We start from the raw sequence: 56403 nt of genomic DNA on the forward strand, positions 1-56403 counted from the left end.
GGTGTCGGGCCGGAAGGTCGCGCTCGGAAACGCGGCGATGATGGCGGATCTGGGCGTCGGAACGTCGGCGGCCGGTGCCGAGGCGCTGCAGGCCGACGGCAAGACGGCCATGTTCGTGGCCGTCGACGGCGGCTTCGCCGGCATCGTCGCTGTCGCCGATCCCGTAAAGGCAACGACGGCCGAGGCGATCAGGGCGCTGCATGACACGGGCCTGAAGATCATCATGGCCACCGGCGACAATGAGCGCACGGCAAAAGCCATCGCCGGCAGGCTCGGCATCGACGATATCCGCGCCGGCCTGCTGCCGGACGGCAAGAGCGCTCTGGTGGAAGAGCTGCGCGGCAAAGGCGCTGTCGTCGCCATGGCCGGCGACGGAGTCAACGACGCGCCGGCGCTGGCCGCCGCCGATGTCGGCATCGCCATGGGCACCGGCGCCGACGTCGCCGTCGAAAGCGCCGGCATCACGCTGGTCAAGGGCGATTTGAACGGCATCGTCAGGGCGCGCACGCTTGCTCAGGCGACGATCCGCAACATCCGCCAGAACCTGTTCTTCGCCTTCCTTTACAACGTGCTCGGCGTGCCGGTCGCCGCCGGTGTGCTCTATCCGCTCACCGGCACATTGCTGTCGCCGATGATCGCCGCAGCGGCGATGAGCCTGTCCTCGGTGTCGGTCATCGCCAATGCCTTGCGGCTGAGAACATTGAAACTCTGAGCAAAGCCCCCAGATACGAAATCCAACAAAGGAGACCTTAATGACCCTGGCCAAGAAAATCGTGCTGCTTTTGATGGCGGCGGGAATGCTGCTTGCCGTCTTCCTCGAAAGCGTGCCGGCCTCGTCCGAGGAGATGAAGCACGACATGTCCAAGATGGGGATGGGCGCCCAGAGCCCGGCCACGACGGGGTATGAGGCGGCGATGAAGAAGATGCACAAGGACATGGCGATCAAATACACCGGCAATGCCGATGTCGACTTCGTCCGCGGCATGATCCCGCATCACCAGGGCGCCATCGACATGGCCAAGGTGGTGATCGCCAACGGCAAGGACCCGGAAATCCGCAAGCTCGCCGAAGGCGTGGTCACGGCCCAGGAGGCCGAAATTAAGGAAATGCAGGACTGGCTTGCCAAGCATCCGGCGAAATAGCCACTGCGGGCGGGCAGCCTCAGAAATCCAGGCAGCCACGAGCCTTCGGTCTGGATTTCCGGCCAAGGCTGTGCTGCCATCCGGCATCCTACGGAGAAAGCCATGCCCGCGTCGATCAGAACCCTCAAGCTGCCGTCCGGCGAAGCCGTTCCGGTGCTGGGCCAGGGCACCTGGAAGATGGGCGAGGACCGGCGCCGCCGCGCCGATGAGGTCGCGGCGCTGAAGCTCGGGCTCGATCTCGGCATCACGTTGATCGACACCGCCGAAATGTATGCCAGCGGGGGCGCCGAGGAAGTTGTGGCGGAAGCCATAGCCGGGCGGCGCGACGAGACCTTCCTGGTCTCCAAGGTGCTGCCCTCCAACGCTTCGCGCGCCGGCGTGAAGCGCGCCTGCGAGAGCAGCCTGAAACGGCTCGCCACCGACCGCATCGATCTCTATCTGCTGCATTGGCCGGGCAGCGTGCCACTGTCCGAAACCGTTGAAGCCTTCGAGGCCCTGAAGGCCGAAGGCAAGGTCCGCCACTGGGGCGTCAGCAATTTTGACACGGATGAGATGGAGGATCTCGTCCGTCTGCCGTCCGGCGGCAATGTCCAGACCAATCAGGTGCTCTACAACCTTTCCCGGCGCGGCCCCGAATTCGATCTGGCCCCGTGGTGCGCGGAGCGCGGCATACCGCTGATGGCCTATTCGCCGGTGGAGCAGGGCGCGCTGGCGCGCAACGCCAGGCTCGATGCAATTGCCGCCCGGCACAAGGCGACCGCCGCGCAGATCGCGCTTGCCTGGGTGATGGCGCAGCAAGGCGTCATCGCTATCCCGAAGGCCAGTCGCCAGGAGCATGTGCGCCAAAACGCCGCCGCACTCGACATCAAGCTGACGGCGCAGGATCTCGCCGATCTCGACCGCGCCTTCCCGCCGCCGACGCGCAAGCGCGGGCTGGAGATGATCTAGAGCAATTCCAGGAAAAGTGTGAGCGGTTTTCCGTCCGGAATTGCGTAAAAACAAAGGGATAGGGCGGCTCGCCGTTTCCGTGAAACGGTGAAACGCTCTAGCCGAAAACCTCGATCCGGATTTTGCGACTGAACCGGGAGCAGGCATTGGAACGAATTTCAGCCGGGCCGCATCACACGGCCTATAAGATCGGCGACTTGACCGTCACCTCGCTGCGTGACGGCTATGTCGACATGCCGGTCCGGCGGCTGCGCCAGCCGGGAGACAAGCCCTTCGACGGCGATCTCCCGTCGCAGGTACCGCTCTTCGAAGGCGCGCTCAGATTGTCGGTCAACGCCTTTGCCATCGACGACGGCGAAGACATCACGCTGATCGATACGGGGTCCTCGAACGCCTGGCACCCGACGATGGGCTTTCTGCCGCAGGCACTAAGCGAAGCGCGGATCGTCGTCGATCGGATACGCACGGTCGCCTTCACCCACACCCATCTCGACCATATCCACGGGCTCGTCCTTCCGGATGGCCGCGACGGCTTCCCGCAACTCTCCCGCTTGCTTGTGCCTCGGCCTGAACTCGACATGTTCCGGTCGGTAGCGCGGTTGAGCCGCTTCCATGATCGAGCAGAACCTTCGGACCCCGGGCAGCACCTGAGCGCGAGTATCGAGGCGGTTGCCGCTACCGGCCACGAAATCGGTCACACCGGCTTTCGTGTCACGAGCCGCAGTGAGACATTGCTGGTCTGGGGCGACCTCGTGCATGTGCCATCGCTCCAGTTCGAACGGCCGGAGGTCGCATGGGAATTCGACGCCGACCAGGAGCAGGCGCGGGCAACCCGGCTGCGCATCTTGGGGCTTGCCGCCGACAACGCCTGGTGCGTTGCCGGAGCGCATCTCGATTCGCCGGGCGTCGGCCGGGTTTTCCGAACCGAAGCAGCTTTCCGCTTCCAGCCCCTGTAGCGGCCGGCTCTACGTTTTGGCCAGCAGCCGCATGCGCAGTCGCCGCAATGCCCGTGAAAACACATCAAGGTCGTTGGCGGCGCGGGCAAGCGTGAGCGCGCCCTGGATGGCGGCGACGGCTTCCTCGGCCAGCTCGCTGGCCTCGCCCGGCCGGTGCCCGGATCGGGCAAGCGCATCGGCAAGATGCGTCACCCAGCGGCCGAAATAGTCTCTTATCTGGCCGGCGAAGAGATCGCGCGATTCATCCAGCGCGAAGGCGCCGATCAGGCAAACCCGGCGCCCCGAGCGGAAATAGCTGTCCGTCCCCGCAAGCATCTGTTCGATCCCGGCCAAAGGGTCGGCGCTGTCGCGCAGGGGCGCGAAGACATTTTCCTCGAACCAGCCGTCGATATGGGCAATGACGGCTCCCGCCATCTCCTCCTTGCCGCCGGGAAAGAAGTGGTAGAGGCTTCCCTTGCCAAGCCCCGTCGCCTCGCCGATCAAGGCCAGGCTGGCGCCCTCATAGCCATGCTCGCGGAAGACTTCCGCAATGATCCCCAGCAACTGGTCGCGATCTGGAGCGATTCTGCGCATTCGCGGGTCTTACAGTCCGAGCTCCGAGAGGCCGGGATGGTCATCCGGTCGGCGGCCGAGGGGCCAATGATATTTCCGCTCGCGCTCGGTGATCGGCAGGTCGTTGATGCTTGCCACGCGGCGGCGCATCAGGCCTGCCTCGTCGAACTCCCAGTTCTCGTTGCCGTAGGAACGGAACCAATGCCCGCTGTCATCGCGCCATTCATAGGCGAAGCGCACTGCGATGCGGTTCTCGTTCCAGGTCCAGACCTCCTTGATGAGGCGGTAATCCAACTCGCGCGCCCATTTGCGCTTGAGGAAGCCGACGATCTCGCCGCGGCCTGAGATGAACTCGGCCCGGTTCCGCCAGACGCTGTCCTCGGTATAGGCGAGCGAAACCCGTTCCKGGTCGCGGCTGTTCCAGGCGTCCTCCGCAAGGCGCGCTTTTTGCGCCGCCGTTTCGGCCGTGAAGGGCGGCAATGGCGGACGGCTCATGGAAATCTCCTGTCGGTTCCGATTGTCGATAGCCGACATTGTACCGATCGGTACAATTAGTCAACACAGCTTTTGTTCTTTGCGATGCCTCAGACGACTGGACTTATTGAATCTCGGCTTTCAGTCGTTCAAAGGCGTCCTGGACATATCCTGCCAGCGGATGCCTGGCCTGCTGCTGCTGCCATGTTTCCACGGCTAGGCGCAACGCCACGACCGCCACCAGGGAGACCAGCCGCAGACTGTTGCGTGCCTCGTCCGGCCGCAACTCGGATAAGCCGTCGAAGATGGCTTGCTCGAGCTGCAGGTAGCCCGCATGCGTGCGCGAGCGCAGCGTCTTGCTCTCCCGCATGAGTTTGGCGGTCGCCATCATTTCCGATGCATGGAAACTGCCGGCAAGATTGAGCAATGCGCCGCGGGCGATGTCGATCGCCGATCCGCTCGGCGGCTCGGCAAGGATCATGGCTTTGACCATGCTCGCGTAGTTGCTCAGAGACGCCAGCAGAACCTCGTCCTTGCTCTTGAAATAGTGGAAGAACGTCCGGCGCGAGATGCCGGCGGCTGCGGCGATCTCGTCGAGCGTGGTCGCGTCATAGCCCTTGGCCAGGAAAGCGTTCAGGCCGGCTGCTGCGATGCGGTGGGAGGTTTCTCGCCGCTTCCGCTCGCGCAAGCCTTCTGGTTTTGGCGCATCGTTCATGAGGCGCTCCTGACACGACCTTTCCTCAAATGCGACAAGAAATTTGGCGCACATTCAAGTCCCGTCATCACGCCTCGCCATAATGGCGCCATCAATATTTGCACTGAGTGCAAATATTGATGCTCCCCGACACGACCCACGGGCGCACCCAGACAGAGGCATCCATGGCAGCTTGCTTGCGTTCCCGTCGCGAGGCTCACACCGGTCGTGGTGGCCTGTTCGATCCGAGCGCGTGCCGCGCGGACCACCGCATAGTATGGCCGTTTGTGCTGGTCTTGAGCATGCTTGCGGTCGGCTGCGCGTCCGCRCCGCTTGATCAGGTAGGCTCGCTGCAATCCTATGACGAGTTGAAACCGTCGGACGGTTTGTTGACCCGCTCACTGATGCGGGTGGCCAAGGACGACGTGCTTGCGGCAAAAACCGTCCGGATCATTCCGACGGGCTTTTCGCAACCTGCCGCCGGAACATCGACATTGACACCGGCGCAGCGCGGTCTGATCACGAACGCCGTCGACAGGACCCTTTGCTCCGGCCTGAGCCGGCGCTTTCAAGTGGTCGCCCTGACCGAGCCGGCCGACCTGACCGTCCACGCGATGGTAACACATGTGGCGCCGACGAATGCGCTGGCGGTGGGCGTTTCGAAGGTCGCGTCAACGGCGGTTTCCGTCGCGCTCCCCGAAGTCCGCATTCCGGTCCCGCGCCTGCCGATCGGATTGGGCAGCCTGTCGCTTGAAGCCGAAGCGATTGGTGAAAACGGCAAGCAGGCAGCTGCCATGATCTGGGGACGTGGCGCCAACGCCCTGCTGGATTCCGGCCGGGTAGCCCGGGAGGGCGATGCCTACGACCTTGCGGCGAAATTCGGCCATGATTTCAGCAAGCTCCTTGTCACCGGCACGACGCCTTTCGGCAAGCTGCCGTCGCTTCCGACCAGGGCGGAGCTGCGCGCCATGGCCGGCGGCGGGCCGAAATACCCGGCCTGCAAGGCCTTCGGAAAGTCGCCCGGTCTCGTCGGCTTCGTCGGCGATCGGATTGGCCTGCCGCCGGCCTGGACCGACAAGGGAGCCGCGGTGCGCAACGACTGAGGCGGTGACGCAAATGCAGAAGATGCCGCTCCCCCCGACGGTTTTTCAACAGGGCAGAAGGATGCGCTTCCTTTGGCTGGCTGCGCCCGTCGTCCTGGCGCCGGCCCTGCTTGCGCAGAGTGGGTGGCCGCAAGGCAGCGCCTTTCGAGAAATGCTGGAATTTGCGGGTACCGTGCTGATCCTCATCTGTATCGGCGGCCGCTGCTGGGCGTCGCTCTACGTTGGCGGGCGCAAGAACCGTGAACTCGTCACAACCGGCCCCTACGCCTATACGCGCAACCCGCTCTATTTCTTCTCGGCCCTTGGACTGGCCGGCGTCGGGTTGACATTCGGGTCGCTGATCCTTTCGGCGGCTCTTTTTGTCTTCACCAGCCTGGTCTTTTCCTATGTCGCGATGCGCGAAGCGATGGCGCTGGATGCGATCTTTGGCGAGGCCTATTGGCGCTATCGTCGAAGCGTGCCCGCCTTCTTTCCCCGTCTGCGGCGCGATGATAACGATGTTTCGGGCCCGTCTCCCGTCACGTTCGATTCGACGGCGTTGAGGCGGACCGCCATCGACGGCTCTTACTTCCTTGCAGCGATACTGGCGGTCGAATTGCTCGGCTGGCTTCAGTCGGCAGGGCTGGTGACGCCGATGTTCCGATTGTTCTGATCACCGGCTCGACAGTCCCTTCAGCCGGTAGAGTGCCTCCAGCGCCTCGCGCGGTGTCATCTCGTCGGGATTGATCGCGCCGAGCGCGTCGCCCAGCGCGTCGCTCTTGACCGGCTTCGGCGCTTCGCGTTTCATCGCCACCGAAAACAGCGGCAAATCGTCGACCAGCCGATTGGTCTTGCCCGAAACCTCGCCCTCTTCCAGCTGATGCAGAACCTCCTTGGCGCGGGCGACRACCGCCTCGGGCAGGCCGGCCAGTCGCGCCACCTGCACGCCGTAGGAGCGGTCGGCCGCACCCTTGCCGACCTCGTGCAGGAAGACGACGTCGCCTTCCCATTCCTTGACCCGCATGGTGACGTTGTGAAGCCGCGGCAATTTGCCGGCCAGCGCCGTCATCTCGTGGAAATGCGTGGCGAAGATCGCCCGGCAGCGATTCTTCTCATGCAGATATTCGACGGCCGCCCAGGCGATCGACAGGCCGTCGAAGGTTGCGGTGCCGCGGCCGATCTCGTCGAGGATGACCAGCGCCCGCTCGCCTGCCTGATTAAGGATCGCCGCCGTCTCGACCATCTCGACCATGAAGGTCGAGCGGCCGCGCGCCAGATCATCCGAGGCGCCGACGCGCGAGAACAGCCGGTCGACGACGCCGATATGGGCGCTCTCAGCCGGCACGTAGGAGCCGGTCTGGGCAAGGATCGCGATCAGCGCATTCTGTCTGAGGAACGTCGATTTACCGCCCATATTAGGGCCGGTGAGCAGCCAGATCGCGCCGGCCTTGGTGCCGCCTTCGGGCGACAGGTCGCAATCATTGGCGACGAACGGCCCTTCGCCGGAACGCCTGAGCGCCTGTTCGACCACCGGATGACGCCCGCCGGCAATCTCGAAGGCGAGGCTCGAATCCACCAGCGGCCGGCACCAGCCCTCGCTCTCGGAAAGCAAAGCCAGCGCCGACGAAACATCCAGCGCCGCTAGTGCGTCGGCGCCAGCACGGATCCGTTCGGCCTCGCCCACCACTTCCGCCGTCAGCCGGTCGAAGGCGGCGAGCTCGATGCTCAGCGCCCGGTCGGCGGCGTTGGCGATCTTCGATTCCAGCTCCGCCAGTTCCGTCGTGGTGAAGCGCATGGCGTTGGCCATGGTCTGACGATGGATGAAGCGCGCTTTGGCGGCGTCGCTTCCGGTCATGAGCGAATGGTGGTTGGCGGTAACCTCGATGTAGTAGCCGAGCACATTGTTGTGCCGGATCTTCAGTGAGCGAATGCCGGTTTCCTCGATCAGCGAACGCTCCAGCCCTGCGATCACTTTTCGCGATTCATCGCGCAGCGCCCGCATCTCGTCGAGCTCGGCATTGTAGCCAGACCGCACGAAGCCACCGTCACGCTTGATCAGCGGCAGCTCGTCGTCGAGCGCCTCGCTGAGGTGGCGGGCGAGCGCCTCCGGCAAGGCCTTGATCGCGGCCAGTGCCGCGGCGAGCTCGGCGGGCAGGGCGGCCGCCGCGAACAGTTCGGCGATCGCGCCGGCCGCTTCGAATCCGGCGCGCAGCGCGCCCAGATCGCGCGGACCGCCGCGGTTGAGCGCCAGCCTGGACAGCGCCCGCGGCATGTCGGCGACGCTTTTGAGGCTCGTCCGCAGGCCCTGGCAAAGCCTTGTCTCGGTGCGGAAGAACGACACCGAATCCAGTCGGGCTGCAATCGCCTCTGGATCGGTCAGCGGTGCCATCAGCCGGTCGGCGAGCAAGCGCGCGCCGCCTCCGGTCACGGTGCGGTCGATTGCCTTGAACAGCGAGCCGTCGCGGCTGCCGGACAGCGTGCGCAGCAATTCCAGATTGGCGCGCGTCGCCGGGTCGATGAACAGTGTCGAGCCCTGCTCCTCGCGCTCGGGGCGCGACAGCGGCGGCCGTTCGGCCTTCTGCGTCTTCTCGACATAGGCGATGGCGCCCGAGATCGCCGACAGTTCGGCGCGCGAGAAGGTGCCGAAACTGTCCGGCGTCGCGACCTCGAAGAAGCGCGCGATCCGTCCCGTGGCCGAAGCCGAATCGAACAGCGACGGCGGCTGGGGATTGGCGACCCGGCCGAGAACGTCGAAGACCGGTCGCAAGTCCGGATCGTGGAAAACCGGTTCGGCGACGATCAGCTCGCGCGGATCGACGCGGAAGATGTCGGCAAGCAGCCGCTCGGCGCTCGTCTCGGCAACGCGGAAGGCGCCGGTCGAAATGTCGATCCAGGCCAGCGCAAAGCCGGCCTGGCTGGCCGCGGCGCCGGCCTTGACGCGGCCGAGCGCCATCAGGAAGCTAGATTCCGAGGGCGCAAGCAGCTTGTCCTCGGTGATGGTGCCCGGCGTGACCAGCCGCACCACGTCGCGCCGCACCACCGATTTGGAGCCGCGTTTCTTGGCTTCGGCCGGATCCTCGATCTGCTCGCACACGGCGACGCGAAAGCCTTGCGCTATCAGCTTTTGCAGATAATCGTCCGCGGCATGCACCGGCACGCCGCACATCGGTATGTCGTGACCCTGGTGCTTGCCGCGCTTGGTCAGAACGATGCCCAGCGCCTGGCTTGCCTTCTCCGCATCGTCGAAGAACAGCTCGTAGAAATCGCCCATGCGATAGAACAGCAGCGAATCCGGGTTTGCCGCCTTGATCTCGATGAATTGCTCCATCATCGGCGTGACGCCGCCCGCGGCGGGCGCAGGCGTCGTCGTTTCCTGGATGTCGGTGTCTGTCAGCATGTGCATGTTCATCCCCGGACGCTAGCAGAAGTAGCAGCCCGGTTTAATGCCGGCGGCGCGAAAAGCAGGGGAAGACTGGTGGCGGCCGCCGCGATGGAAACCCGGTTGCGCCGGGCCGGCCGGGCACTCTATGGTTCCCTTGGGGCAAGGCGGCGGGGTCTTTGGTGGATCGCGACAAGCAGGAGACTTTCGACGAAATGGTCGGCCCGGTCGGCTCGACCGCCGAGCGGCTCTGGCTGCTGGCGACGCGGCGCGCCCATCGAACCGCGAACAAACTGAGGGTTTCGGCGCGCAAGCGTTTTCCTTATATCCTGCCGGCGCGCGGCCCTTTGTCGGATCTCGACGGCGGCATCGAGATGTCGGCGCATATATTCAGCCGCGATCCGCTGGTGCTGTATATCCCGGTCGGCGGACCTCGTCCGCTGTATCCATTGGCCGCTATGGGCCGGCGTCTCGGCGCGCGTCGTGTCACCTTCCTGCTGATGCCGATGTGGACGATGGAGAGGCCGGCCGTCGTCGCCCAGATGGGCCGCGACCTTGCCTGGTACGCCAAGCGTTTTCCTCTTCATGAGGTCGTCTTCCTCTGCAACAACGAGGAAGAGCGTCGTCTCATCGCCGCGGTCGGCGGCAATGCCATGTTCTCCAATCACAATCTGATGATATCCGAAGACGTCTTTCGGCCCTTGCCGGACGTGCCGGTCGAGTTCGATGCCGTCTACAACGGCCGCATCTCGCCGATGAAACGCCATTATCTCGCTTTCGAGATCGACCGGCTGGTCCACGTCACCTATTCGATCGGCGAATTGACGCCGCCGGCCGCGCGCGCCTTCATTCGCCGCCTCCAGGCGCAATCGCCACGTCACCGGATCGCCAATCCGCTTGTCGACGGCCTGCCCGGCAGATTGACCTCCGCCGAGGTCAACCATGTCTACAACCAGGCCGCGGTGGGGCTGTGCCTGTCCGCCGTCGAAGGGGCGATGTATTCCAGCATGGAGTATCTGATGGCCGGGCTGCCGATCGTCAGCACGCCCAGCCTCGGCGGGCGCGACGTCTATTTCGATCCAGACTATTGCCTGATCGTCGAGCCTGAGCCTACGGCCATTCGTCGCGCCGTCGAGCGGCTTCGCGATCGCGCCATTCCGCGCGAGGAGATTCGCGGCAGGACGCTGGAAAAGGTTCGCGCGCAGCGCCTGGAACTCACGGCTTTCCTCTCGGCGCTTCTGCGCCGCAAGGGCAGCAGCGCTCCCCCGTTGGAGACATGGCCGTTCTCCGGCACGGAGGGCTTGATGCGCTGGGCCACCGTGCGGGAAATTGCCGCGCTCGTCGGCGAGCCGGACCGGGCTTGATCGCTTGGCCGTTTACAGCGCTGCCGTGTAGCCTTAATCCGAAGACGCATAAACACGCGCCTGCCTCAAGGGTGCGCGAAGGTGAGGAAATCAAAAGCATCATGGCTAGGAAAACCGAAAGCAGCGGCCCCTCCGTCAGCCCCGAGGAGGCGTTGGAGTTCCACGCCATGGGACGGCCCGGCAAGCTGGAGATCGTCGCCACCAAGCCGATGGCGACGCAACGCGATCTGAGCCTCGCCTATTCGCCCGGCGTCGCCGTTCCGGTGCGCGCCATCGCCGAGGATCCGAGCCGCGCCTTCGACTATACGGCGCGCGGCAACATGGTCGCCGTCATCTCCAACGGCACCGCCATCCTCGGCCTCGGCAATCTCGGTGCGCTGGCGTCCAAGCCGGTGATGGAGGGCAAGGCGGTGCTGTTCAAGCGCTTCGCCGATGTCGATTCCATCGACCTCGAAGTGGCGACCGAGGACGCCGACGAGTTCATCAATTGCGTGCGCTTCCTCGGGCCTTCCTTCGGCGGCATCAATCTCGAGGACATCAAGGCGCCGGAATGCTTCATCATCGAGCAGCGGCTGCGCGAGCTGATGGACATTCCCGTCTTCCACGACGATCAGCACGGCACCGCCATCATCTCGGCCGCCGGGCTGATCAACGCGCTGGAGATCACCGGCCGCGACATGAAGACCACGAAGATGGTTTGCAACGGCGCGGGCGCCGCCGGCATCGCTTGCATCGAGTTGATGAAGGCGATGGGCTTTCCGCCCGAAAACGTCATCCTGTGTGACACCAAGGGCGTGGTCTTCCAGGGCCGCACCGAAGGCATGAACCAGTGGAAGTCGGCACATGCGGTCAAGACCGATTTGCRCAGTCTCGCCGAAGCACTGGATGGCGCCGACGTCTTCCTCGGCCTTTCCGCCAAAGGCATGCTCACTCCCGCCATGGTGCAGTCCATGGCGAAGAATCCGATCATCTTCGCTATGGCCAATCCCGACCCGGAGATCACGCCGGAGGAAGTGGCCGAGATCCGCACCGATGCCATCATGGCGACCGGCCGCTCGGACTATCCCAACCAGGTCAACAATGTGCTGGGCTTCCCCTACATCTTCCGCGGCGCGCTGGATGTGCGCGCCACCACCATCAATGACGAGATGAAGATCGCGGCCGCCAGGGCGCTGGCAGAGCTGGCGCGCCAGGACGTGCCGGACGACGTCGCCGCCGCCTACCAGGGCAACCGGCCGAAATTTGGCCCCAACTACATCATCCCGGTGCCGTTCGATCCGCGCCTTATCTCGGCGATTCCGCTGGCGGTGGCGAAGGCGGCGATGGAATCCGGCGTCGCCCGCAAGCCGATCCTCGATCTCGACCGCTACGCGCAGGAACTGTCGGCGCGCCGCGATCCGATCGCCTCGACCCTGCAGCGCATCTACGACCGCGTGCGCCGCCAGCCCAAGCGCATCGTCTTCGCCGAGGGCGAGGAGGAGCAGGTGATGCGCGCCGCCGTCTCCTATGTGAACCAGAAGCTCGGCACCGCGATCCTGCTCGGCCGCGACGATGTCATCAAGGACAATGCCAGGAATGCCGGCATCGACCTGAACAAGCCGGGCCTCGAGATCATCAATGCCAGGCTGTCGCGCCGCAACGGCATCTACACCGACTATCTCTACGAGCGCATGCAGCGGAAGGGCTTCCTGTTCCGCGACTGTCAGCGCCTGATCAACAACGACCGCAACCATTTCGCCGCCTGCATGGTGGCCCTGGGCGACGCCGACGGGATCGTCACTGGCGTCACCCGCAACTATTCCACCGCGCTCGACGATGTGCGCCGTGTCATCGACGCCAAGCCCGGCCACCGCGTCATCGGCGTGTCGATCGTGCTCGCGCGCGGCAGGACGGTGCTGGTCGCCGACACCGCCGTGCACGACATGCCGAATGCGGAACAGATCGCCGACATCGCCGAGGAGGCAGCCGGGTTCGCCCGCCGCATGGGTTATGAGCCGAGGCTCGCCATGCTTGCCTATTCCACCTTCGGCCATCCGCAGGGCGAACGGTCCGAGCGTGTGCAGGAAGCGGTGCGCATCCTCGACAAGCGCCGCGTTGATTTCGAGTATGACGGCGAGATGGCGGCCGACGTGGCGCTGAACCCGCGCGCCATGGCGCAGTACCCGTTCATCCGCCTGACCGGCCCGGCCAATGTGCTGGTGATGCCGGCATTCCACTCAGCCTCGATCTCGACCAAGATGCTGCAGGAACTCGGCGGCTCGACCGTCATCGGCCCGCTGCTGGTCGGCCTCAACAAACCGGTCCAGATCGTGTCCTTGAACGCCAAGGACTCCGACATCGTCAACATGGCGGCGATCGCGGCCTACACGGCGGGGAATTGACGGACAGCAGTTCGACCGTTTCTTTTGCTTGAGCCAAAGAAAAAGGCCCGCGGCAATGCCGCGGGCCTTTCCTTTTGAGATATTTACGCTCGATCAGAAGGTGCGCTGGAAGCGGACGATGCCGCCCCAACTGTTCTTCTTGTCGGCTTTGGTGAAGTTGAAATCGTCGGCCTGGCCGAACTTGCCGTCATGGTAGTAGTCAACTTCGGTCGTGACCGTGAAGCCGGGAACGGGCGTGTAGGCTACGTTTGCCGCGACGGCGAGGTTCTTGGCGTCGTCAGCCGAGACCTGGAGGTTGAAGGCGGTCTTGGGGTCGAATTTGTAGGTGCCGCCGCCCCAGACGGCCCAGTTGCCGCCCCAGGGCTTGTAGAAGCCGCGACCCTTGGCGTGGTCGACGAAGTTGTCGTCGGTGCCGTAGCCGCCCATGATGAACAGCGACAGGTCCTTGGTGACGTTGACGTCCAGGCGGACCTTGCCGGCTACTTCCTCGTAGTTGCTGTCATAGGCCACGACGCCGGTGATAGCGCCCCAGTCGCCCTTGTACTTGAGGCCGCCGACGACATGCGGAACGTAGCTGTCGATCGTGCCGGCGATGAGGACGGCGCCGCTGCTGGTGGTGACGTCGGCACCCTCTTCGAGCGAGACCACGCCCGAGAAGCCGCTGCCGGCGTCGAAATAGTAGCTGACGACGTTGGTGACCTTGATGCCGTACGGGATGATCGTGTCCTGCACGACGTTGCCGGCATAGCCGATGAACTGGTCGTAAGGTGTCTCATCCACACCGACGCGCAGGCCGCCGAGCTGGACCCAGCCGAATTCCAGGTTCACCGCCGACGCGCCATCCTTGAAGTTGAAGCGGGTCTCGGTATAGGTCTTCAACGTGCCGAGCTCGGTCTCCTGGCCGGTCCAGGTCCTCAGTGCGAAACGAGCATTCTTTTTCCAGCTGTTCTGCGGGTCGCCGTCCATGACGTCCTTCGTCTTGCGGCCGTCGAGGGTGCCGGGATCGCCGAAGCCGGCGTCATAGCGGATGTAACCGCCGACGCGCAGGCAGGTCTCGGTGCCGGGGATGTAGAAGTAGCCGGCGCCATAAACGTCGCAGATCTTGACGTATTCGGCCGGTTCCGGCTCGGCGACGGTCACCGCGTCGGCGGCGCGCGCGCCCGAAACTGCGATCAGCGCCGCAGCGGAGCCGAGAAGAAGGCTCTTGATGTTCATTTTCTTGAATCTCCAGTCAAAGGTTCAAGACAGGCCTGACATGCCGTTCGGCTTTTGCCACCCCCGTCCCCATCGTTGAAAAAGTCGCGCACCGGCGCCGCTTCTTCGCCTTGGACATGGCTTAATCGGCCGTCACGTACAACAGAGATTGTGTCTGAAAGGCGGATTTTTGACTCTTAGAAAGGTCTTGTTGCCAAAACATCACGTTATATATTTGTAAAAATGGCACATTTTGCACAATCTATACAATCGAAACACGCGAAAAGGCATCGGAATGTGCAAAATGTGCCAATTATTACAGATTTATGACAATGAGTTTGCCGGCTAAATTTACGATCGGATAACGCGAAAATGCGGCTCCGGCAGAACGGTCAGGACAGGGCGCGTGCGGCGCCGATCACGTCCTCGACCATGTCTTCCCTCAGCATCTCGATGGGGACGCGGCCGTCGAGCTCGGGCGAGGGTCGGCTCAGCCAGAACCAGGCAAGCCTCGGATTGGCGATCGCCGAAAGCACGTCGCCGATCCCCGGAACCGGCCTGCCGTCGATGAACTGGGCCAAGGGGAAGACATGCTTGCGGCCGCCCTTGCGCAGGGCAACGACCTCGCCGCGTCTTTGCCAGCGATGCAGCGTGGAGCGTGGGATGCGCAGCTTCTCTTCCAGATAGGTCGAGCCGGCGACCTCGCCGGCCCAATCCTCGATCAGCATCGATTGAAGCTCCACGGCTCGCTCGGCAATCGGCCGGGCTGCAGGCCTTCCTGTCTCCGATTTTGGCGGTGAGCGCTCGAGGGCGCGGTCGGACATGGCCGAACCGTCGCTTGCGACCTTGTCCGTCATCGCACGAAAGAAGTCGGAGGCAAGGTCGGTCCACTCACCCTTGAAGGAGCTCATGGCAAGGCGCTGTGCTGGCGGCAGGAAGGGGAGGGCGGCAGCCACATGGCCGGCGATCCTGCTTGCTGAAGCCAGCGCCTCGGCGTCCAGCATAACGCCATGCCGCATCAGCGCCTGTTGCACGGCTTCGGCCATAAGGCCTGCCAATGCCTCTTGTGAAATCCCGTCGGACGGGTTCTGGAATCTGCTCATGAATCTGTCTTGCGGCCCGCGCTCCTCCCCAAGCGCCGGCGGTTGCTGAAAATTCTATTGCGAAAAACAGGAAACGCGACGGCATCGGGCCCCACGGCCCGGCAGCTTGCTGGCTTGCATCTTTACACCCCTGGTTTGGCGTGCCGAAATGTCAGTCGCGGAACGCCCCACACTGCCTGTATGAGCGCTCTGTGACAGGCGTGCGACAAGCAAGCTGCGGCGTCGAAGCCGTCGCTACAGCAGCCCGGCCTGCTCGGCCTCGCGGCGCAGGTTCTGGCGTGGGCGCGGGCCGATCTGCTGGATCACCAGCCCGGCGGCCAGCGAGCCGAGGTCGCCGCAATCCTTGAGGCTGCGCCCGGTCGTGTAGCCGTAGAGGAAGCCGGCGGCATAGAGGTCGCCAGCGCCGGTCGTGTCGACCAGTTCCTTGATCTTGGTCGCCTCGATGGTAACGGTTTCGTCGCCGCGCACGATCACCGAGCCTTTTTCGGAACGGGTGACGGCGGCTATCCTGCAATCCTTGCGGATGGCCGCGAGCGCCTCCTCGAAAGAGGCGGTCTGGTAGAGCGACTTGATCTCGTGGCTGTTGGCAAAGACGATGTCGACGGTGCCCGACCGCATCAGCTCGAGGAACTCGTCGCGGTAGCGGTCGACGCAGAAGGAATCCGACAGCGTCATCGACACTTCGCGCCCCGCCGCATGCGCCAGCCTGGCGGTCTGCCGGATCGCTTCCTTGGCGCGCGGCGGATCCCACAGATAGCCCTCGAAATAGGTCACCTTGGCGCCGGCGGCCTTGTCGGCCTCGACGTCTTCCGGGCCAAGCTCGACGCAGGCGCCGAGATAGGTGTTCATCGAGCGCTCGCCGTCGGGCGTGACGAAGATCATCGAGCGCGCGGTCGGCGGTTCGCCCGCGAGCGGCCTGGTGTCGAAGGCAACGCCCTGGGCGTGGATGTCATGGGTGTAGATGCCGCCCAATGCGTCGTTCGACACCTTGCCGAAGAAGGCGGCGCGCCCGCCGAGACTGGCGACCCCGGCCGCCGTGTTGCCGGCGCTGCCGCCGGAAGCCTCGATCGCCGGTCCCATGCGGCTGTAGAGCAATTCGGCGCGCCTGGCGTCGATGAGGTTCATCGCTCCCTTGATGATGCCGTTGGTCTCGAGAAAGGCTTCGTCGCACTGCGCGATGATGTCGACAATGGCATTGCCGATGCAAAGCACGTCATATTCCGGCATCAAAATCTCCGCCAAGGGCCAATCAGGCTTCCGGCCGGCTATCTGGCATGCTGGCCGGGCGCGGGTCTAGCGACTTGGCGCTGCTTTGCCTACCCCGAAAATCGCCATCGTCTTCCGTGACGCCGGCCTCGGCGCCGATTGTTCGCCGGCTGCGGCAGCGTTCGCATCGAACTGGCTCATATCAGCGGCGGCGCTGGCGACTAAGGTTCCGCCGCGATCGAAGCGTCTTTGCGGCGTGGTGAGCTACAAGCGGATCGTTTCCGCAACGGAAGGCAGAAATGTCCGAAAAGACCGAAATGTCCACCGACCTTGCGCTGCTCGGCGTCCTGGCGGTGCTGTGGGGCGCTTCCTACACTTTCATCAAGATCGGCGTCGAGACGATCCCGCCCGTGACCTTCATCGCCGCCCGGACCCTGATCGCCGGGGCCATTCTCCTCACCGTCATCCGCTGGCGCGGCCTTGCCATGCCCGCCGACCCGGCGACGTGGCGCCGGTTCGCCTTCCAGGCCTGCCTCAACAGCGTCGTGCCGTTCACGCTGATCGCCGCCGCCGAGCGCTCGGTCGATGCCGGCCTCGCCACCATCCTCAACTCGACATCGCCGATCTTCACCTTCCTGCTGACGGCATTGATCACGCGCCATGAGCCCGTAACGATGCGCAAGCTGGTCGGCGTCGGCGCCGGCATCGTCGGCATCTGCCTCATCATCGGCACGCAGGCGCTCGGCGGGCTTGGCCATCAATTGTGGGCGCAGCTTGCGATCGTCATCGCGACGGTCTCTTATGCCGGGGCGGCGATCTTCGGCCGCGGCTTCAAGGGCCTCGATCCGATGATACCCGCCGCGGGTTCGATGCTTTGCGGCGCCGTCATCCTTGTTCCGCTGAGCTTGGTCGTGGACCAGCCGTGGACGCTTGCGCCGTCGGCCGCATCGATCCTGGCCCTGCTCGGCCTGTCGGTCTTCTCGACGGCGTTGGCCTTCGTCATCTATTTCCGCCTGATCCACACGCTGGGCTCTGTCGGCACCACTTCGCAGGCCTATCTGCGCGTGCCGATCGGCGTCGGCATCGGCGCCGTCTTCCTCGGCGAAAGCCTCGGGGCCACGGCATGGGTCGGCATGGCCTTCGTCGTCGCCGGCGTCGCGGCCATGACCATTCCGGCACGGCAGGTCAAGCTTGCGCGATAACGCATGTCGCCCAAAAGCGTGACGCGGTTGGGATAACCGACATGCATCGAGACAAAAGCCGAACCGCGTCGACGCGACGCGCTTTGGTTGCCTCCGGGAAGAAGCCCGCCTATCTCGGGGATGACATTTCTCGATAAGGGCCTGGACCTGCCGTGATCCTAGACGCTGCCCGCGCCGCCGCCAGCCGGCTGTTCTCGCCTGAATTCCGCGCCGTCTTCCTGAAGACGCTGGGGCTGACGCTGCTCGCTCTGCTGGCGCTTTGGCTCGGTCTGGAGAGCCTGCTCGAATGGCTGGCCTGGCCATGGCTGCAAACGCTGCTGCCTGGTCTGCCGTCCTGGGCCGGGTGGCTGGGCGGCATCATTGCCGGCATCGTTCTGGCTGTGGGATTGGCCTTGCTCGTCGCGCCGGTGACAGCGATCGTCGCTGGCCTGTTCCTCGACGATATTGCCGAAGTGGTCGAGCGCACCGACTATCCCAACGACCTGCCCGGCCGCGCCATGCCGGCGCTGCAGTCGCTTGTGCTGGCGGTCAAATTCTTCGGCGTGGTGGTCCTCGGCAACATCGTCGCGCTGCTCTTGCTTCTGGTGCCGGGCATCAACATTGCCGCTTTCTTCATCGTCAACGGCTATCTGCTCGGCCGGGAGTTCTTCGAGTTCGCCGCCATGCGCTTCCGGCCCGAGGCCGAGGCCAAGGCGCTGCGCCGCAAACATGCCGGCACGGTGTTCCTGGCCGGACTGGTCATTGCCCTGTTCCTGGCCGTGCCGCTGCTCAACCTTCTGACGCCGCTTTTCGCGGCCGCCATGATGGTGCATCTGCACAAAGCGGTTTCGGCGCGGCTGCCGGTTTAATCGGTGTCGCCGCTGCGGAAGAGCGCCTGCAGCTTGCCGAACGGCATCGCCGCGCGGGTGAAGCCGAAAGTGCCGTCCTGCTGGATTTCGCGCGCTGCCGTCTCCAGCATGCCGTAGGCGAAGTTGGTCAGCCATGGTCCGAGCGAGATGCGCTTGACGCCGGCCATGGCAAGGTCGGCGATGGTGAAACCGGGTCGGGCCATCACATTGACCGGCCGGCTCACCGACGAGCAGATCGTGCGCACCATTTCGACGTCGCCGATGCCCGGCGCATAGAGCACATCCGCGCCGGCCTTCTCGAAGGCCTGCAGCCGCTTGATGGTGTCGTCGAGGTCGGTCTTGCCCCACAGGAAATTCTCGGCCCGCGCGGTGAAGACGAAATCGTGCTTGAGCGCCCGGGCCGCCTCGACCGCGGCCGCGACGCGTTCCACGGCGTGCGAGAAATCGTAGATCGGGTTGGCGGGGTCGCCGGTGTGGTCCTCGATCGAGCAGCCGGCAAGACCGGCGGCTTCGGCCGCGAAGATGGTCTCGGCGGCCTGCTCGGCGCTGTCACCCTTGCCGCGCTCCAGATCGGCCGAAACCGGCAGGTCGGTCGCCGCCGTCACCTCGCGGCAATGATGGATCATGGCCTCGAAGGTCACGGCGCCGTCCGGCAGGCCGCGCGAGAAGGCGAAGCCGGCGCTGGTCGTCGCCAGCGCCTTGAAGCCGAACGAAGCGAGAAGCTTGGTCGTGCCTATGTCCCAGGGGTTGGGCATGACGAAGGTGGAGGCATGCAGATCGCGAAAAATCTTGCCCTTGTCCATGGCGGATCCTCAATCATGATCGGGGTTGTGAGGGAAATCTATCGCGGTCGCTCGAACCGGGCAAACGAATGCGTCTGGCTCAGAAGCGTTTCTCGTTCTCTGCTGACAAACGCTTGAAGGCGTCCGAGCCCGCCACGTAGCGCGACGTTTGTCTGTTCCAACGGTAGGTGACGGATATGTCTTTTGATGACGCCTTGGGTGGCGCGTCGTCGCAGCTTTCCCCGCTCGGCACCGTTGCGTCGGTAACCGTGACCTTGATGGCCGCATGGGGCTGGCCACCCCCAACGACGTGGAATGCGATATCCTGCTTGCGACTATAAGCGCATAGCCTTTCATCGAACGTGTAGATCATGTCGATCAGCTCGAACTTGTCGTTGCGCACCATGATCAGCGGCGTGATCACATAACCCTGGCTCGAATTGAAATGCGTGCTCATGGTGATCAGCACGTCGTCCCCGGGGCCGACGGGCAGTTTGTTCGGTTCGCGGAAATAGGTGCTGCGATCGACGGCGACATTGACGGCATCGAGCAGCGCCGGCTTGCCGGCCAGATCGTAGAGCGCCAGCACAGCATAGCCTTCGGCACTGTCGGGAGAGTCGCCGAGATCGAACAGCACGGCCAGCCGGTCCTTGCCGCCGGCCTTGATGGCGAGCACGGCGGCGTTGGGCAGGCTCGATGTCTCGGGCGGCGAGCCCCCGCTATCCGGACCCGCAATGTGGCGCATCTCGATCGGCAAGGTGCCGTGGTATAAGCCGTCGGCATTCGACGCCAAGTCGGGGATGACCATCCTGGCGAGATCGAGATAGGTGACGTCTTTCTGGCCCGGGATGGCGCTGCCAAGGTCCGGAAAGCTGACCTCCTCCGCGCCCGCCGAGGCCCACGGCCAGGACAGCAGCACAAGAGCAAGGGCGAGGCGAAGCAAAGTGGGTTTCACGCGTGGGCAGCTTCTTGTCCGACGCTGCAGGCTAGCACGGAAGATTTCGCCGTACAGCATTTCGCCGTACAGCCGAGTGTCCGATCAGCGGATCGGTACCAGCCCTGCCAGTTGGCGCATGTCGTCGAACAGGATGYCGCCGGCCGCCGCCAGGCCGTCGCGGTCGGAGAATGGATCGGCGTGATAGGAGAACACCCGCATGCCGGCGGCGATACCGGCCTTGGTCCCCGCGACGCTGTCCTCGATGACGATGCAGTCGGCCGGCGCGAAGCCCTGCGTCCCTGCCGCGTGGAGAAACAGGTCCGGGAACGGCTTGCCTCGGCTGACCATGGTGGACGAGAACATCGCATGCTCGAACAACGGCAGGAGCCCGGTCTGCCCGAGCGTGATGTGCATTTTCGACACCCGCGCCGAGGAGGCGACGCAATAGTCGATACCGGCCGCGCGGACTGCCTCGACGAACTCACGAACATAGGGGATCGCCTCGACGCCGTGCGAAAAAAGATCCGGCAGGCCGGCATTCCAGCGCTCGACGAAATCGGCGCCGAGCCTGGCCTCGGTCGTCTCTTCGATCTCTTTCTGCACCGAGACCATGCTGCGGCCGGAAAAATGCTTGCGGCAATATTCGAATGTGGTCGCAAAGCCGGCATCGGTCAGCCATTCGGCGAGGCGCCGATTGGCAAGGTTCTCGGTGTCGACCAGAACCCCGTCGCAGTCGAAGATGACCAGCTTGGGTATTGCCATTCAAGCGATGCCGGTCGACCCGAACCCACCGGTACCGCGCGTCGTGCCGCCGGCCAGTGCCCGCTCCTCGACCGTGATCTGGGTCACGGCGGCGAAGACGATCTGGGCGATGCGCATGCCGCGCGTCACCGAGAAATCCTCGTCGCCGAGGTTGACGAGCAGGACTTTCACCTCGCCGCGATAGTCGCTGTCGACGGTGCCGGGCGAGTTGAGGACGGTGAGCCCATGCTTGAAGGCAAGGCCCGAGCGCGGCCGCACCTGGCCTTCCACGCCTTCCGGGATTTCCAGGACAAGCCCGGTCGGCACCAGCGCGCGTTTCCCCGGCAGGATGAGCAGCGGCCGGTCTTCCGGAACGGCGGCGCGCAAATCCATACCGGCGGCGCCCGCGCTCTCATAGGCCGGCAGAGGCAGGCCCTCGCCATGCGGAAGCCTGACGAAACCGACGGTGGGGCCGATGACGGAGGAAGGATGGACAGCCGTGCGCATGAGCCCACTCGTATCGTCGCGAATGCCGATTCGGTCAACTCGGGATCAGAGCCTATCAACGCCTTTCTTTCTGGCGTGACTATGGCATCGCCGCCAATTTTGGCGAGAATGCTCATCGCTTCGTCATCCACGGGCGGTGCATGGAGCGAAGCGACGCGCGTAGACCCGACGATCCATTCCGTGACATGCGAGCGCCGCTCACGGTGCCGAATTTTGCTTCGCTGCAACCTTCGATCAAGGTCCCGGCATGGATTCCAGGGTCTCCGCGACGGAGCTTCGCTCCTGCTTCGCCCTGGAATGACGAAGTTCGTCAGCGCAGTTCCACCGGCACCACGGTCGTCTCCTTGATCTCCTCCATGACGAAGGAGGCCGAAACGTCCGACAGCGCCACCTTGGCGATCAGCCGCTGGTAGAGTCGGTCATAGGCTTTCACGTCGGCGACGCGGGCCCTCAGCACGTAATCGAGGTCGCCCGACATGCGGTAGACGCCGGTGATCTCGGTAAAGCCGGTCACCGCCGCGCGGAATTTCTGCAGCCAGTCCGGGTCGTGGTTGGAGGTGCGGACCAGGATGAAGACCGAGAGACCAAGCCCCAGCTTGTCGGCATCGACCAGCGCCACGCGCCCGGTGATGACGCCGTCCTCCTCCAGCCGCTTGACGCGCCGCCAGCAGGCATTGCGCGACAGCGCCACGCGCTCCGACAGCTGGTCGACCGAAAGCGTGCCGTCGCGTTGCAGCTCGGCCAGCAATCTTCGATCGATCTCATCGATTTCCGTCGGCACATTGGGATGAATGTCTCACAAAATAGCAAAAAGCAAGGACGAATTAGGACCGATGCACCCCAGCCGTATGACATGGTATCCATCATCGAGACCTAATCCGGCAGGAGGGACCACCATGACGACACGGTTTACGGCACTGTTCACGGCTCACCCGGAGAAGGTCGGCGAGACCTATTTTGGCCACATGGCCTTTGCCGCCTGGTTCTGCTCGCGCCTGTCGATGGCAGCGGCCGCCGCGCTCGTTCACGCTTTCTTGCCGTTTCTGTTCGAAACTACGGCGAGCCGAATCGTTCGTGAGCTCTATGAGCGCACGCACAACAGAGGTTCAAATGCGGTCAAGGAGCCGGCGGCTCTGATGGATCGCGCCTGATAAAGGTGGAGTGCGATGTGCCGGTGGGCGGCCTATCTGGGTGAAGCGGTCTTCCTCGAAGACATCATCACCGCGCCCTGCCACTCGTTGATCGCCCAAAGCCACTGCGCCCAGGAAGCCAAGTCGCCGACCAATGGCGACGGCTTCGGCCTTGCCTGGTATGGCGACCGGTCCGAGCCTGGGCTCTATCGCGACATCTTGCCGGCATGGTCCGACCCCAATCTGAAAAGCCTGTGCCGGCAGATCAAGTCCGGCCTGTTCCTCGCCCATGTGCGCGCTTCGACCGGCGGCGCCACCAGCCGCATGAACTGCCATCCTTTCGTCTCCGGCCGCTGGTCCTTCATGCATAACGGCCAGATCGGCGGCTTCGAAAAGATCCGCCGCGCGCTGGAAAACTCGCTTTCCGATGAAGTCTTCGATCAGCGCGAGGGCACCACCGATTCCGAGCTCTTTTTTCTCCTGATGATCGACCAGGGGTTGGCCGGCGACCCGTTGGGCGCGGTCTCGAGGGCAACCGGCCGCGTCATCGAAGCCTCGCGCCGCGCCGGCATTGAGCCGGCTTTGAAGCTCACCGCGGCCTTTTCGGATGGGCAGGCGCTTCATGCCGTGCGCTACGCCACCGACGGCCATGCGCCAACGCTCTACACCGGCGCCTTCGCGAGGCGCGCCGGTCGTTGCATCGTCTCCGAGCCCTTCGACCGGGACGGCGGCGACTGGCAGGCGATCCCGCCATCGAGCTTCGTCACCATGACAAAGGCCGGCACCGACATCCGCCCGTTCGCGCCGGCAGCGGGGAAGCTGGCAATGGTCGTCGGCTGATGAAAATTCCCGAGCTGCCGCATTCAGGTAGAGATCAGCGAAACGTAAGCGCTGCGTAAGGACGCCCAATCTCCTTCCTGTCATCTGTGACGCTCGACGGGCCGCGAATTCCTTCGCGCGCTCAAAGACGCATCGACAGAGGATCACAGGACAATGTGCAGGTGGGCAGCCTATCTCGGCGACGCGATCTTTCTGGAGGATGTCATCGCCGCACCCTCCCATTCGCTGATCGTTCAAAGCAGCCAGGCGCGGGAGGCGAAATCGCCGACAAATGCCGACGGCTTCGGCGTGGCCTGGTATGGCGACCGCCCGGAACCCGGGCTTTATCGCGATGTTCTGCCGGCCTGGTCCGACACCAATCTCAGGAGCCTTGGACGCCAGGTGAAATCCGGCCTGTTCCTGGCCCATGTGCGCGCCTCGACAGGCGGCCTCACCAGCCGCGCGAACTGCCATCCCTTCGTCTCGGGTCGCTGGTCGTTCATGCACAACGGCCAGATCGGTGGCTTCGAGAAGATCCGTCGGGTGCTGGAGAATTCGCTCTCCGATACGTTGTTCGAACAGCTCGAAGGTACCACGGATTCCGAACTCTTTTTCCGCGTGATGCTCGGCGAAGGCCTGGCGCAGGATCCGCAAGGCGCCGTGTCGCGCGCCACCGGCCGCGTGCTCGAGGCAGCGCGCCGGGCCGGCATTGAGCCGTTCCTGAAACTGACCGCCGCCTTCAGTGACGGAAGGGCGCTTCACGCGGTTCGCTACGCCACCGACGACCAGGCGCCGACGCTCTACACCGCTGCCTTCGCCCGGGGCGTCGGCCGCTGCATCGTCTCGGAACCGTTCGATCGCGACGGCCGGACTTGGCATGAGATTCCGCAGTCGAGCTTCGTGACGATGACCCGCGACACCACCAGCATCCGGCCCTTCGCGCCGGCGACGTCCCGGTGGGCGCTGGCAAGCTGAGGTCTCGGCACGGCGGCTGCCGCCGTCAGCCGGCTACTAAACGAAGCGCGACAGAGCATAAGGCGCGAGCAACGCATCACGCTCGCCGTCGAGGATTTCGCGGGTGGCGAACAGCCCCACGGCCGGCGCCAGCGTGATGCCGGAATGGGTGACGGCGATGTAGAGGCCGCCGACGCCTTCGGCGCGGCTGACGATCGGGAAACCGTCGGCCGGCGTCGGACGGTAGCCGATGGTGTGGAAGTCGAATTCCAGCCCGGCGGCGTCGCGCAGCATTGCTTTCGTCGCGGCGAACAGTTCGCGCGCGGCGGCTTCCGGATGGTCGCCCGGATCGCCGCCGCCGAAATCGGAGCCGGCGATGATGCGTCCCTCGGCCGTCTGGCGCATGTGCAGTCTGTCGGCCAGCACCAGGCCGTTGAGCAGCTTCCTCGAAGGGCGCGAGTGCACGATCAGGCCCGGCGGGGTCTCGATCGGCAGCTTGATGTCGGCGGTTGCGGCGATCGCCGGCGCCCCGGCGCCAGCAGCGATCACCAYGTCGTCCGCCCCGATGGTTTCGCCCGAAACGACAACGCCCGTGACCTTGCCGTTGACCAGCGCCACCCTGTCGACGGTACCCGTGACGATCCGCGCGCCACGCCGCTCCGCGTCCGCCAGCAGCGCCTTCGTGGTCGCCGCTGGCTCGGCCACGCCTTCCTGGGCAACATAAAGTGCAAAGTCGGGAAGTTCCGCCAGGTTGGGCTCGATACGCGCCGCTTGTTCGCGCCCGACCCGCTCGATGCCGTATCCCCAGGATGAGTGCTCGACCGCGTAGGCCTCGAGCCTGTCCGCGGGCAGGTCCCAGCACAGGCCGCCGCACCAGGCGAGCGGCAGCCCCGGCAGGTCGTTCGCCAGCCGTTTCCATTCGGCCATCGCGCGGATGCGTAGCCGGAAATAGGTTTCCGGATTGCCCCAGCTTGCGTTGATCCAGGCAAAGGAATTCGGCGTTGCGACACCGCCGGCACCGCCTGTCGAGACGACCGTCACGCATGCGCCGGCTTTCGTCAGATGCCAGGCGATCGAGGCGCCGATGATACCGGCTCCGATGACGATGACTTGCTTTGCGCTGCTCATGCCGGACCTTTTGGGGGAGGTTTCCACCGTCATGCCATCGCACCGGCCAGACCTCAAGCGAGAAGCGGCTATTCGCCGCCCACCGTGAGCGCCTGCGCGCCGGCAATCAGGTCCTTCAGCTTTTCGCAGCGCCGCATGAGCCGGGAAGAGTCCACTTTCTTCGCGGCCGCCAGCGCTGTGCCGAGCTCTAGTTCCGCGCCGGAACGATCGCCGATCTTGATGAGAAGCGCGGCGAGCGACAGCCTGGCGTCGGCGACATTGATCGGCGAACCGACCTCGTTCCAACGGGAGCATGCGATCTGCAGTTCACGGGCGGCCTCGGCGAAGCGCTCTTCCAGCATGAAAAGCTCCGCCTTGGCTTCCGCAGTCAGCGCCTGGACAGACGCCATCGGCCAGCGCTGCGGCTGCGTCTCCAATTCGGCAATCACCTCTTTCGCCCGCTCGCGCCGGTTGGTGCACGCCGCCACCTTGGCCAGAGTGGCAAGGACCATGCCCCGCCGCTGCAGGGTCGGCCAGCCGTTGCCCACCAAGGAACGTTCGAGAGCGCTGAAAGCGGCCTCCGCCTGTCCCTGCTCGAGCTGCAGCAGCGCTAGCCCGGGCTGCGGATCCCAGCCCGCCGCATGTGACGCGCGATAGGCCGTTTCGGCCTCCGTGAACTCCCCGGCCGCGAGGTGGATATCACCCAGCACGCGCAAGGCGTCACCGGTTGCCCAGGGCGCGTCGAGGGCGAGCTGGTCGAGTGCCGCGCGCACAAGCGCCTCCGCCTCCTTCAGCGTGCCATGAACGCCGAGCACTTCGGCGCGATGCAGCCGGCACGAGCCCGAAAGGTCTTCCAGCCCATGTCCTCTGCACCAGTCCTCGTAGCCGAGCGTCCATTGATTGGCGCGCGACCAGTCGCCGAAATTCCGGCAGGCCCACAGGATGTTGCAGTAGAGAATGCCGCCGACGATCGGGTCGACGTCGCTGGACAGGCCGAGCGCCGCGGCAAGGTCCTGATCCTCCTGCCCGGCCTTGGTTTCACCGAGACATAGTTTGAAGAAGCCGCGATAGATGAGGCCGAGCGACTCCACCACCGGATCGTCGAGGTGCCTGCCGACCGCGAAGGCCTGCTCGGCCAGCGCAAGCGCCTGTTCCGGCTCGGCTTCCGCGCCCATGATGCGCGCCCCCATCCAGCACCAGAGGCCGTGCTCCCTGCTGTCGGAAGCGGTATCGATCAGCTGCGCGGCGCGCTTGTGCCAGCCTTTGGCGACGGCAAGCTCGCCTCTCTCGAGATGGATCCTGGCAAGGGTGATTGCCGGGGAAGCCGCGCGCAGGCGCTCGCCGGCGACGCCGTAAGCCGTCACCGCGCGCGCCAGGAGCGGGATGGCTTCGGCCGGACGCCCCATGCATTCCAGCGCCAGGCCCCATTCTTCGAGGTCGGGCGTCAGCAGCTCGTCGGCGGCATCCGCTTTTGCGAAGGAAGCCGCTGCCTCGTGCCATTTTCTGCCTGCAACGGCCGCGCGTGCCGACAGGATTGATGAGCCAAGGCTGGAAGGCTTGCCGCCCGCATCGGCGGGCCTGCGTTCCGAAATCGACGGCTGATCGAGGCAAATCCGGTAGCCGAAACGGGGCAGGTTGCGCAGCGCCGCCTCCATGCCGCCCTGTCTAAGGATGCCGCGGGCAAGGCTCGCGACACGCTGCAGCGAAGCTTCGGTCACCGTCACGCCGGGCCACAACGTCTCAAGCAGCTCATCCTTGCTCATGGCCCGGTCTTGGTGCCGCAGCAGGATGGCGAGGAAATCGAAGACCAGGGGCTGCGCCTCGATCTCGCTTCCGGCGAGACGAAGGGCACGGGAATCCTCATTGAGCTCGAAGTCCCCGAAGCTATAAATTCCCATCGGCAGCAATCCCCGTAACGACAATGGGCAAAGGATCAGAAGAAGATAAGGCCGGCGTAAGGACTGTCGGCCGCCTGTTCCGTAAATCTCCGTCTGCCTGGCGGGCCAAGCGAGAGTTTACCCCAGCCGCCCCAGGGATGTCACCGGCACCGATCTGATCGAGTGCCCGGCGGCATTTGAACCTCAGATCAAGGAGATTGCAAAATGYAGAAGTACATCATTGAGCGCGAAATTCCCAAGGTCGGCACCTTCGAGCGCGAGCAACTGCGCGACGCGTCCAAGGCCTCGAACGCCGTTCTGGCCGAGCTCGGCCCGGACATCCAGTGGGTCGAATCCTTCGTGACGGACGACAAGACGTTCTGCGTCTATCTCGCCAAGGACGAGGCGATCATCCAGCGCCATGCGAAGATGAGCGGCTTCCCGGCGACAAAGATCACGCAGGTCAAGCGCCTGTTCGATCCGACGACGGCTTACGCCGCCGCCTGAAGGGGAGGGATCGATCGTGACGCGCTTTGCGGAAATCGTCCTCGCCGTTGGCGCCTCGGCGCTGCTTTGCGGCACAGCGGTCGCGCATGACATGCCCGATCCGGTGCTCAACCGGTCCCGGGACATGGCGGCCAAATACCTCGACATCAAGGTCGCCAAGGCGGACGGCTACCAGCAGCTGTTCGAATGCACGACGCATGACGAGCACGGCACGATGGGCGTCCATTTCATCCATCCCGGCCGGGCCGGCGACGGCAAGCTGGTGCTCGGCGAGCCGGACGTGCTGACCTACGAGCCGGAGGCCGATGGCTCGATGCAACTCGTCGGCATGGAATACATCGTCTTCGAAAAGGACTGGAAGGGTAAAGGCATCCCCGAATTCCTCGGCCGCACCCTGCAGCGTAAGACGACGGTGGGTGTCCACCCGGTGGATCCGTACTACGAGCTCCACGTCTGGCACTGGCGGCACAATCCGGCCGGCATGTTCGCGGACTGGAACCCTTATGTGAGCTGCGAGCACGACCGGTCCTGACAGGCGTGACGGGCAGCATCCTCGGGAGGGCCGTGGCCCTCCCGATCTCTTCGTTTGGATAAAAGGAAAATGATCATGCCAACCCTTCGCATAGAAATGAAGCCTGTCGCCGGTCAGTCCGCTGACGGGCGTTTCTCGGCAACAGCCGTCGAAATATGCCACTCTGGCCTGCGCTTCGTGGCACGGATGGTTCGCATCCGCAGGGACCGCGCCTGGCTGAACGAGTTGCCCGACTATCTGTTGCGCGACATCGGTATCAAACGTTCGGAAATCTCGTCGGTCACCTGGCACGGCCGCAACACCGGTCGCGGCGGTCTGTGGATTTGAAGGCCAGGGTCTTTTGCCGACGGCGCTTTTGTCTGTCGCGCCAGTCGATCCGATCTGCCCGAAACTGTCGACATGCCGGGCTGGCGCTGCTAGAAGCCCGCGCCACAGACAGGATTCCAAAAATTGGCAGAAGACATCGAACAGGCGGTATCGCGCCGCCGCACCTTCGCGATCATCGCCCACCCCGACGCGGGCAAGACGACGCTCACCGAAAAGCTGCTTCTGTTCGGCGGCGCCATCCAGCTCGCCGGCGAGGTCAAGGCCAAGAAGGACCGCATCCAGACCCGGTCCGACTGGATGAAGATCGAGCGCGAGCGCGGCATCTCCGTCGTCACCTCGGTGATGACCTTCGAGTATGAAGGCAACGTCTTCAACCTGCTCGACACGCCCGGCCACGAGGATTTCGCCGACGACACTTACCGCACCCTGTCGGCGGTGGACTCGGCCGTCATGGTCATCGACGCCGCCAAGGGCATCGAGCCGCGCACGCTGAAGCTGTTCGAGGTCTGCCGGCTGCGCGACATCCCGATCATCACCTTCGTCAACAAGATGGACCGCGAGAGCCGCGACCCGTTCGAGATCCTGGACGAGATCGAGCAGAAGCTGGCGCTCGACACGGCGCCCGTCACCTGGCCGATCGGCCGCGGCAGGACGTTTTCCGGCACCTATCACCTGGCGCTCAACGCCGTGCGCAAGGGCGATGAGGAAAAGGAACGCACGCCCGTCAACGGCCCGGATTCCAACCGTGTCGCAGGGCTTTTGCCGGACAATGAGCGCGAAGCCTTCATCGAGGAGCTCGAACTGGCGCGCGAGGCCTGTCGGCCTCTCGATATCGACGCCTTCCGCGAAGGCCATCTGACGCCGGTCTATTTCGGCTCGGCGCTGCGCAATTACGGCGTGCGCGATCTGATCGAGGCGCTCGGCGCCTACGGTCCGCCGCCGCGCGCCCAGGAGGCCGATACCCGCACGGTGGAGGCGACGGAGGAGAAGATGACCTCCTTCGTCTTCAAGATCCAGGCCAACATGGACCCCAACCACCGCGACCGCATCGCCTTCGTGCGCGTCTGCTCGGGCACGCTGGAGCGCGGCATGAAGGCCAAGCTGGTGCGCACTGGCAAGCCGATGTCGCTCTCGGCGCCGCAATTCTTCTTCGCCCGCACCCGCGTCACCGCCGACGAGGCTTTCGCCGGCGACGTCGTCGGCATTCCCAATCACGGCACGCTGCGCATCGGCGACACGCTGACCGAAGGCGAGGAGATACTGTTCCGCGGCGTGCCGAACTTCGCCCCGGAAATCCTGCGCCGCGTGCGCCTCGGCGACGCCATGAAGGCCAAGAAGCTGAAGGAAGCGCTGCACCAGATGGCCGAGGAAGGCGTGGTGCAGCTGTTCTCGCCGGAAGACGGCTCGCCGGCCATTGTCGGCGTCGTCGGCGCGCTCCAGCTCGACGTTCTGAAGGAGCGGCTGAACATCGAATACACGCTGCCGGTGGATTTCGAGATGTCGCGCTTCTCGGTCTGCCGCTGGATCGCGGCCGACGACAAGGCGGAGGTGCAGCGCTTCATCGAAGCGCATCGCGGCGACATCGCCCGCGACCTCGACAACGATCCGGTCTTCCTCGCCCARCACGCCTTCTCGCTGAACTACGAAGCCGAGCGCTGGAAAGCGATCCGCTTCACTGCGGTGAAGGACTATCAGGTGCGCGACAAGGCGGCGTGATTTGGTGAATGGTGAATAGTGAATAGTGAGTAGTAGCGGGAAAGAGTGGGCTGCTAATCTTCACCATTCACCATTCCCTAATTCTCACCCCCTGGCCGCTTCCTCGATCTTGGCGATGTCGATCTTGCCCATCTGCATCATTGCCGACATCACCCGACCGGCCTTGGCCCTGTCCGGATCCATAAGCAGTCTTGGCAGCTGCTCCGGCACGACCTGCCACGAGACGCCGAACTTGTCCTTCAGCCAGCCGCATGGGCCGGGCTGGCCGCCTTCGCTGAGCCTCTCCCAGAAATGATCGACCTCTTCCTGCGTTTTGCAGTCGATCGACTGCGACATGGCTTCGGTGAAATTGAATTCCGGTCCACCATTGAGCGCCTGGAACGGCACCCCGTCGAGCTCGAACGTGGTCACCAGAACCTTGCCCTCATCCCGATGGCCCTTGGGCCAGCGCATCACGCTCAGCACCTTCGAATTCTTGAAGATGGATGTGTAATGGTTCATTGCTTCCTCGGCCTGGTCGTTGAACCATAGGCAAGTGGTGATCTTTTGCATGTCGCGCTCCTCGGGCTTCATGTTGGCTTTCCTTGTCAAACGGTTCGCCGGCGATTTCGTGCCATTTCGATGCCGTCTGCCTTAAGGACGCTGCAGCGAGACGCGATCCGACAGCGGCAGCAAAATTTTCTGAAGAGCTCAAATTTGCCGAAGCGTGCTGGTGCAGCGCAAAATTGTGGCAAGTCCGGACCATGGCCGCTATAACCGCTGCCGACTAAAATTCGAGCGCCGCCCGCCGCGCGTCGGCGCGGCCAGCCAGCAAGGACAACTCGATGCCCGCCTATCGTTCCCGCACCACCACCCATGGCCGCAACATGGCCGGCGCCCGCGGCCTGTGGCGCGCCACCGGCATGAAGGACTCGGATTTCGGCAAGCCGATCATTGCGGTGGTCAACTCCTTCACCCAGTTCGTGCCGGGCCACGTGCATCTGAAGGATCTCGGCCAGCTCGTCGCGCGCGAGATTGAGAAGGCCGGCGGCGTCGCCAAGGAGTTCAACACCATCGCAGTGGATGATGGCATCGCCATGGGTCACGACGGCATGCTCTATTCGCTGCCGTCGCGGGAGCTGATCGCCGATTCCGTCGAATACATGGTCAATGCGCATTGCGCCGACGCCATGGTCTGCATCTCCAATTGCGACAAGATCACCCCCGGCATGCTGATGGCCAGCTTACGCCTCAATATCCCGACCGTCTTCGTCTCCGGCGGGCCGATGGAGGCCGGCAAGGTGGTGCTGGCTGGCAAGGCGCAGGCGCTTGACCTGGTCGACGCCATGGTCGCCGCCGCCGACGACAAGATCTCCGACGAGGACGTCAAGGTCATCGAGCGTTCGGCCTGCCCGACCTGCGGCTCCTGCTCGGGCATGTTCACCGCCAATTCGATGAACTGCCTGACCGAGGCGCTCGGCCTGTCGCTGCCCGGCAACGGCTCGACCTTGGCCACCCATGCCGATCGCAAGCGCCTGTTCGTCGAGGCCGGCCACCTCGCCGTCGACCTCGCCCAGCGCTATTACGAGCAGGACGACGAAAGCGCACTGCCGCGCAGCATCGCCTCCAAGGGCGCTTTCGAGAACGCCATGGCGCTTGACATTGCCATGGGCGGCTCGACCAACACGGTGCTGCATATCCTTGCCGCCGCGCATGAGGGCGAGGTCGACTTCACCATGGAGGATATCGACCGGCTGTCGCGCAAGGTGCCGGTGCTCTGCAAGGTGGCGCCGGCCAAGTCCGACGTGCATATGGAAGACGTGCACCGCGCCGGCGGCATCATGGCGATCCTCGGCCAGCTCGACCAGGCTGGGCTGATCAACCGCGACCTGCCGACCGTGCATACCGCCACGCTCGGCGAAGCGCTCGACCATTGGGATATCGCCCGCACCTCGGCCGAGAATGTTCGCGAGTTCTTCCGCGCCGCCCCTGGCGGCGTGCCGACCCAGGTCGCCTTCAGCCAGGACCGCCGCTGGGACGAGCTCGACCTTGACCGCGAAAAAGGCGTCATCCGCTCGGCAAAGACGCCGTTCTCCAAGGATGGCGGCCTTGCCGTGCTGAAGGGCAATCTGGCGCTGGACGGCTGCATCGTGAAGACGGCCGGCGTCGATGAATCGATCCTGAAATTCACCGGCCCGGCCCGCGTCTTCGAGAGCCAGGATGCATCCGTCAAGGCGATCCTCGGCAACGAGATCAAGGCCGGCGACATCGTCGTCATCCGCTACGAGGGTCCGCGCGGCGGCCCCGGCATGCAGGAGATGCTCTACCCGACCAGCTATTTGAAGTCGAAGGGTCTCGGCAAAGCCTGCGCGCTGATCACCGACGGCCGCTTCTCTGGCGGCACGTCCGGCCTGTCGATCGGCCATGTCTCGCCGGAAGCCGCCGAGGGCGGCGCGATCGCCCTCGTCCAGGAAGGCGACACGATCGAGATCGACATCCCCAACCGCACCATCCGCCTCGCCATCAGCGATGCCGAGCTCGAGGCGCGCCGGGCGGCGATGAACGCCAAGGGCGCTGACGCCTGGAAGCCGGCCGAAAAGCGCAAGCGCAAGGTAACGACCGCGCTGCGCGCCTACGCCGCCTTCGCCACCAGCGCCGACAAGGGCGCTGTTAGGAAGGTGCCGGAGTAAGCTGGGCTCCCCCTTCTCCCCTTGTGGGAGAAGGTGTCGCCGAAGGCGACGGATGAGGGGTGTTCCAGCTTGGCGGCGCCGCTTATCCGGTCAGAATTCGCCAGCGTCTCACTCCGCTGGAACACCCCTCATCCGTCTCGGCGCTGCGCGCCGATCCACCTTCTCCCACAAGGGGAGAAGGAGAGGCGCCGGCGCTACGGCATCAGCTGATACTCATAAAGCTTCTGATAAAGCCCGCCCTGCTTGAGCAGCGCCTTGTGCGGGCCGCTTTCCAGCACCTTGCCCTTTTCCAGCACCACGATCGTGTCGGCCTGGTGCACCGTCGACAGCCGGTGCGCGATGACGATCGTCGTGCGCCCGGCGGTGAGCTGCTGCAGCGCGTCGCGGAACAGCGCTTCCGACTCGGCATCGAGCGCGCTGGTTGCCTCGTCGAGCAGCAGGATCTCGGCGTTGCGCAGCATGGCGCGCGCGATCGAGATGCGCTGGCGCTGGCCGCCGGAGAGCATCGAGCCGTTTTCGCCGACCTCCGTGTCGTAGCCCTTGGCCATCGCGCTGATGAACTCATGCGCGTTGGCGGCCTTGGCGGCGGCGACCACCTCCTCGTCGGTCGCGCCTTCGCGGCCGAGCCGGATGTTGTGCATGATGGTGCCGGCAAACAGGAACGTGTCCTGGCTGACATAGGCGATCTTCTGCCTGAGCGAATCCAGCGTCGCGAACGAGATGTCCTGGCCGTCGAACATCACCCTGCCGGTCTGCGGGTCGTACATGCGCATGATCAGGTTCAGGATCGTCGACTTGCCGCTGCCCGACGGCCCGACCAGCGCCGTCATCTTGCCGGCCGCGAGCGTCAGGTCGAACCCTTCGAACACCGGCGGGCTTTCCGGATAGGCGAAGCTCACATTGTCGAAGCGGATTTCGCCCGGACCTGGTTGCAGCGGCGTGGCGCCGGGTTTCTCGGCGAGCGTCAGCGGCCGGTCGGCGAGCTGGAACATCATGCGCACGCCGACGATGCCCGTCTCCAGCGAGATGCGCACGCGTGCCAGGCGCTTTGCCGGCTCATAGGCCAGCAGCAGCGCCGCGATGAAGGCCATGATGTTGCCCGGCATCTGGCCACCCTGCAGCACCAGCAGGCCGCTGACCAGCACGGCGCCGGCGATCGCCAGCCCCGCCAGCGTTTCCATGACCGGGCTTGTGGCGGCTTCCAGCGTCGCGATGTTGTTGGCGCGGGTTTCGACGTCCGACACCGCCTTGTGCATGCGCTTGCGCATCGCGGCTTCGAGATTGAAGGATTTGACGACGCGCACGCCGATCGCCGTCTCCTGCATCACATGCACGATCTGGCCGAGCGAGACGAATTCCATCGCCGCGATCTTGCGCACGCGTTTGAGGATGCGGTTGACGCCATAGATCGCCACAGGCCCGACGACAAAGCAGATCAGCGACAGCGCCGGCTGTTGCCAGACCATGACCCCGACCAGGACGATCAACGTCACCAGGTCGCGGACATAGGAGGTGACGACGAGGTCGAGCACGCTGCGCGCGGCCTGCGCGTTGTTGGTCATGCGGGCGATCAGGTCGGCCGATGAGGTCGAATGATAGAACTCGATGCCTTGCGCGAGGATGCGATCGTAGATCTTGCGCTGGCGGTCGGCGATGATGGCGTTGCCGACGCGGCTCATGAAATAGGCCTGGACGAAGCTGGCAAAACCCTTGAGCAGGAAGATCCCGGCGACCCCCGCCGCGATCAGGTTGACGCGGTCGAGCCGCTTGAAGACGACGAATTCGTTGGTGATCTCGCGCAGGATCCAGGCGCTGGCGCCGGTCATGGCGGCCACCACCAGCATCGACAGGATGGCCGCGCCATAGCCGAATTTATGCTCATGGAAGGATTCCCTCACCAGCCTGGCAATGAGGCGTTGGTTTTCCGTCGAACGGAAGAAGCGAAACAACGGCCGATCCTGTGTCTGGCTTGCAAAGAATTTCGGATTCGCCACGAGGGCGAGTGGCGGCTTATAGAGCGAGTTGCGGCGCGATGGAACCTTTCGGCTGAAGGCGAAAGAAAAGGCTGCGCCTGGCTGTCTTTCGGCCACGATGAATGCCGATTCTTGGGAAAGGATGACGACGGATGGATTTCGACCTCATCGTGCGCGGCGGCACGCTGCCGGACGGCAGGATTGCCGATATCGGCATTGCCGGCGAGACCATCCGGGCGGTCGAGCAGAAACTGCCGGGCTCCGCGCCGACCGAGATCGATGCGCGCGGCAACCTTGTCTCGCCTCCCTTCGTCGATCCGCATTTCCATATGGATGCGACGCTCTCCTACGGTATCCCGCGCATCAACGCTTCCGGAACGCTGCTCGAAGGCATCGCGCTCTGGGGTGAGTTGAAGCCGCTGCTGACGCATGAAGCCGTGCGCGAGCGCGCGCTCGCCTATTGCGACTGGGCCGTCTCGATGGGCCTGCTCGCCATCCGCACGCATGTCGATGTCTGCGACGACCGGCTGCTCGCGGTGGAAGCGCTGCTCGATGTGAAGAAGGCCGTCGCGCCCTATATCGACCTGCAGCTGGTCGCGTTTCCGCAGGACGGCCTCTACCGCTCGCCGACCGCGCGTGAAAACACCATTCGTGCGCTCGACATGGGCGTCGACATCGTCGGCGGCATCCCGCATTTCGAGCGCACCATGGCCGACGGCACGCGCTCGGTCACGGAGCTTTGCGAGATCGCGGCCAAACGCGGCCTGATGGTCGACATGCATTGTGACGAGACCGACGATCCGCTATCGCGCCATATCGAGCAACTGGCCTATGAAACGCAGCGTCTCGGCCTGCAGGGCAGGGTGGCCGGCTCGCACCTCACCTCCATGCATTCGATGGACAATTACTACGTCTCGAAGCTCCTGCCGCTGATCGCCGAGGCCGGCGTCTCGGCAATCCCCAACCCGCTGATCAACATCATGCTGCAAGGGCGCCACGACACCTTCCCGAAGCGGCGCGGCCTGACCCGGGTCAAGGAGATGCTGGCGCTCGGCATCCGCGTCGGCTGGGGCCAGGATTGCGTGCTCGACCCCTGGTATTCGCTGGGCACCGCCGACATGCTCGACGTCGCCTTCATGGGCTTGCATGTGGCACAGATGTCGAGCCCGGCCGACATGGCGCGCTGCTTCGACATGGTCACCAACGTCAACGCCGCCATCATGGGGCTCGATCATCTCGGCCTCGCCGTCGGCAAGCGCGCCAGCCTCGTCGTGCTTGATGCCGGCAATCCGATCGAGGCCGTGCGCCTGCGTCCCGAACGCCTCTGCGTCATCGCCAGGGGCAAGGTGGTGGCTGAGCGGACGAAGCAGGAAACCCGGCTGTCGATCGCCGGCCGGCCGGCGCAGGTGAATAGGCGGCATAAGACGTCGTAGGTCTCCGCACAGCGATCTGCTTGGTCTGGGGCAAAGCATCACGAACGGTTCGCGATTGGCCGGAACGCTCGTGGCGTTTCGGCCAACCCCGGTTCCCGGCGCTGGTCTTACGGATTTCCCTCGTCAAACCGGCCGCTTGCGGCTAGGGAGCGGCATGGCCCAGACCATCGCCCGCAATTTCACGATCAGGAACATGTTGCTCGCCGGCATCCTGTTGATGCTGGCCGGCGACTTCATGTTCGCGCTGAACGACGCGATGGGCAAATGGCTGGTCGCTTCCTTCTCGGTCGGACAAGTGGTGCTGATCCGCTCGATCGGCGCCTTCATCGTGCTCGGCCCGATGATCGCCAACCAGGGCACCGGCAAGCTGTTCCACATGGACCGGCCGCTTTTGCAGTTCCTGCGCGTCGTGGCCACCACCACCGACACCGGGCTCTTCTACGCCGCGGTCGTCTACCTGCCGCTGGCCGACGTGATGAGCTTCTACATGGCCGGGCCGATCTATGTCGCGGCGCTGTCGCACCTTTTGCTTGGCGAAAAGGTCGGCTGGCGGCGCTGGCTGGCGATCCTGGTCGGCTTCTGCGGCGTGCTGATCATCCTGAAGCCGTCCACCGCGGCTTTCTCCATGTCCTCCGGCTTCGCGCTGGTGGGCAGCCTCGCCTTCGGCTTCGCCATCATCCTCGGCCGCCTTCTGCGCGGCACCAGCGACACGACCTTGGTCACCTGGCAGACGATCGGCACGCTGATCGTCGGCGGCGCGCTCACCATCGGCGCCTGGCGCACGCCCTCGGCGCTCGATTTCGGCGCCATGCTGTTGCTCGGCGTCGTCTCTTGCGCCGCGCATCTGATGATCACGAGGGCGCTGAAGCTGGCGCCGGCTTCGGCGCTGGCGCCGCTGCATTACACGCTGCTCCTATGGGCTGTGGTCTTCGGCCTCGTGTTCTTCGGCGATGTCCCGGGGTCCCGCATATTGATCGGCTCGGCGATCGTCGTGCTTGCCGGCATGTTCATCTTCCACCGCCAGAAGGTAGTGGAAACCGAGGTGCCGCCCGAGAACGTGCCCAAGGGCGTGAACTAGCTTCTTAGCACAGAAATTTTGACCGGTCGGCTATGCGTGCGTTGGCATATCCATGCTTTGGCGATTGGCCGAGACGCCTATAGGGTCGTCATCCACGGGCTTCGCTCCTTGCTCCGCCCTGGAATGACGAGGTTCGGGAGCCTTCGGCTCATCGCCGGCGTTTGCGCTGACTACCCCAAACGGACGTTGATAGCCTTGCCCGACAAGCTTGCAATTCAAAATCACTGTGTTGAGAAACCACGGCAACTTCACGAAAGTTTTCTGCGGTGCAAATCGCCATCCGGATGCAATCTGTGATTGATTCCGGCAGGGCCGGCAGGATATCTATAGCCTGGAAAATTGCGCTATTTGGGGGGAAATCATGGGCAGTTTCTCGATATGGCATTGGCTTATAGTTCTGATCATTATCGGCTTGCCATTGCTGTTTGTCTTGAGGGCGCCGCCAGCCGGCGCCAATCGTTTCGGGGACACGCCTCCTTCGATGAACTTCGGTGAAGCGATTGCAAGCTTTTTCCGAAATTACGTGGACTTTTCCGGCAGGGCCAGTCGCTCGGAATTCTGGTATTCCTACCTCTTCATTATCATCGTTGCCGTTCTTATGGGTATAGTCGATATCTTTGTGGGAAACGAAGCCGTCTCGTCGCTTTGGAATCTTGCCGTCCTTCTGCCGACACTTGCCATGACCGCGCGCCGGCTGCATGACATCAACAGAAGCGGCTGGCATCAGCTGCTTGCGGGATTGTTCCCCATCGGCACCATCGCACTGCTCGTCTGGTATTGCAGAAAGTCCGACGAAACAGGGTCGTTGAACGAGATCCAGAGGGTTTTCAGGTAGAGCGCCGGCTCTAGCCCAGGCGCACTGCCGCCAGGTGGCGTGAGAATTCAGTTCTCTCCATCAGCGCCTTGCAGCGGGCGAAGCGGCCGTCGGCATAGGCGCGGAAATCGTCGGCGGGATTGTCGTTGGCGAGCTGGATCAGTCCCCACAGCGTCCAGAGCAGGTCGCACATCGCCTTGTAGATGACGACGCGGCCGCGCTCGGCCGGCCGCGCCTCGCCACCGAAATAGGCGCGCATCAATTCCTCGTCCTGAGCGGTATCGAACCTGCCCTCGACCGAGAGGTCGCCGAGGTCCCACAGCGGATCGTTCATGCCGGAATATTCCCAGTCGACGATCCACATGCGATCGCCCGTATCGAGGAAGTTCTCGCACAGCGGATCGCAATGGCAGGCGGCGAGCGGGATCGGATGGGCGGCGAGCGCGTCCCGCACGCTGTCCGCCTCGCGCACCACGTCGTGATAGCCCGAAGGCAGTGCGACATCCTTTGTCGACAGGACCTTGAGATAGTCGTCGATCATGGCAAACAGCTCGAAGCGGAAGGAAAAGGCGGCGCCCGATGAATGCAGCTTGCGGAAGGCCTGGCCCGCCCGCGCGGGGCTGCCCGGCCGCGTCTTGAATTTCTCGGGCGACATCGTCTCCGCGCCGGCGATGAGGCGCGTCGCCATCAGGCCGGATGCGGGATCAAAATAGAGCACCTCGGGGCTGACGCCGGCTTTGGCCGCCTCGCGCGCCGCTACTGCCTCGTTGGCGCGGTTGATATATTCTTCTGTACCCTTGCCGGGGATGCGCAGGCAGACCTCGCCGACCCTGTAGACACGGTTGGTAAGGCCGCCCAGCCGCTCCAGCGGACCCTCGTACCCGGCAAGCGCCGGAATGGCGGCCAGCGCCGCGCGCGCCTCGTCCATCCTCATCCCCCTTTACCATCACGCCATGTTTTATGGCGGAACGGTTCCACAGTTTTTGCCGCTTGGCTACCATGGCGGACGCGAATCGACGGCGGGAGCGGCAATGGCGGACGGCAAGCACAACGGCTCACTAAGCGCGGCCTATGCCGCGACCCGGCCGGACGAGGTCGCCGCGGTCTATGACGGTTGGGCCGAGACCTACGATGCCGACATGTCGGCCGCCGGCTATCGCCATCCGACGATCTGCCTGGCGCTGCTGGCCCGCCACCTGCCGCGCGGCGCCGAACCCTTGCTCGACGCCGGTGCCGGCACCGGCCTGATCGGCGAGTGGCTCGCCATCACCGGCTATCCAAGGGTCGAGGCGCTCGACATCTCCCAAGGCATGCTGGACAAGGCCGGCGCCAAGGGCGTCTACACGGCGCTGCACCGCCTGGCGATGGGCGATGTTCTGCCCTTCGCCGACGGCGCCTATGCCGGCATCATCTCTGCGGGCGTCTTCACCTCGGGCCATGTCGGGGTCGAGGGCCTAGACGAGTTGATCCGCATCTGCCGGCCGGGCGGCGTCATCGTGCTGACGGTGAAGAACACACTGTGGGATGCCGGTTTCGCGGAGCGGATCGCCGAGCTGGAAGCACGCGGCGCGGTAAGCCGCCTCGAGGAGACGCGACCTTATGCCTCGATGCCCGGCGAGGGCGACACCGTGCCGAGCCGTTGCCTGGCGCTGCGCGTCAGCTGACCCGCGCTGCGCGGATCAGGCCTTTGTCTTCGCGCCGGCCGGGTCGTACAGCGCCTCGAGATGGATCTTGGCCGGCGTGCGTTCCATCGCCACCACCAGCTCGTAGTCGCCAGAGGCGAGGAAGTCGTCCCTGACGCCGTCGGCATCGCGCACATAGCCGTAGCCGATGTTCTTCTCCACCGTATAGCCGTAGCCGCCGCTGGTAAGATAGCCGACCGGCTCGCCATTGCGCAGGATCGTCTCGCGCCCGACCAGCACGACCTCCGGGTCGTCCACCGTGAAGCCGGCAAAGCGTTTCGTCGGCGCCTTGCCGGCCGCTTTCTCCAGCGCTCTCCGCCCGACGAAGTCGATGTTCTTGCGAAGCTTCACCGCCCAGCCGAGCCCCGCTTCCAGCGGCGTGTCGTTCGGCGTGATGTCGGAGCCCCAGGCGCGATAGCCCTTTTCCAGCCTGAGCGACTCCAGCGCCCGGTAGCCGACCGGGCGAATGCCATGCGGCTTGCCGGCCGCCATCAGCGCATCGAAAACCTCGCCGGTGGCGGCGATCGGCACATGCAGCTCCCAGCCGAGCTCGCCGACATAGGTGACGCGCAACGCCTTCACGCTATGGCCCGCAATTTCGATTTCGCGCGCATGGCCGAAGGGGAAGGCGGCGTTCGAGATGTCGGCATCCGTCACCGCCGACACCACGTCGCGGGCGCGCGGGCCCATCAGCGACAGCGTGCCGTACTCTTCCGTGACATCCTTCAGTCTGGCGTTGAGGCCGGAGCCGATATGGTCGCTGATCCAGGACAGGTCATGCGTGCGGAAGCCGGTGCCGGTGACGATGTAGAACCGGTCCTCGCCGAGYCGCGACACGGTGAGGTCGGCCTCGATGCCGCCGCGCGTGTTGAGCAACTGCGTGTAGGTGAGCCGTCCGGCCGGCTTGTTGACATCGTTGGCGCAGATCCAGTCGAGCGCCTTCAGAGCGTCGGCGCCGGTCAGCTCGTATTTGGCGAAGGAGGACTGGTCGAAGATGCCGACCTTCTCACGCACATGACGGTGTTCGTCACCGACTGGCCCGAACCAGTTCTGCCGGCCCATCGAATAGACGTCCTCGGCGGCTACGCCATCCGGCGCGAACCAGTTCGGCCGTTCCCAGCCGAGCTTGGAGCCGAACACGGCGCGATGCGTCTTCAGCCGCTCATAGAGCGGCGAGACGATGCGCGGCCGTCCCGATAGATATTCCTCATGCGGGAAGCCGATCGTGTAATGCTTGCCATAGGCTTCCAGCGTGCGGTCGCGGACCCAGTCGCGGTCGCGATGCAGGCTGGAGAAGCGCCTGATGTCGACCACCCACAGGTCGAGCGGCGCCTCGCCGTCGACCACCCATTGCGCCAGCACCCAGCCGGCGCCGCCGCCCGAGGCGATGCCGAAGGCGTTGAAGCCGGCGCCGACGAACATATTGGAACATTCGGGCGCCACGCCGAGGATGAAATTGCCGTCCGGCGTGAAGCTTTCGGGGCCGTTGATCATCTGCTTGACGCCGGCGGTCTGCAGAGCCGGAACACGCGCGATCGCCTGGCTCATATGCTGTTCGAAATGATCGTAGTCGTCGTCGAACAGGCGGAATTCCCAGTCGTTGGGAACGTCGCCGCCGGGAAGCCCGGTTGCCCAGGCCTGCGGGTTGGGCTCATAGCCGCCCATCACCAGCCCGCCGACCTCTTCCTTGAAATAGATGCGGCGGTCGGGGTCGCGGATCGTAGGCGCGTCGTTGGCGAGCCCATCGATCTTCTCGGTGATGATGTACTGATGCTTGACCGGCTGCAGCGGCACGTTGATGCCGGCCATCGCGCCGACCTGCCTTGCCCACTGCCCGGCGCAGTTCACCACCTTGTCGCAAGCGATGTCGCCTTTTGAGGTCTTCACCGCGGCGATGCGGCCGTCCTTCATCGTGAAGCCGGTGACGCGCACGTCCTCGAACAATTTAGCGCCATGCATGCGCGCGCCTTTGGCGAGCGACTGGGCGATGTCGGACGGGCTTGCCTGGCCGTCGGTCGGCAGCCACGAGGCGCCGACTAGGTCGCCGGTCTCCATCAGCGGCCACATGCGCTTCACTTCCGCCGGCGACAGAAGCTGCATGTCCATGCCGAAGCTTTTGGCCGTGGTCGCCAGCCGCTTGAACTCGGTCCAGCGGTCGGCGTTGGTTGCCAGCCGCAGGCACCCGGTCATCTTCCAGCCGGTCGCCAGGCCGGTCTCGGCCTCGAGGCCCTTGTAGAGCTCGACCGAATATTTGAGCACCCGCGTGATCGAGGCCGACGAGCGCAACTGCCCGACCAGGCCGGCGGCGTGCCAGGTCGAGCCCGAGGTCAGCTTGCCCTGCTCGAGCAGAACGACGTCGGCCTTGTGGTCGCGCGCCAGATGATAGGCGGTGGAGCAGCCGATGATGCCGCCGCCGATGACGACGATCTCGGCATGGCTGGGCAAGGTCATGGCTTGGTCCCGTATTTCGTCCGGTAGTTCTCCAGCGCCGCGTCGAGCCGGACGAGGTTTTCCTCGGTATAGGCGACATAGTCGATGCCGGGCGCGTCGAGATAAAGCTCGGAGACCATGCTCCACATCGCTTCGCGCAGCAGCGAGGCGCATTGCATGGCGGCATGCGAGCGGCGGATTTCGCTATCCGGCTCCTTCATGAAATAGGCGGTCAGGAAGGCGAAGGATTCGTCATCGCTCAGGCCGGCATTGGAGGCGGCGCCGGCAAGATCGAACATCGCCGTGTTGAAGCCGGCATATTCGAAATCGATCAGCCACAGCCGCCTGCCATCGTCGAGGATATTGGCCGGCAAAAGATCGTTGTGGCCGAAGACGATCGGCAACAGCTTCTGTGCCCGCTCGAGCTCGTCGGCGAGCGAAAGATAGCGCGGCAACTGATCCTTCTTGCGGCTGCCGCCTTCGTCCAGCGTGCGCGCATAGTCGCGGATGACGTGGAACACCCAGAACATGAAGCCGGCGCCGGAGACGTGGTTCGGCATCTCGCGATGGAACGCGCGCAGCAGCCCGGCGACACGGTCGAGATTAGCTCGCACGTCTTCGGCGAGGAAGGTCTTGGCGCCGAGGAATTCCGTCACCAGGATGCCGGGCTCGGCATAGTGCACGGCCGGCGCGAAGCCCGCCGCATGCGCCGCCCGCGCCGTCATCACCTCGCGCTCGCGAAAGACGTGGTGGAACGGGAAGTCCTGGCCGAAGCGCACGACATGCCGCCCGGCCGCATCGGTGACGACAAAATTGGCGTTGCTGAGGCCACCCGGCAGCGGCTCGATCTCGATGCTGCCGTTCCAGCACGGCAGGGCGCGGATGCGGTCTTCGGCACTCACGGCTTCGCTCCGGCCTCAGCCGGTCCCGCGGAAAATGACGATGGGACAAAACAAAAAAGCCTCGTCGGTGCGAGACGCCAGGATCGGTATCCCGCACCGCACCGACGAGCCCCTTGGCCAGGCATGGTATCCCGGCATCCGCCCCCGCGGATTCGATAAAAGCTCGCGCCCGGCTGGTTCCAGGCGATCTGGTCACTAGGCTGCGGCTCTGCCATCACCCTCCCGTGGCAGTTCCGAACCTGTCACGGGGGCAGTGTCATGCCGGCGTGGCAGAGCTGTCAATCAAAAGCTGTGACCTTTTTTGGGTGTTTTGCCCGAAAATATAAGCGACTCCTTTCAAAGCGTTGCCAAAACCTTAAATTCGGTCAAAATTTCCGGACATCCATATGATCCATTCGAAACGGCATGGCGAAATCCTGCGGCTTCTCAGCGAGGAGGGCACGATCAGCATTGCCAGCCTCGCCGAACGTCTCGGCGTCTCGCTGGAAACGGTGCGGCGCGACGTCAGGCCGCTCGCCGATGACGGGTCGGTGCTGAAGATGCATGGCGCCGTCGGCCTTGCCTCGATGGTGGGCGAGGCGCCGTTCGAGCGGCGCATGCGCGAGAATGCGGAAGCCAAGCGGCTGATCGCCAGGATGGTCGCGGCCACGATCCGTGACGGCGAGGCGATCATGCTCGATACCGGCACGACCACATCCTTCCTGGCGCGAGAGCTGCTCGGCCATCGCCGGCTGACGGTGGTCACCAATTCCTCCGACATTGCCCGCACGCTGGCGACGGTGAACGGCAACAAGGTCTATATGGCGGGAGGCGAGCTGCGCAGCGATTCGGGTGCTGCTTTCGGCATTTCGGCGATCGAGTTCGTCAGCCGCTTTTCGGTCGATCATGCGGTGATCTCGATCGGCGCGGTCGATGCCGCTGCCGGCCTGACCGACTACGAGCTGGAGGAGGCGGAGTTCGCCCGCATGGTGCTGTCGCGTGGCCAGCGCTCGCTGGTCGTCACCGACCATACCAAGTTCGGCCGTCAGGGGCTGGTCAGGGTCTGCGGCTTCGACGGCTTTTCCGAGCTCGCCACCGACCAGCCGCCGCCGCCCGACATCGCCGCCGCGCTGACCCATGCCGGGGCGCGCCTGACCATTGCGGCGGCCTGACGTCAGCCAAGGAAATAAGGCTAACCGAACACCAGCGACTGATGTGCCGCAACTCCGGCCATCGCGCCACCGGACACCGCGAAGGCGATGTTGTGCATCATCCGCGCCGCGTCTCCGGCCGCGAACACGCCGGGCACCGATGTCTGCTGCTTGTCGTCCACGACGATCGCCCGGCCAAGCGGGCCTTCGTTGAAGGCGCAGCCCAGCTGCTCGGCCAGCGGACTTGCCATTTCGTTGCGCGGCGCGGTGAACAGCGCCCGCACGCTTGCGCTGCGGTTTCCATCGAGCCTGACGACCAGGCCGCCGGAGCCGTCGTCCCGCACCTCGCTCACCTTCTCCGGCTCGAAGCGGATGTTGCGCTTCTCCAAGACCCGCGCCTGGTCCGCGTCCGGCTCGAACAAGCCGTCGGCGAACAGCGTGACGTCGCCCCAGTCGGAGATCAGCTCGGCCTGGTGCAGCGACATCGGTCCGGTGGCCAGCACGCCGAGCGGCCCGCCGGCCACCTCGTAACCGTGGCAATAGGGGCAATGCAGCACCGTCTTGCCCCACTGCCCGGCAAGTCCGGGAACGTCCGGCAGGATGTCCCGGACGCCGGTGGCGAGCACCAGCCGCGTCGCGCCGAAACCCTCGCCATTGTCCATCTCGACCTCGAAGCCGGTACCGGCGATGGCGGCCCGCCTGGCGCGGCCCTCGATCATCGTGACAGCCGGATAGGCAAGCAGCTGTGCCCTGGCCTCGCCCAGTATGTCCGCCGGCGCCCGTCCGTCCTGGCCGAAGAAGCCATGCGAGTGCTCGGCAAAGCGATTTCGCGGCTGGCCGGCGTCGATCACCAGCACCTTGCGTCGGCCCCGCGCCGCATACATGGCGGCGGAGAGCCCGGCAAAGCTGCCGCCCACGACGATGACATCATAATGCATGGCTGGATACTCCAATCAGGTCATAACGGCGGCGGAAATCGGCCGTCAGGTCGGCCAGCGTGATATGGCTGAGCCGCTCGGCGAGCAGCCTTTCCGCCTCGAGGCGGAAATCGTCGAGCACGGCGATCACCGCCTGCTCGACCAGGCATCCGGGGCTTTCCGGTTCGGTGCTGAACGGCAACAGCGTCTCGCCAAGCGCGGCGCTGATCTCGGCCAGCGAAATCCTGTCCGGCGCGCGGCCGAGCTGCCAGCCGCCGCCATGGCCGCGCGACGAAGTGACGATGCCCGCCTCCCGCAGCCCGGCGATGGTGCGGCGCACCACTACCGGATTGGTGTGGATGAAGCCGGCTAGCTCTTCGGACGTCAGCGCCCGGTCAGGCGCCTCGGCCATATGGACGAGAATGTGCAGGGTCGAGGACAGTCGGCTATTGCGTTTCATGTAACTTAGTTAGTTACGAATCATGCCGATGTCAAACCGGCCGGACTGCTGCGACGGCAAGCCTGTGCATCAGCTCGGGAAAATCATCCGGAAGCAGGCTCCGCCCTGCTTGCCGTCGAGCACCTCGACCTTGCCGCCATGCAGTTGCATCAGGTCGCGGACGAGGTTGAGGCCGAGGCCGGCGCCATGATCCTGCGGGTGCAGGCGGTAGAAGGGCTCGAATATCCGCTCGCGTTCGGATGCCGGCACGCCGTCGCCTTCGTCCTGCACCTCGATCACCGCGGGCGGGCGGACGCTGATGGTGATGCGACCGGCCTTGCCGCCATGGTCGATCGCGTTCTGGATGAGATTGGTCACGGCGCGCTCGATCGCCGTGCGGTCGCCGCGCACGACAAGCTTTTCCTTGGCCGGCTCGAACGCCATCTCGTAGCCGACGGCGAAGGCCAACGGCGCCAGGTCGACCACGACGTTTCGGGCAAGAAGGACCAGGTCGACCGGCCCGAAATGCTCGGCCTGGCGATCGAGCCGCTGCAGGTCGAGCAACTGGTCGGCGAGTGTCGACAGCCGCGCTGCGTCCTGCAGGAGCCTGGCGCGCTCGGGTGTCGCCGGCAGCGCGGCGAGCCGCGTGTTGAGGATGGCGACCGGCGTTCTGAGCTCATGCGCGGCGTCGGTCAGGAAGCGCTTGTGCCGCGCATAACCGGCATCGAGGCGCGATAGGGCGGCGTTGACCGCGTCGACCAGCGGCGTGACTTCCTTCGGCACGCCGTCCAGCGGCAGTTGCACGCCGCGCTTGTCGATCTCGATCTGCTCCGCCGCGCGCGCCGCGTTGCCGAGGCCGGAAAGCGCGCCGCGCACCACCCAGGGCGTCGCGAACAGCGTCGCCAGCGCCATCAGCCCGGCCAGCGGCAAAATCCCTTGCAGGAAGAGTTCCGGCGCCTGCCCGAGAACGCGCAGCAACGAAAGCTCGCCCTTGGTGCCGCTCATGATCTGGATATTGCCGGCCGCCGTGTCGGTCCAGCGGATCTTGCCGCCCGGCGGCGCCGCTTCGCCGATGGCAAGGTCGATGCGGGCATCGCTGATGTTGTCCAGCAATCCGACGAACGGCTGGTAGGCAACCGGCACGGTGCCTTCTTGAAGCCGGTGCCCGTCCTTGTCGCGTATGATGAACCAGAGGTCCGGGACATCCGACCGCAACTTGGTCAGATCGGAATTTTCCTTCAGCACCAGCGCCCCGTTGGCGTCGCGGACCACCGCATCCGCCAGCACGTCCATCGTGCCGTCCTCATAATCGTGCGGAATGATGCCGGTGGCGAGCATTGCGCCGATGATGCCGGCGATGATGAGCGTCAGCATCACGCATTGCAGGATGGCGATGCGCAGCACCAGGCTCCATTTCAGCGAACGCGGCCGGCGAAGGTTCATGTGGTCTCGCGCAGCAGGTAGCCGACACCGCGTATGCCGTTGATGACGACCCCGCCATCGGCTTCGCTGAGCTTGCGGCGCAGCCGCGAGACATGGGTATCGAGCGCGTTGGACTGGATCTCGTCGTCCAGCCCGAACACGGCCTCCATCAGGGCCTCGCGCTGCACCATGCGCCCCGTTCGCCGCATCAGCGCTTCCAGCACCAGCAGTTCGCGGCGCGGCAAGGCGAGGGGCTCGCCGCGGATCGAGGCCTCGCGGTGGCCGACATCGAGCGAAAGATGGCCGGCGCGGATCGTTTGCGTCTCGATCGCCGCCGGGCGCCTCAGCAATGCCCTCAGCCGGGCCAGCAACTCCTCGAAGGCGAAAGGCTTGGCCAGATAGTCGTCGGCGCCCATGTCGAGCCCGTCGACCTTGTCGGCGGTGTCGCCCCGGGCCGTCAGCATCAGCACCGGCGTCGTGTTTCTGGCGGCGCGAAGCTTCGGCACCAGCGTCAGCCCGTCGCCGTCCGGCAACTGCCGGTCGAGCAGGATCGCGTCATAGCCGTCGACGGCGACGAACCCTTCCGCTTCCAGCAGCGAGCCGGCATGGTCGACCACCATGTCGTGCCGCCTCAGCGCCGCCCGCAGCGCCGAAACCATTTCCGGCTCGTCCTCGACCAGCAGGATACGCATTCAAAGACCTCTTGCAGTCCCATCTCTTACAATTCTTGCCTGGCCGGCTACCGCGCCAAGATTGCATAAACATGGCGCCAGTTCTTGCCGCCGGTGGCGAACTTTTTCTTTCGCGAAGCCACGCCGTTCGCAATGTCCATGCAATCCGTGACCTCCAAACAGCGCCTCGTCCGTGCCGGGCAACTCGAATCGCCCGCGTAAGCAATGAGGTCAACATGCCTGCAAATGACGCTTTGTCCTTCCTGAAGGCCTGGACGCTGGCGCCCTTCCGTATGGGCTCGGTCACGCCCTCCAGTCCGAGCCTGGCGGCGCTGATGACGCGCGAGATCGGCCCCGACACGGGTCCGGTGCTGGAGCTCGGGCCGGGCACCGGTCCTTTCACCCGCGCCCTGCTGCGGCGCGGCGTGCGCGAAAACGACCTGACGCTGGTCGAGTCCGATCCGGATTTTGCCGCTCTGCTCGCGCGCCGCTTCCCTTCGGCGCGCATTGTCGAGATGGACGCGGTCGGCCTGCGCCATCTGCCGCTGTTCGATGGCCCTGTCGTCGGCGCGGTGGTCAGCGGATTGCCCTTTCGGCTGATATCGCCGCGCAAATCATCCGCGATCCTGGAAGGCGTCTTTGCCAGTCTGCGGCCAGGCGCGGCTCTCTATCAGTTCACTTATGGCCGCCGCTGCCCCTTCGACCAGGCCGCTCTCGACAGGCTCGACCTCGAGGCGGTCCGCATCGGCGGCACCTTGCGCAACTTCCCGCCGGCGACGGTCTATCGCGTCTCCAGGATCAAGGGTCTCGACACCTATGACTGGCGTTTCGCATGAGCGAACTTCACCGGCATAAACAACGGGGCTGCGCCGGCTTTCCTTCCCGCGCGCGCCGGTGTTTAGTCCGGCCATGGCCTTCACCATCCGCCAATTGCAGTTCTTCGTCGCCGTCGCCGAGCAGGGCACCGTCTCGGGCGCCGCGCAGAACCTGTCGATTTCGCAATCCTCGGTCACCGAGGCGATCAAGGAATTGGAGAGTGACCTCGGCGTCGAGCTGTTTGAACGCCATCCGCGCGGCTTGAACATCACGCACAAGGGCCACCAGTTCCTGCGCCACGCGACCAAGATCCTGGCCGATGTCTCCGATGCGCGCCGTTCCTTCTCCAGCGAGCAGGCCGCCGCCGGCGGCCGCCTGCAGCTCGGCGTCACTTCGCTGGTCGCCGGCTACGTCCTGTCCGACCTGCTTGCCCGCTACCGCCGCGCCTATCCCGGCGTCGAGGTCTCGGCGATCGAGGACAATGGCGACTATCTCGAGCACCTTCTGGTCGGCGGCAAGCTCGACATCGCCGTCATGGTGACGTCCAACCTGCGCGACCGCACGGCGCTGCAGTCGGAAATCCTGGAGGTCTCGGCCTACCGGCTGTGGATCCCGCTCAGCCACAGGCTCGCCAGCGCCGACATCATCTCGATCGGCGACATCGCGTCCGAGCCGCTGATCATGCTCACCGTCGACGAGATCGAGGAAAACACCGGCAAATTGCTGTCGGCGATCGGCGCGAGACCCCATGTCGCCTTCCGCACGCGATCGGTGGAAGCGGTGCGCAGCCTTGTCGCCACGGGCGCCGGCGTGGCGCTCTTGCCCGACCTCGTCTATCGGCCCTGGTCGCTGGAAGGCGACCGCATCGAGTCGCGTGATGTTTCCGGGTCACTGCCGGTGGTCCAGGTCGGCACGGTCTGGCGCCGCGGCTCCGGCCTGCCGCAGGCTGCGCGCGACTTCATCGGCCTCGCGCAGTCGCAGCGAATGGCGCGGCAGCGGCTGTGATCAGAGCAATTCCAGGAAAAGTGTGAAGCGGTTTTCCGTTCGGAATTGCGTCCAATATAACTATCGGAAAAATCGATATCGGCTTTCTGATAAATGAATTTGCGAAACCGGATTTTTCACCGCACCTTTCGCCCAGGGAACAAAGCCGCGCCCTGAGAGCGCTGCCCCTAGCAATGGGAGATCGACGATGAATGCATTCCTGAAGTCGTGCACGGCGCTGACTGTCGCGCTGACTTTTTCCGGTCAGGCCATGGCCCAGGTCAAGGAACTCGGCAAGGGCGAGGGGCAGGTCAACATCGTTGCCTGGCCGGGCTACATCGAGCGCGGCGAGACCGATAAGAACTATGACTGGGTGACGGCTTTCGAGAAGGAAAGCGGCTGCAAGGTCAACGTCAAGACCGCCAACACGTCGGACGAGATGGTCTCGCTGATGAACGAGGGCGGTTTCGACCTCGTCACCGCTTCGGGCGATGCATCCCTGCGCCTCGTCGCCGGCAAGCGCGTGCAGCCGATCAACACCGATCTGATCCCGAGCTGGAAAACGGTCGACGACCGCCTGAAGGACGCGCCCTGGTTCACCGTCGACAAGGTGCATTACGGCGTTCCCTATCAGTGGGGCCCGAACATCCTGATGTACAACACCGACGTCTTCAAGGAAGCGCCCAAGAGCTGGAACGTCGTCTTCGAGGAAATGAAGCTGCCCGACGGCAAGTCGAACAAGGGCCGCGTCCAGGCTTATGACGGTCCGATCCACATCGCGGATGCCGCCAATTACCTGATGTTCCACAAGCCGGAACTCGGCATCAAGGATCCTTACGAGCTGAACGAAGACCAGTACAAGGCGGCGCTCGATCTCCTGYGCACCCAGCGAACGCTGGTCGGCCGCTACTGGCATGATGCCGCGATCCAGGTCGACGATTTCCAGAACGAAGGCGTGGTCGCTTCCGGCTCCTGGCCCTATCAGGTCAACACGCTGGTCGCCGCCAAGAAGCCGGTCGCCTCGACCGTGCCGGAGGAAGGCGTCACCGGTTGGGCTGACACCACCATGATGGAAGCCGACGCCGCTCATCCGAACTGCGCCTATATGTGGCTCGAGCACTCGTTGTCGCCGAAGGTCCAGGGCGACGTCTCGGCCTGGTTCGGCTCGCTGCCCGTCGTGCCCGCCGCCTGCAAGGGCAACGAGCTTTTGACCGACGAAGGCTGCAAGACCAACGGCTACGACAATTTCGACAAGATCAAGTTCTGGAAGACCCCGGTGTCGAAATGCGCCAGCCAGAACGACCAGTGCGTGCCCTACTATCGCTGGGTGTCGGATTATATCGGCGTCATCGGCGGGCGGTGAGTTGCCTAGCCTTTAGACGTTTGGCGCTGCCCCTCACCCTTACCCTCTCCCCGTGAAGAACGGGGAGAGGGGGATCGCCGGCGTAGCCGCTAATCCCTTCTCCCCGTCCTTCATGGGGAGAAGGCGCTGGCAGGCGGATGAGGGCAGCGCATACGCTCAAATTTGAGAGCCCTGAAACTTCAGGACAGTCCATGACCTCCGCTGTTTCCTTCAAACAAGTCTCGCGCCATTTCGGCAGCGTTCGCGCCGTCGACGCGGTGGATCTGGAGATCGCGCCGGGTGAGTTCTTCGCCATGCTTGGGCCGTCCGGTTCCGGCAAGACGACCTGCCTGCGCCTGATCGCTGGCTTTGAGCAGCCGACGGCGGGCTCGATTTCCATCTTCGGCGAGCGCGCCGAAGGCGTTCCGCCCTATCGCCGCAACGTCAACACCGTCTTCCAGGACTATGCGCTGTTCCCGCATCTCAACGTGCTCGACAACGTCGCCTACGGCCTGATGGTCAAGGGTGTCGGCAAGGCCGAGCGCTTGAAGGCGGCGGACGAGGCGCTGTCGCTGGTGCGCCTGCCGGGTTATGGCGCGCGCCGTCCCGGCCAGCTCTCCGGCGGCCAGCGCCAGCGCGTCGCGCTCGCCCGCGCGCTGGTCAACCAGCCCAAGGTGTTGCTGCTCGACGAGCCGCTCGGCGCGCTCGACCTCAAGCTGCGCGAGAACATGCAGGAGGAATTGAAGTCGCTGCAGAAGGTGCTCGGCATCACCTTCGTCTTCGTCACCCACGACCAGGGCGAGGCGCTGTCGATGGCCGACCGCGTCGCCGTCTTCAACGATGGCAGGATCATGCAGGTCGGCACGCCGGAGGATATCTACCAGCGCCCGAACACGCGCTTCGTCGCTGATTTCGTCGGCTCGTCCAACGTGCTGCCGCCGGATTTCGTCCAGCGTTATTCCGGCCAACGCCGCTGGGGAAGCCTGCGGCCGGAGTCCATCCGCGTCGCCAGCGCGGCCAGCGGCGACGGCGTCGCGGCGCGCCTGGTCGGCACCAACTATCTCGGCGCCACCACAAGGCTGGCGCTCGATGCCGATGGGTTGAGACTGCATGCGGTCGTGCCGGCGGGCACGGCGCTGCCGGCGGAAGGCGAGGCGGTGATGCTCACCTTCAACCGCGATAGCCTGCATCTGATGGACGAGCCGGCATGAGCCTCGACGCCGTCGTCTCTCGCGCGCCCACCCCCGCCATCCTGCCCGGCAGCGGCGGACTGCGCGGCGGGCTCTCCGACCTCTTCTGGCGCCGGCCGAAATTCCTGCTCACGCTGATGCTCGCCCCGCCGCTCCTGTGGCTCGGCATCGTCTATATCGGCTCGCTCTTTGCCCTGCTGGCACAGAGCTTCTTCTCGATCGACGAGTTCTCCGGCCTCATCAACCGCGAGTTCACGCTGAAGACCTATGGCGACCTGTTCCAGGCCGCCAATCTCGACATCATCCTGCGCACGGTGACGATGGCGGCGCTCGTCACGCTCGCCTCCGCGGTCATCGCCTTCCCCATCGCCTATTACGCGGCGCGCTATGCGCGCGGCCGCTGGAAGGCGCTGTTCTATCTCGGCGTCATGCTGCCGCTCTGGTCGAGCTACCTTGTCAAGATCTACGCCTGGAAGCTGATCCTCGCCAAGGAAGGCATCCTCACCTGGCTGCTCGCCAAGCTGAACCTGCTCTGGCTGCTCGATGCGTGGCTGTCGCTGCCGATCGTCGGCGGCAACTCGCTGTCGGTCTCCTTCACCGGCACCTTCATCGTCTTCGTCTATGTCTGGCTGCCCTTCATGATCCTGCCGGTTCAGGCCGCACTTGAGCGCGTGCCCGGCAATCTGGTCGAGGCCTCATCCGATCTCGGCGCCTCGCCGGGACAGACCTTCCGCAACGTGCTGTTCCCGCTGGCGCTGCCGGGCATCGTCGCCGGTTCGATCTTCACCTTCTCGCTGACGCTCGGCGACTACATCATCCCGCAGATCATCGGCACCTCGCGCCTCTTCATCGGCCAGGCCGTCTATTCGCAGCAGGGCACCGCCGGCAACATTCCCTTGGCCGCCGCCTTCACCGTGGTGCCCATCGTCATCATGGGCTTCTACCTCTGGGGCGCCAAGCGCATGGGGGCTTTCGATGCGCTCTGACCGTGGTCAACGTGCTCCGCTCGGCCTGAAGATCGCCGCCGCCTGCGGCCTGCTCTTCCTGCACCTGCCGATCCTCCTGATCTTCGTCTACGCCTTCACGACGGAGGAGAAGAGTTTTGTCTGGCCGCCGCCGGGGCTCACCACGCAGTGGTTCGCCGTCACCTGGAACCGGCCGGACGTGTGGGATGCGCTGTCGCTGTCGGTGCGCGTCGCCGCCATCTCGACGGCGATCGCGCTGGTGCTCGGCACGCTTTGCGCAGCAGCCGTCTCGCAAACGCGCTTCTTCGGCCGTGAGGCCATCTCGCTGCTGGTCATCCTGCCGATCGCGCTGCCCGGCATCATCACAGGCATCGCGCTGCGCTCGGCCTTCGCGCTGGCCGACATCCCCTTCTCGTTCTGGACGATCGTGCTCGGCCACGCCACCTTCTGCGTGGTCGTCGTCTACAACAACGCCGTCGCCCGTTTCCGCCGCACCTCCGGCTCGATGATCGAGGCCTCGATGGACCTCGGCGCCGACGGTTTCCAAACCTTCCGGCATGTCGTGCTGCCCAACATCGCCACCGCATTGCTTGCCGGCGGCATGCTGGCCTTCGCGCTCTCCTTCGACGAAGTGATCGTCACCACCTTCACCGCCGGCCAGCAGCAGACCGTGCCGATCTGGATGCTTGAGGAACTGATCCGCCCGCGCCAGCGCCCGGTCACCAATGTCGTGGCCATGGTCGTCGTGCTGGTGACGCTGCTGCCCATCCTCTTTGCCTATTACCTGACCCGCGACGGCGACCAGATCGCGGGGAGTGGAAAATGAAAACAGCGGATAGGGAGTAGCGAATAGCGAATAGGGAAGATCGGCGGTCAACCCTATTCGCTATTCACTATTCGCTACTCGCTCCTGTTCAGGGAGAACGTTTATGGACACCCAGATGCTGATCGGCTCGACCTTCGAGAAGGGCACCGAAACCGAGGAGCCGATCCTCAATCCGAAGACCGGCGCGACGATCCTCAACCTGCCGGAAGCGAGCCCGGCGCAGATCGAGGCGGCGGTTCTGGCCGCCGAGAAGGCCTTCGCCAGTTGGTCGCGCACCACGCCGGCGCAGCGTTCGGGCTATCTCCTGAAGATCGCTGACCGCATCGAGGCGGAGGCAAAGGAATTCGCCGCGCTCGAGGCGCTGAATTGCGGCAAGCCGATCAACGCCGTGCTCAATGACGAGATCCCGGCGATCGTCGACTGCTACCGCTTCTTCGCCGGCGCGGTCCGGTCGATGCCCGGACAGGTGGCCGGCGAATATATTGCTGGCCACACCTCGATGGTGCGGCGTGATCCGGTCGGTATCGTCGCTTCCATCGCGCCCTGGAACTATCCGCTGATGATGATGGCCTGGAAACTGGCGCCGGCGATCGGCGGCGGCAACACGGTCGTCTTCAAGCCGTCGGAACAGACGCCGCTGACCACGCTGAAGTTGGCGAAGATCCTTGCCGAGGTGCTTCCAGAAGGCGTCGTCAATGTCGTGCTCGGCCGCGGCGACAGCGTCGGCAACACGCTGATCAACCACCCCAAGGTCAACATGATCTCGATCACCGGCGACGTCGCCACCGGCAAGAAGGTGCTGCAGGCGGCCGCCAAGTCGGTCAAGCGCACGCATCTGGAGCTCGGCGGCAAGGCGCCGGTGATCGTCTTCGACGACGCCGACCTTGGCGCGGTGGTGAGTGGCCTGCGTGCCTTCGGCTATTACAATGCCGGCCAGGACTGTACCGCCGCCTGCCGCATCTATGCCGGCAAGAAGATCTACGACAAGCTCGTCGCCGATCTCTCTTCCGCCGTCTCCACCATCAAATACAACCAGCCGGACGACACCGAGAACGAGATCGGCCCGCTGATCTCGCGCCGCCAGCGCGACCGCGTGTCGAGCTTCGTCGAGCGCGCCTCGGAGCTGAAGCACATCGAGATCACCACCGGCGGCAAGCCGGGCGAGGGCTCCGGCTTCTACTATCAGCCGACGGTCGTCGCCGGCGCGCTGCAGGAGGACGAGATCGTGCGCCGCGAAGTCTTCGGCCCGGTCGTCTCGGTTACCCGTTTCTCGGATGTCGACGAAGCGGTGACCTGGGCGAACGACAGCGACTACGGCCTCGCCTCGTCGGTGTGGACCAAGGATGTCTCGCGCGCCATGGCGACCGCCGCCCGCCTGCAATATGGCTGCACCTGGATCAACACCCACTTCATGCTGACCAACGAGATGCCGCATGGCGGCCTCAAGCAATCCGGCTACGGCAAGGACATGTCGCTCTACGCGCTGGAAGACTACACCGCCGTCCGCCACGTGATGGTGGCGCACGGGTAAACCGGGCTCCCCCTTCTCCCCCTAGGGGGAGAAGGTGGATCGGCGCGTAGCGCCGAGACGGATGAGGGGTGTTCCAGCTTGGCACCGGCTTACCCCTCCACCCGGATTGCCAGCCGAATTGCGAAGAGCAATTCGGGGCAATCCGACCTCTCCACAAGGGGAGAGGTAGAGGTGCTACTCGATGATCCGGAAGATCTGCCAGAGGCTGGTGCCCGACACCACATAAGGCTCAAGCTCCTTGCCCCATTTGGCGTGCGCTTCGATCTTGGCGATCTTGGCGAAGAACTCTTCCAGTTGGGCGAGGCTCTTGACCTGGTGGTGGGATTCGATCGTCGCTTCCCGCGCACCGATAGAGCCGGTCATGATCTGGAATCCCAGATCGGCGATGCCGACTTGCGAACCGATCTCGCGTTCCCATTTTCGCATCAGCTCGAGTGCCGTCTGCTTGTGCCCGAACTTCGCGTCTATCTGCCATCTGGCGCTGAACATCTTCCTTCTCCTCCAAATTTGCGGCCGAGGCCGCTGTTGATCTGCCCGCTACTCGTCCCAGGCCTGCACGACGGTCTGCCGCGCGATGCGGCCACCCTTCAGCTCCAGCATCGCCGCGCAGAACACCTTCGTGCCGTCCGGGTAGGCGCAGGCCTGGGTGAAGGCGAGGCTGTCGCCCTCGGCGATCGTGGTGTCGACCTTGTGGGTCATGGCCCGGCTGCAGATGTCGTCCCAGAAAG

55 protein-coding genes (2 of these 55 running past the window's edge) are annotated in these 56403 nt (G+C 64.6%); 30 read left to right on the forward strand and 25 right to left on the reverse strand.

Features of this window, described 5'->3' with window-relative positions:
• The 4 genes from LCM4577_RS03800 to LCM4577_RS03815 form a co-directional block, all read left to right on the forward strand.
• A protein-coding gene (locus LCM4577_RS03800; protein WP_041008142.1) for a heavy metal translocating P-type ATPase crosses the window boundary here: on the forward strand, positions 1–712 show its 3' end. It extends 1793 nt beyond the left edge of the window; 712 of the gene's 2505 nt are visible here — the last part of the coding sequence; its start codon lies off the left edge, out of view; its stop codon occupies positions 710–712.
• A gap of 40 nt (positions 713–752) precedes the next feature.
• Positions 753–1142 carry a DUF305 domain-containing protein gene (locus LCM4577_RS03805; RefSeq protein WP_040988642.1) on the forward strand — a complete coding sequence of 130 codons (390 nt, stop codon included), beginning with the start codon at positions 753–755 and terminating at the stop codon, positions 1140–1142.
• Positions 1143–1244: 102 nt separating this feature from the next.
• Complete coding sequence (locus tag LCM4577_RS03810; RefSeq protein ID WP_041008144.1) at positions 1245–2090, forward strand: aldo/keto reductase; 846 nt, start codon at positions 1245–1247, stop codon at positions 2088–2090.
• Between the two features lie 197 nt (positions 2091–2287).
• On the forward strand, positions 2288–3046 hold the full coding sequence (locus LCM4577_RS03815) for an MBL fold metallo-hydrolase (RefSeq protein WP_244508205.1): 759 nt from the start codon (positions 2288–2290) through the stop codon (positions 3044–3046).
• A 9-nt stretch (positions 3047–3055) separates the two neighbouring features.
• Here the strand turns inward: LCM4577_RS03815 and LCM4577_RS03820 are convergent, their stop codons facing one another.
• The 3 genes from LCM4577_RS03820 to LCM4577_RS03830 form a co-directional block, all read right to left on the reverse strand.
• Positions 3056–3619 carry a TetR/AcrR family transcriptional regulator gene (locus tag LCM4577_RS03820; protein ID WP_071036397.1) on the reverse strand — a complete coding sequence of 188 codons (564 nt, stop codon included), beginning with the start codon at positions 3617–3619 and terminating at the stop codon, positions 3056–3058.
• Positions 3620–3628: 9 nt separating this feature from the next.
• Positions 3629–4093 carry a nuclear transport factor 2 family protein gene (locus LCM4577_RS03825; RefSeq protein WP_071069675.1) on the reverse strand — a complete coding sequence of 155 codons (465 nt, stop codon included), beginning with the start codon at positions 4091–4093 and terminating at the stop codon, positions 3629–3631.
• A gap of 103 nt (positions 4094–4196) precedes the next feature.
• Entirely contained in the window at positions 4197–4787 is a 591-nt protein-coding gene (locus tag LCM4577_RS03830; protein WP_071069677.1) for a TetR/AcrR family transcriptional regulator, read from the reverse strand.
• 281 nt (positions 4788–5068) lie between these two features.
• On the opposite strand from LCM4577_RS03830, the gene LCM4577_RS03835 reads away from it, so the two are divergent.
• Both LCM4577_RS03835 and LCM4577_RS03840 read left to right on the forward strand, forming a co-directional pair.
• Complete coding sequence (locus LCM4577_RS03835; RefSeq protein ID WP_244508206.1) at positions 5069–5869, forward strand: DUF3313 domain-containing protein; 801 nt, start codon at positions 5069–5071, stop codon at positions 5867–5869.
• A gap of 13 nt (positions 5870–5882) precedes the next feature.
• The gene (locus LCM4577_RS03840; protein WP_071036394.1) at positions 5883–6521 is read left to right on the forward strand and encodes an isoprenylcysteine carboxylmethyltransferase family protein; all 639 of its coding nucleotides are present in this window, start codon (positions 5883–5885) and stop codon (positions 6519–6521) included.
• Here LCM4577_RS03840 and mutS read toward each other — a convergent pair whose 3' ends face one another.
• Positions 6522–9257, reverse strand: coding sequence for a DNA mismatch repair protein MutS (mutS, locus tag LCM4577_RS03845; RefSeq protein ID WP_071069679.1), 2736 nt, complete (start codon positions 9255–9257; stop codon positions 6522–6524).
• 152 nt (positions 9258–9409) lie between these two features.
• Between mutS and LCM4577_RS03850 the strand changes: the two genes are divergently transcribed.
• Together LCM4577_RS03850 and LCM4577_RS03855 are read left to right on the forward strand one after the other, a co-directional pair.
• Entirely contained in the window at positions 9410–10591 is a 1182-nt protein-coding gene (locus tag LCM4577_RS03850) for a glycosyltransferase (RefSeq protein WP_071069898.1), read from the forward strand.
• A 101-nt stretch (positions 10592–10692) separates the two neighbouring features.
• Complete coding sequence (locus LCM4577_RS03855) at positions 10693–12972, forward strand: NADP-dependent malic enzyme (RefSeq protein ID WP_071069896.1); 2280 nt, start codon at positions 10693–10695, stop codon at positions 12970–12972.
• Positions 12973–13065: 93 nt separating this feature from the next.
• Here the strand turns inward: LCM4577_RS03855 and LCM4577_RS03860 are convergent, their stop codons facing one another.
• The 3 genes from LCM4577_RS03860 to LCM4577_RS03870 form a co-directional block, all read right to left on the reverse strand.
• Positions 13066–14187 (reverse strand): porin, encoded by a 1122-nt coding sequence (locus tag LCM4577_RS03860; RefSeq protein WP_041001293.1) that lies wholly within the window; start codon positions 14185–14187, stop codon positions 13066–13068.
• Positions 14188–14558: 371 nt separating this feature from the next.
• Complete coding sequence (locus tag LCM4577_RS03865; RefSeq protein WP_040988619.1) at positions 14559–15269, reverse strand: antitoxin Xre/MbcA/ParS toxin-binding domain-containing protein; 711 nt, start codon at positions 15267–15269, stop codon at positions 14559–14561.
• A gap of 234 nt (positions 15270–15503) precedes the next feature.
• Positions 15504–16496, reverse strand: a complete 993-nt coding sequence (locus tag LCM4577_RS03870; RefSeq protein WP_040988616.1) for an adenosine kinase — start codon at positions 16494–16496, stop codon at positions 15504–15506.
• 278 nt (positions 16497–16774) lie between these two features.
• On the opposite strand from LCM4577_RS03870, the gene LCM4577_RS03875 reads away from it, so the two are divergent.
• Positions 16775–17677, forward strand: coding sequence for a DMT family transporter (locus LCM4577_RS03875; protein ID WP_040988614.1), 903 nt, complete (start codon positions 16775–16777; stop codon positions 17675–17677).
• Positions 17678–17829: 152 nt separating this feature from the next.
• Complete coding sequence (locus LCM4577_RS03880; RefSeq protein WP_041001300.1) at positions 17830–18525, forward strand: sulfate transporter family protein; 696 nt, start codon at positions 17830–17832, stop codon at positions 18523–18525.
• Here LCM4577_RS03880 and LCM4577_RS03885 read toward each other — a convergent pair.
• The 5 genes from LCM4577_RS03885 to LCM4577_RS03905 form a co-directional block, all read right to left on the reverse strand.
• On the reverse strand, positions 18522–19328 hold the full coding sequence (locus LCM4577_RS03885; protein ID WP_071069681.1) for an isocitrate lyase/phosphoenolpyruvate mutase family protein: 807 nt from the start codon (positions 19326–19328) through the stop codon (positions 18522–18524). The genes LCM4577_RS03880 and LCM4577_RS03885 overlap by 4 nt on opposite strands.
• Positions 19329–19407: 79 nt before the next feature.
• On the reverse strand, positions 19408–20262 hold the full coding sequence (locus tag LCM4577_RS03890; protein WP_071069683.1) for a hypothetical protein: 855 nt from the start codon (positions 20260–20262) through the stop codon (positions 19408–19410).
• An 84-nt stretch (positions 20263–20346) separates the two neighbouring features.
• Positions 20347–21006 carry an HAD family phosphatase gene (locus LCM4577_RS03895; RefSeq protein ID WP_071069686.1) on the reverse strand — a complete coding sequence of 220 codons (660 nt, stop codon included), beginning with the start codon at positions 21004–21006 and terminating at the stop codon, positions 20347–20349.
• On the reverse strand, positions 21007–21492 hold the full coding sequence (dut, locus tag LCM4577_RS03900; protein ID WP_071036386.1) for a dUTP diphosphatase: 486 nt from the start codon (positions 21490–21492) through the stop codon (positions 21007–21009).
• Positions 21493–21802: 310 nt separating this feature from the next.
• Positions 21803–22273, reverse strand: a complete 471-nt coding sequence (locus tag LCM4577_RS03905; RefSeq protein WP_071069688.1) for an Lrp/AsnC family transcriptional regulator — start codon at positions 22271–22273, stop codon at positions 21803–21805.
• Positions 22274–22388: 115 nt separating this feature from the next.
• On the opposite strand from LCM4577_RS03905, the gene LCM4577_RS03910 reads away from it, so the two are divergent.
• From LCM4577_RS03910 to LCM4577_RS03920, 3 genes are all read left to right on the forward strand, one after another.
• Entirely contained in the window at positions 22389–22643 is a 255-nt protein-coding gene (locus LCM4577_RS03910) for a DUF6356 family protein (protein WP_071036384.1), read from the forward strand.
• A gap of 15 nt (positions 22644–22658) precedes the next feature.
• A complete protein-coding gene (locus tag LCM4577_RS03915) occupies positions 22659–23462 on the forward strand; it encodes a class II glutamine amidotransferase (protein WP_071069690.1) in 804 nt (267 codons plus the stop codon).
• A 153-nt stretch (positions 23463–23615) separates the two neighbouring features.
• Positions 23616–24416 (forward strand): class II glutamine amidotransferase, encoded by an 801-nt coding sequence (locus LCM4577_RS03920; protein WP_040988600.1) that lies wholly within the window; start codon positions 23616–23618, stop codon positions 24414–24416.
• A 36-nt stretch (positions 24417–24452) separates the two neighbouring features.
• Here the strand turns inward: LCM4577_RS03920 and LCM4577_RS03925 are convergent, their stop codons facing one another.
• Complete coding sequence (locus LCM4577_RS03925; protein WP_071069692.1) at positions 24453–25523, reverse strand: FAD-binding oxidoreductase; 1071 nt, start codon at positions 25521–25523, stop codon at positions 24453–24455.
• A gap of 68 nt (positions 25524–25591) precedes the next feature.
• Positions 25592–27400: a winged helix-turn-helix domain-containing protein gene (locus tag LCM4577_RS03930; protein WP_071069693.1), complete on the reverse strand. Its 1809-nt coding sequence runs from the start codon at positions 27398–27400 to the stop codon at positions 25592–25594.
• A 204-nt stretch (positions 27401–27604) separates the two neighbouring features.
• Between LCM4577_RS03930 and LCM4577_RS03935 the strand changes: the two genes are divergently transcribed.
• The 4 genes from LCM4577_RS03935 (at position 27605) to LCM4577_RS03950 (ending at position 30461) form a co-directional block, all read left to right on the forward strand.
• On the forward strand, positions 27605–27886 hold the full coding sequence (locus tag LCM4577_RS03935) for a DUF4242 domain-containing protein (protein WP_071069695.1): 282 nt from the start codon (positions 27605–27607) through the stop codon (positions 27884–27886).
• 16 nt (positions 27887–27902) lie between these two features.
• The gene (locus LCM4577_RS03940) at positions 27903–28418 is read left to right on the forward strand and encodes a hypothetical protein (protein WP_052458132.1); all 516 of its coding nucleotides are present in this window, start codon (positions 27903–27905) and stop codon (positions 28416–28418) included.
• Between the two features lie 69 nt (positions 28419–28487).
• Complete coding sequence (locus LCM4577_RS03945; RefSeq protein ID WP_083354622.1) at positions 28488–28745, forward strand: DUF1127 domain-containing protein; 258 nt, start codon at positions 28488–28490, stop codon at positions 28743–28745.
• Between the two features lie 123 nt (positions 28746–28868).
• A complete protein-coding gene (locus LCM4577_RS03950) occupies positions 28869–30461 on the forward strand; it encodes a peptide chain release factor 3 (RefSeq protein WP_040988589.1) in 1593 nt (530 codons plus the stop codon).
• An 84-nt stretch (positions 30462–30545) separates the two neighbouring features.
• Here the strand turns inward: LCM4577_RS03950 and LCM4577_RS03955 are convergent, their stop codons facing one another.
• Positions 30546–31013 carry a VOC family protein gene (locus LCM4577_RS03955; RefSeq protein ID WP_071069901.1) on the reverse strand — a complete coding sequence of 156 codons (468 nt, stop codon included), beginning with the start codon at positions 31011–31013 and terminating at the stop codon, positions 30546–30548.
• A 272-nt stretch (positions 31014–31285) separates the two neighbouring features.
• Between LCM4577_RS03955 and ilvD the strand changes: the two genes are divergently transcribed.
• Positions 31286–33130, forward strand: coding sequence for a dihydroxy-acid dehydratase (ilvD, locus tag LCM4577_RS03960; protein ID WP_071069697.1), 1845 nt, complete (start codon positions 31286–31288; stop codon positions 33128–33130).
• 194 nt (positions 33131–33324) lie between these two features.
• Here ilvD and LCM4577_RS03965 read toward each other — a convergent pair whose 3' ends face one another.
• On the reverse strand, positions 33325–35079 hold the full coding sequence (locus tag LCM4577_RS03965) for an ABC transporter ATP-binding protein (protein WP_071069902.1): 1755 nt from the start codon (positions 35077–35079) through the stop codon (positions 33325–33327).
• Positions 35080–35255: 176 nt separating this feature from the next.
• Between LCM4577_RS03965 and LCM4577_RS03970 the strand changes: the two genes are divergently transcribed.
• From LCM4577_RS03970 to LCM4577_RS03980, 3 genes are all read left to right on the forward strand, one after another.
• Positions 35256–36536 (forward strand): amidohydrolase family protein, encoded by a 1281-nt coding sequence (locus LCM4577_RS03970; RefSeq protein ID WP_071069699.1) that lies wholly within the window; start codon positions 35256–35258, stop codon positions 36534–36536.
• 154 nt (positions 36537–36690) lie between these two features.
• Positions 36691–37614 carry a DMT family transporter gene (locus LCM4577_RS03975; protein WP_071069700.1) on the forward strand — a complete coding sequence of 308 codons (924 nt, stop codon included), beginning with the start codon at positions 36691–36693 and terminating at the stop codon, positions 37612–37614.
• A gap of 361 nt (positions 37615–37975) precedes the next feature.
• Complete coding sequence (locus tag LCM4577_RS03980) at positions 37976–38449, forward strand: DUF805 domain-containing protein (protein WP_071069703.1); 474 nt, start codon at positions 37976–37978, stop codon at positions 38447–38449.
• Positions 38450–38459: 10 nt separating this feature from the next.
• On the opposite strand, the gene LCM4577_RS03985 is transcribed toward LCM4577_RS03980, so the two are convergent.
• Positions 38460–39362 (reverse strand): phosphotransferase family protein, encoded by a 903-nt coding sequence (locus LCM4577_RS03985; protein ID WP_071069705.1) that lies wholly within the window; start codon positions 39360–39362, stop codon positions 38460–38462.
• Positions 39363–39459: 97 nt separating this feature from the next.
• Here LCM4577_RS03985 and LCM4577_RS03990 point away from each other — a divergent pair, with 97 nt between their 5' ends.
• Positions 39460–40092, forward strand: coding sequence for a class I SAM-dependent methyltransferase (locus LCM4577_RS03990; RefSeq protein ID WP_071069707.1), 633 nt, complete (start codon positions 39460–39462; stop codon positions 40090–40092).
• Positions 40093–40107: 15 nt separating this feature from the next.
• Here the strand turns inward: LCM4577_RS03990 and LCM4577_RS03995 are convergent, their stop codons facing one another.
• Together LCM4577_RS03995 and LCM4577_RS04000 are read right to left on the reverse strand one after the other, a co-directional pair.
• The gene (locus LCM4577_RS03995; RefSeq protein ID WP_071036372.1) at positions 40108–42561 is read right to left on the reverse strand and encodes an FAD-dependent oxidoreductase; all 2454 of its coding nucleotides are present in this window, start codon (positions 42559–42561) and stop codon (positions 40108–40110) included.
• Positions 42558–43442: a phosphotransferase family protein gene (locus tag LCM4577_RS04000; protein WP_071069709.1), complete on the reverse strand. Its 885-nt coding sequence runs from the start codon at positions 43440–43442 to the stop codon at positions 42558–42560. The genes LCM4577_RS03995 and LCM4577_RS04000 overlap by 4 nt, the downstream gene beginning before the upstream one ends.
• 386 nt (positions 43443–43828) lie before the next feature.
• On the opposite strand from LCM4577_RS04000, the gene LCM4577_RS04005 reads away from it, so the two are divergent.
• The gene (locus LCM4577_RS04005; protein ID WP_041001411.1) at positions 43829–44593 is read left to right on the forward strand and encodes a DeoR/GlpR family DNA-binding transcription regulator; all 765 of its coding nucleotides are present in this window, start codon (positions 43829–43831) and stop codon (positions 44591–44593) included.
• A gap of 20 nt (positions 44594–44613) precedes the next feature.
• Here the strand turns inward: LCM4577_RS04005 and LCM4577_RS04010 are convergent, their stop codons facing one another.
• The 4 genes from LCM4577_RS04010 to LCM4577_RS04025 all read right to left on the reverse strand — a co-directional run bounded on the left by LCM4577_RS04010 (position 44614) and on the right by LCM4577_RS04025 (position 48042).
• The gene (locus tag LCM4577_RS04010; RefSeq protein ID WP_071069711.1) at positions 44614–45510 is read right to left on the reverse strand and encodes an NAD(P)/FAD-dependent oxidoreductase; all 897 of its coding nucleotides are present in this window, start codon (positions 45508–45510) and stop codon (positions 44614–44616) included.
• Positions 45500–45949, reverse strand: coding sequence for an Rrf2 family transcriptional regulator (locus LCM4577_RS04015; protein ID WP_071069713.1), 450 nt, complete (start codon positions 45947–45949; stop codon positions 45500–45502). The genes LCM4577_RS04010 and LCM4577_RS04015 overlap by 11 nt, the downstream gene beginning before the upstream one ends.
• Positions 45950–46018: 69 nt before the next feature.
• Positions 46019–47371, reverse strand: coding sequence for a HAMP domain-containing sensor histidine kinase (locus LCM4577_RS04020; protein WP_071069714.1), 1353 nt, complete (start codon positions 47369–47371; stop codon positions 46019–46021).
• Positions 47368–48042: a response regulator transcription factor gene (locus LCM4577_RS04025; RefSeq protein ID WP_041008202.1), complete on the reverse strand. Its 675-nt coding sequence runs from the start codon at positions 48040–48042 to the stop codon at positions 47368–47370. The genes LCM4577_RS04020 and LCM4577_RS04025 overlap by 4 nt, the downstream gene beginning before the upstream one ends.
• A gap of 215 nt (positions 48043–48257) precedes the next feature.
• Between LCM4577_RS04025 and LCM4577_RS04030 the strand changes: the two genes are divergently transcribed.
• The 7 genes from LCM4577_RS04030 (at position 48258) to LCM4577_RS04060 (ending at position 55675) form a co-directional block, all read left to right on the forward strand.
• Positions 48258–48857, forward strand: coding sequence for a class I SAM-dependent methyltransferase (locus tag LCM4577_RS04030; protein ID WP_071069716.1), 600 nt, complete (start codon positions 48258–48260; stop codon positions 48855–48857).
• Between the two features lie 73 nt (positions 48858–48930).
• Complete coding sequence (locus LCM4577_RS04035; RefSeq protein ID WP_071036365.1) at positions 48931–49842, forward strand: LysR substrate-binding domain-containing protein; 912 nt, start codon at positions 48931–48933, stop codon at positions 49840–49842.
• Positions 49843–50029: 187 nt separating this feature from the next.
• On the forward strand, positions 50030–51184 hold the full coding sequence (locus LCM4577_RS04040) for an ABC transporter substrate-binding protein (RefSeq protein WP_071069717.1): 1155 nt from the start codon (positions 50030–50032) through the stop codon (positions 51182–51184).
• 191 nt (positions 51185–51375) lie between these two features.
• Positions 51376–52374, forward strand: coding sequence for an ABC transporter ATP-binding protein (locus LCM4577_RS04045; protein WP_071069719.1), 999 nt, complete (start codon positions 51376–51378; stop codon positions 52372–52374).
• Entirely contained in the window at positions 52371–53339 is a 969-nt protein-coding gene (locus LCM4577_RS04050) for an ABC transporter permease (protein ID WP_071069721.1), read from the forward strand. Before LCM4577_RS04045 ends, LCM4577_RS04050 begins: the two co-directional genes overlap by 4 nt.
• Positions 53329–54144, forward strand: coding sequence for an ABC transporter permease (locus LCM4577_RS04055; RefSeq protein WP_040986084.1), 816 nt, complete (start codon positions 53329–53331; stop codon positions 54142–54144). Before LCM4577_RS04050 ends, LCM4577_RS04055 begins: the two co-directional genes overlap by 11 nt.
• 103 nt (positions 54145–54247) lie before the next feature.
• A complete protein-coding gene (locus LCM4577_RS04060; protein ID WP_041001431.1) occupies positions 54248–55675 on the forward strand; it encodes a gamma-aminobutyraldehyde dehydrogenase in 1428 nt (475 codons plus the stop codon).
• Positions 55676–55849: 174 nt separating this feature from the next.
• On the opposite strand, the gene LCM4577_RS04065 is transcribed toward LCM4577_RS04060, so the two are convergent.
• A complete protein-coding gene (locus LCM4577_RS04065; RefSeq protein ID WP_071036361.1) occupies positions 55850–56164 on the reverse strand; it encodes a hypothetical protein in 315 nt (104 codons plus the stop codon).
• Positions 56165–56212: 48 nt separating this feature from the next.
• A protein-coding gene (locus tag LCM4577_RS04070; protein WP_040986271.1) for a nuclear transport factor 2 family protein crosses the window boundary here: on the reverse strand, positions 56213–56403 show its 3' portion. 172 nt of this gene lie beyond the right edge of the window; only the last 191 of its 363 coding nucleotides appear in the window; the start codon falls outside the window, past its right edge; it ends in the stop codon at positions 56213–56215.

The organism is Mesorhizobium sp. LCM 4577, from assembly GCF_001854795.2.
Lineage (GTDB): Bacteria > Pseudomonadota > Alphaproteobacteria > Rhizobiales > Rhizobiaceae > Mesorhizobium > Mesorhizobium plurifarium.

Coding starts and splice junctions, on each gene's coding strand:
- LCM4577_RS03805 (WP_040988642.1), top strand. CDS start 753: ATGACCCTGGCCAAGAAAATCGTGCTGCTTTTGATGGCGGCGGGAATG.
- LCM4577_RS03810 (WP_041008144.1), top strand. CDS start 1,245: ATGCCCGCGTCGATCAGAACCCTCAAGCTGCCGTCCGGCGAAGCCGTT.
- LCM4577_RS03820 (WP_071036397.1), bottom strand. CDS start 3,619: ATGCGCAGAATCGCTCCAGATCGCGACCAGTTGCTGGGGATCATTGCG.
- LCM4577_RS03830 (WP_071069677.1), bottom strand. CDS start 4,787: ATGAACGATGCGCCAAAACCAGAAGGCTTGCGCGAGCGGAAGCGGCGA.
- LCM4577_RS03840 (WP_071036394.1), top strand. CDS start 5,883: ATGCAGAAGATGCCGCTCCCCCCGACGGTTTTTCAACAGGGCAGAAGG.
- LCM4577_RS03860 (WP_041001293.1), bottom strand. CDS start 14,187: ATGAACATCAAGAGCCTTCTTCTCGGCTCCGCTGCGGCGCTGATCGCA.
- LCM4577_RS03865 (WP_040988619.1), bottom strand. CDS start 15,269: ATGAGCAGATTCCAGAACCCGTCCGACGGGATTTCACAAGAGGCATTG.
- LCM4577_RS03870 (WP_040988616.1), bottom strand. CDS start 16,496: ATGCCGGAATATGACGTGCTTTGCATCGGCAATGCCATTGTCGACATC.
- LCM4577_RS03875 (WP_040988614.1), top strand. CDS start 16,775: ATGTCCGAAAAGACCGAAATGTCCACCGACCTTGCGCTGCTCGGCGTC.
- LCM4577_RS03885 (WP_071069681.1), bottom strand. CDS start 19,328: ATGGACAAGGGCAAGATTTTTCGCGATCTGCATGCCTCCACCTTCGTC.
- dut (WP_071036386.1), bottom strand. CDS start 21,492: ATGCGCACGGCTGTCCATCCTTCCTCCGTCATCGGCCCCACCGTCGGT.
- LCM4577_RS03910 (WP_071036384.1), top strand. CDS start 22,389: ATGACGACACGGTTTACGGCACTGTTCACGGCTCACCCGGAGAAGGTC.
- LCM4577_RS03915 (WP_071069690.1), top strand. CDS start 22,659: ATGTGCCGGTGGGCGGCCTATCTGGGTGAAGCGGTCTTCCTCGAAGAC.
- LCM4577_RS03920 (WP_040988600.1), top strand. CDS start 23,616: ATGTGCAGGTGGGCAGCCTATCTCGGCGACGCGATCTTTCTGGAGGAT.
- LCM4577_RS03930 (WP_071069693.1), bottom strand. CDS start 27,400: ATGGGAATTTATAGCTTCGGGGACTTCGAGCTCAATGAGGATTCCCGT.
- LCM4577_RS03945 (WP_083354622.1), top strand. CDS start 28,488: ATGATCATGCCAACCCTTCGCATAGAAATGAAGCCTGTCGCCGGTCAG.
- LCM4577_RS03955 (WP_071069901.1), bottom strand. CDS start 31,013: ATGCAAAAGATCACCACTTGCCTATGGTTCAACGACCAGGCCGAGGAA.
- ilvD (WP_071069697.1), top strand. CDS start 31,286: ATGCCCGCCTATCGTTCCCGCACCACCACCCATGGCCGCAACATGGCC.
- LCM4577_RS03970 (WP_071069699.1), top strand. CDS start 35,256: ATGGATTTCGACCTCATCGTGCGCGGCGGCACGCTGCCGGACGGCAGG.
- LCM4577_RS03975 (WP_071069700.1), top strand. CDS start 36,691: ATGGCCCAGACCATCGCCCGCAATTTCACGATCAGGAACATGTTGCTC.
- LCM4577_RS03980 (WP_071069703.1), top strand. CDS start 37,976: ATGGGCAGTTTCTCGATATGGCATTGGCTTATAGTTCTGATCATTATC.
- LCM4577_RS03985 (WP_071069705.1), bottom strand. CDS start 39,362: ATGAGGATGGACGAGGCGCGCGCGGCGCTGGCCGCCATTCCGGCGCTT.
- LCM4577_RS03990 (WP_071069707.1), top strand. CDS start 39,460: ATGGCGGACGGCAAGCACAACGGCTCACTAAGCGCGGCCTATGCCGCG.
- LCM4577_RS04005 (WP_041001411.1), top strand. CDS start 43,829: ATGATCCATTCGAAACGGCATGGCGAAATCCTGCGGCTTCTCAGCGAG.
- LCM4577_RS04010 (WP_071069711.1), bottom strand. CDS start 45,510: ATGCATTATGATGTCATCGTCGTGGGCGGCAGCTTTGCCGGGCTCTCC.
- LCM4577_RS04015 (WP_071069713.1), bottom strand. CDS start 45,949: ATGAAACGCAATAGCCGACTGTCCTCGACCCTGCACATTCTCGTCCAT.
- LCM4577_RS04020 (WP_071069714.1), bottom strand. CDS start 47,371: ATGAACCTTCGCCGGCCGCGTTCGCTGAAATGGAGCCTGGTGCTGCGC.
- LCM4577_RS04025 (WP_041008202.1), bottom strand. CDS start 48,042: ATGCGTATCCTGCTGGTCGAGGACGAGCCGGAAATGGTTTCGGCGCTG.
- LCM4577_RS04030 (WP_071069716.1), top strand. CDS start 48,258: ATGCCTGCAAATGACGCTTTGTCCTTCCTGAAGGCCTGGACGCTGGCG.
- LCM4577_RS04035 (WP_071036365.1), top strand. CDS start 48,931: ATGGCCTTCACCATCCGCCAATTGCAGTTCTTCGTCGCCGTCGCCGAG.
- LCM4577_RS04045 (WP_071069719.1), top strand. CDS start 51,376: ATGACCTCCGCTGTTTCCTTCAAACAAGTCTCGCGCCATTTCGGCAGC.
- LCM4577_RS04050 (WP_071069721.1), top strand. CDS start 52,371: ATGAGCCTCGACGCCGTCGTCTCTCGCGCGCCCACCCCCGCCATCCTG.
- LCM4577_RS04055 (WP_040986084.1), top strand. CDS start 53,329: ATGCGCTCTGACCGTGGTCAACGTGCTCCGCTCGGCCTGAAGATCGCC.
- LCM4577_RS04060 (WP_041001431.1), top strand. CDS start 54,248: ATGGACACCCAGATGCTGATCGGCTCGACCTTCGAGAAGGGCACCGAA.
- LCM4577_RS04065 (WP_071036361.1), bottom strand. CDS start 56,164: ATGTTCAGCGCCAGATGGCAGATAGACGCGAAGTTCGGGCACAAGCAG.